At 70.1% G+C, this 57,671-nt stretch carries 49 protein-coding genes and 6 pseudogenes (2 of these 55 cut by a window edge); 25 read left to right on the forward strand and 30 right to left on the reverse strand.

Annotation, left to right across the window (positions count from 1 at the left end; all coding sequences use genetic code 11):
• Window positions 1-283 carry the beginning of a YceI family protein gene (locus AB0959_RS06210; protein ID WP_366825103.1) on the reverse strand. 323 nt of this gene lie to the left of the window's left edge, so the window shows 283 of its 606 coding nt (coding positions 1-283); its start codon is at window positions 281-283; the stop codon falls past the left edge of the window.
• Window positions 284-375: 92 nt separating this feature from the next.
• Between AB0959_RS06210 and AB0959_RS06215 the strand changes: the two genes are divergently transcribed.
• The 4 genes from AB0959_RS06215 (at window position 376) to AB0959_RS06230 (ending at window position 4,092) form a co-directional block, all read left to right on the forward strand.
• The gene (locus tag AB0959_RS06215; protein WP_366825104.1) at window positions 376-1,320 is read left to right on the forward strand and encodes an AraC family transcriptional regulator; all 945 of its coding nucleotides are present in this window, start codon (window positions 376-378) and stop codon (window positions 1,318-1,320) included.
• Between the two features lie 378 nt (window positions 1,321-1,698).
• A complete protein-coding gene (locus AB0959_RS06220; RefSeq protein WP_366825105.1) occupies window positions 1,699-2,058 on the forward strand; it encodes an MMPL family transporter in 360 nt (119 codons plus the stop codon).
• Entirely contained in the window at window positions 2,037-2,801 is a 765-nt protein-coding gene (locus AB0959_RS06225; RefSeq protein WP_366825107.1) for an MMPL family transporter, read from the forward strand. The genes AB0959_RS06220 and AB0959_RS06225 overlap by 22 nt, the downstream gene beginning before the upstream one ends.
• Before the next feature lie 103 nt (window positions 2,802-2,904).
• Entirely contained in the window at window positions 2,905-4,092 is a 1,188-nt protein-coding gene (locus AB0959_RS06230; protein ID WP_366825108.1) for a lipase family protein, read from the forward strand.
• A gap of 30 nt (window positions 4,093-4,122) precedes the next feature.
• Here AB0959_RS06230 and AB0959_RS06235 read toward each other — a convergent pair whose 3' ends face one another.
• From AB0959_RS06235 to AB0959_RS06260, 6 genes are all read right to left on the reverse strand, one after another.
• Window positions 4,123-4,833 carry a TetR/AcrR family transcriptional regulator gene (locus AB0959_RS06235; RefSeq protein ID WP_366825109.1) on the reverse strand — a complete coding sequence of 237 codons (711 nt, stop codon included), beginning with the start codon at window positions 4,831-4,833 and terminating at the stop codon, window positions 4,123-4,125.
• A 73-nt stretch (window positions 4,834-4,906) separates the two neighbouring features.
• On the reverse strand, window positions 4,907-5,290 hold the full coding sequence (locus AB0959_RS06240; protein WP_366825110.1) for a hypothetical protein: 384 nt from the start codon (window positions 5,288-5,290) through the stop codon (window positions 4,907-4,909).
• Window positions 5,291-5,301: 11 nt separating this feature from the next.
• The gene (locus AB0959_RS06245; RefSeq protein ID WP_366825111.1) at window positions 5,302-6,471 is read right to left on the reverse strand and encodes a thiolase family protein; all 1,170 of its coding nucleotides are present in this window, start codon (window positions 6,469-6,471) and stop codon (window positions 5,302-5,304) included.
• Between the two features lie 51 nt (window positions 6,472-6,522).
• On the reverse strand, window positions 6,523-7,767 hold the full coding sequence (locus AB0959_RS06250; protein WP_366825112.1) for an FAD-dependent oxidoreductase: 1,245 nt from the start codon (window positions 7,765-7,767) through the stop codon (window positions 6,523-6,525).
• Complete coding sequence (locus tag AB0959_RS06255; RefSeq protein WP_366825113.1) at window positions 7,764-7,967, reverse strand: ferredoxin; 204 nt, start codon at window positions 7,965-7,967, stop codon at window positions 7,764-7,766. Before AB0959_RS06255 ends, AB0959_RS06250 begins: the two co-directional genes overlap by 4 nt.
• A gap of 46 nt (window positions 7,968-8,013) precedes the next feature.
• The gene (locus tag AB0959_RS06260; protein ID WP_366825114.1) at window positions 8,014-9,243 is read right to left on the reverse strand and encodes a cytochrome P450; all 1,230 of its coding nucleotides are present in this window, start codon (window positions 9,241-9,243) and stop codon (window positions 8,014-8,016) included.
• 143 nt (window positions 9,244-9,386) lie between these two features.
• Here AB0959_RS06260 and AB0959_RS06265 point away from each other — a divergent pair, with 143 nt between their 5' ends.
• Window positions 9,387-11,015 (forward strand): long-chain-fatty-acid--CoA ligase, encoded by a 1,629-nt coding sequence (locus tag AB0959_RS06265; RefSeq protein WP_366825115.1) that lies wholly within the window; start codon window positions 9,387-9,389, stop codon window positions 11,013-11,015.
• A 149-nt stretch (window positions 11,016-11,164) separates the two neighbouring features.
• Window positions 11,165-11,533: a DUF1330 domain-containing protein gene (locus tag AB0959_RS06270; protein WP_366825116.1), complete on the forward strand. Its 369-nt coding sequence runs from the start codon at window positions 11,165-11,167 to the stop codon at window positions 11,531-11,533.
• Between the two features lie 103 nt (window positions 11,534-11,636).
• Here AB0959_RS06270 and AB0959_RS06275 read toward each other — a convergent pair whose 3' ends face one another.
• A complete protein-coding gene (locus AB0959_RS06275) occupies window positions 11,637-13,130 on the reverse strand; it encodes an aldehyde dehydrogenase (RefSeq protein WP_366825117.1) in 1,494 nt (497 codons plus the stop codon).
• 2 nt (window positions 13,131-13,132) lie between these two features.
• Window positions 13,133-14,233, reverse strand: a complete 1,101-nt coding sequence (locus AB0959_RS06280; protein WP_366825118.1) for an NAD(P)-dependent alcohol dehydrogenase — start codon at window positions 14,231-14,233, stop codon at window positions 13,133-13,135.
• A 101-nt stretch (window positions 14,234-14,334) separates the two neighbouring features.
• On the opposite strand from AB0959_RS06280, the gene AB0959_RS06285 reads away from it, so the two are divergent.
• The 12 genes from AB0959_RS06285 (at window position 14,335) to AB0959_RS06340 (ending at window position 27,109) form a co-directional block, all read left to right on the forward strand.
• A complete protein-coding gene (locus tag AB0959_RS06285) occupies window positions 14,335-15,204 on the forward strand; it encodes a crotonase/enoyl-CoA hydratase family protein (protein WP_366825119.1) in 870 nt (289 codons plus the stop codon).
• A gap of 17 nt (window positions 15,205-15,221) precedes the next feature.
• Window positions 15,222-16,385, forward strand: coding sequence for a thiolase family protein (locus AB0959_RS06290; RefSeq protein ID WP_366825120.1), 1,164 nt, complete (start codon window positions 15,222-15,224; stop codon window positions 16,383-16,385).
• A gap of 36 nt (window positions 16,386-16,421) precedes the next feature.
• Window positions 16,422-17,192, forward strand: a complete 771-nt coding sequence (locus AB0959_RS06295; RefSeq protein WP_366825121.1) for a 3-hydroxyacyl-CoA dehydrogenase — start codon at window positions 16,422-16,424, stop codon at window positions 17,190-17,192.
• Between the two features lie 79 nt (window positions 17,193-17,271).
• Window positions 17,272-18,480, forward strand: coding sequence for an acyl-CoA dehydrogenase family protein (locus AB0959_RS06300; protein WP_366825122.1), 1,209 nt, complete (start codon window positions 17,272-17,274; stop codon window positions 18,478-18,480).
• Complete coding sequence (locus AB0959_RS06305; RefSeq protein ID WP_366825123.1) at window positions 18,477-19,535, forward strand: phosphotransferase family protein; 1,059 nt, start codon at window positions 18,477-18,479, stop codon at window positions 19,533-19,535. The genes AB0959_RS06300 and AB0959_RS06305 overlap by 4 nt, the downstream gene beginning before the upstream one ends.
• On the forward strand, window positions 19,532-20,287 hold the full coding sequence (locus tag AB0959_RS06310) for an SDR family oxidoreductase (RefSeq protein WP_366825124.1): 756 nt from the start codon (window positions 19,532-19,534) through the stop codon (window positions 20,285-20,287). The genes AB0959_RS06305 and AB0959_RS06310 overlap by 4 nt, the downstream gene beginning before the upstream one ends.
• Before the next feature lie 237 nt (window positions 20,288-20,524).
• A complete protein-coding gene (locus AB0959_RS06315; protein ID WP_366825125.1) occupies window positions 20,525-22,114 on the forward strand; it encodes a long-chain-fatty-acid--CoA ligase in 1,590 nt (529 codons plus the stop codon).
• Window positions 22,115-22,136: 22 nt separating this feature from the next.
• Window positions 22,137-22,538 (forward strand): SCP2 sterol-binding domain-containing protein, encoded by a 402-nt coding sequence (locus tag AB0959_RS06320; RefSeq protein ID WP_366825126.1) that lies wholly within the window; start codon window positions 22,137-22,139, stop codon window positions 22,536-22,538.
• Between the two features lie 31 nt (window positions 22,539-22,569).
• Window positions 22,570-24,096, forward strand: a complete 1,527-nt coding sequence (locus AB0959_RS06325; RefSeq protein WP_366825128.1) for an aldehyde dehydrogenase family protein — start codon at window positions 22,570-22,572, stop codon at window positions 24,094-24,096.
• Entirely contained in the window at window positions 24,093-25,199 is a 1,107-nt protein-coding gene (locus AB0959_RS06330) for an NAD(P)-dependent alcohol dehydrogenase (protein ID WP_366825129.1), read from the forward strand. The genes AB0959_RS06325 and AB0959_RS06330 overlap by 4 nt, the downstream gene beginning before the upstream one ends.
• Window positions 25,196-25,546 (forward strand): nuclear transport factor 2 family protein, encoded by a 351-nt coding sequence (locus AB0959_RS06335; RefSeq protein ID WP_366825233.1) that lies wholly within the window; start codon window positions 25,196-25,198, stop codon window positions 25,544-25,546. The genes AB0959_RS06330 and AB0959_RS06335 overlap by 4 nt, the downstream gene beginning before the upstream one ends.
• Before the next feature lie 1,251 nt (window positions 25,547-26,797).
• Window positions 26,798-27,109: a hypothetical protein gene (locus tag AB0959_RS06340; RefSeq protein WP_105970034.1), complete on the forward strand. Its 312-nt coding sequence runs from the start codon at window positions 26,798-26,800 to the stop codon at window positions 27,107-27,109.
• On the opposite strand, the pseudogene AB0959_RS06345 reads toward AB0959_RS06340, so the two are convergent.
• Together AB0959_RS06345 and AB0959_RS06350 are read right to left on the reverse strand one after the other, a co-directional pair.
• Window positions 27,067-28,411 (reverse strand): annotated as a pseudogene (locus tag AB0959_RS06345) (metallophosphoesterase). The gene AB0959_RS06340 and the pseudogene AB0959_RS06345 overlap by 43 nt on opposite strands.
• 140 nt (window positions 28,412-28,551) lie before the next feature.
• A complete protein-coding gene (locus AB0959_RS06350; protein ID WP_366825131.1) occupies window positions 28,552-29,418 on the reverse strand; it encodes a helix-turn-helix transcriptional regulator in 867 nt (288 codons plus the stop codon).
• A 607-nt stretch (window positions 29,419-30,025) separates the two neighbouring features.
• Here AB0959_RS06350 and AB0959_RS06355 point away from each other — a divergent pair.
• The 4 genes and pseudogenes from AB0959_RS06355 to AB0959_RS06370 all read left to right on the forward strand — a co-directional run.
• Window positions 30,026-30,573: pseudogene (locus tag AB0959_RS06355) on the forward strand (2Fe-2S iron-sulfur cluster-binding protein).
• Window positions 30,570-31,562 (forward strand): xanthine dehydrogenase family protein subunit M, encoded by a 993-nt coding sequence (locus AB0959_RS06360; protein WP_366825132.1) that lies wholly within the window; start codon window positions 30,570-30,572, stop codon window positions 31,560-31,562. Before AB0959_RS06355 ends, AB0959_RS06360 begins: the two are co-directional and overlap by 4 nt.
• Window positions 31,559-33,678, forward strand: a pseudogene (locus AB0959_RS06365) (xanthine dehydrogenase family protein molybdopterin-binding subunit); the annotation flags it as partial. The gene AB0959_RS06360 and the pseudogene AB0959_RS06365, both read left to right, overlap by 4 nt.
• 34 nt (window positions 33,679-33,712) lie before the next feature.
• Window positions 33,713-34,470: pseudogene (locus tag AB0959_RS06370) on the forward strand (XdhC family protein); the annotation flags it as partial.
• 412 nt (window positions 34,471-34,882) lie between these two features.
• Here the strand turns inward: AB0959_RS06370 and AB0959_RS06375 are convergent.
• The 5 genes and pseudogenes from AB0959_RS06375 to AB0959_RS06395 form a co-directional block, all read right to left on the reverse strand.
• Window positions 34,883-37,072 (reverse strand): xanthine dehydrogenase family protein molybdopterin-binding subunit, encoded by a 2,190-nt coding sequence (locus AB0959_RS06375; RefSeq protein WP_366825133.1) that lies wholly within the window; start codon window positions 37,070-37,072, stop codon window positions 34,883-34,885.
• Window positions 37,069-38,049 carry a xanthine dehydrogenase family protein subunit M gene (locus tag AB0959_RS06380; protein WP_366825134.1) on the reverse strand — a complete coding sequence of 327 codons (981 nt, stop codon included), beginning with the start codon at window positions 38,047-38,049 and terminating at the stop codon, window positions 37,069-37,071. Before AB0959_RS06380 ends, AB0959_RS06375 begins: the two co-directional genes overlap by 4 nt.
• 9 nt (window positions 38,050-38,058) lie before the next feature.
• The gene (locus tag AB0959_RS06385) at window positions 38,059-38,700 is read right to left on the reverse strand and encodes a (2Fe-2S)-binding protein (RefSeq protein WP_366825135.1); all 642 of its coding nucleotides are present in this window, start codon (window positions 38,698-38,700) and stop codon (window positions 38,059-38,061) included.
• 31 nt (window positions 38,701-38,731) lie between these two features.
• Window positions 38,732-39,272 (reverse strand): annotated as a pseudogene (locus AB0959_RS06390) (XdhC family protein); the annotation flags it as partial.
• Between the two features lie 425 nt (window positions 39,273-39,697).
• Window positions 39,698-40,243: an ester cyclase gene (locus AB0959_RS06395; RefSeq protein ID WP_366825136.1), complete on the reverse strand. Its 546-nt coding sequence runs from the start codon at window positions 40,241-40,243 to the stop codon at window positions 39,698-39,700.
• Between the two features lie 192 nt (window positions 40,244-40,435).
• Between AB0959_RS06395 and AB0959_RS06400 the strand changes: the two genes are divergently transcribed.
• A complete protein-coding gene (locus AB0959_RS06400; RefSeq protein WP_366825137.1) occupies window positions 40,436-40,777 on the forward strand; it encodes a helix-turn-helix domain-containing protein in 342 nt (113 codons plus the stop codon).
• A 268-nt stretch (window positions 40,778-41,045) separates the two neighbouring features.
• On the opposite strand, the pseudogene AB0959_RS06405 reads toward AB0959_RS06400, so the two are convergent.
• From AB0959_RS06405 to AB0959_RS06465, 13 genes and pseudogenes are all read right to left on the reverse strand, one after another.
• Window positions 41,046-41,410 (reverse strand): annotated as a pseudogene (locus AB0959_RS06405) (xanthine dehydrogenase family protein subunit M); the annotation flags it as partial.
• A 418-nt stretch (window positions 41,411-41,828) separates the two neighbouring features.
• The gene (locus AB0959_RS06410; RefSeq protein ID WP_366825138.1) at window positions 41,829-41,978 is read right to left on the reverse strand and encodes a hypothetical protein; all 150 of its coding nucleotides are present in this window, start codon (window positions 41,976-41,978) and stop codon (window positions 41,829-41,831) included.
• Window positions 41,979-42,037: 59 nt separating this feature from the next.
• Complete coding sequence (locus AB0959_RS06415) at window positions 42,038-43,195, reverse strand: XdhC/CoxI family protein (RefSeq protein ID WP_366825139.1); 1,158 nt, start codon at window positions 43,193-43,195, stop codon at window positions 42,038-42,040.
• A gap of 293 nt (window positions 43,196-43,488) precedes the next feature.
• On the reverse strand, window positions 43,489-43,815 hold the full coding sequence (locus tag AB0959_RS06420) for a putative quinol monooxygenase (RefSeq protein WP_366825140.1): 327 nt from the start codon (window positions 43,813-43,815) through the stop codon (window positions 43,489-43,491).
• Between the two features lie 71 nt (window positions 43,816-43,886).
• Entirely contained in the window at window positions 43,887-45,293 is a 1,407-nt protein-coding gene (locus tag AB0959_RS06425) for an Nramp family divalent metal transporter (RefSeq protein ID WP_366825141.1), read from the reverse strand.
• A 140-nt stretch (window positions 45,294-45,433) separates the two neighbouring features.
• On the reverse strand, window positions 45,434-47,101 hold the full coding sequence (groL, locus tag AB0959_RS06430; protein WP_366825142.1) for a chaperonin GroEL: 1,668 nt from the start codon (window positions 47,099-47,101) through the stop codon (window positions 45,434-45,436).
• 139 nt (window positions 47,102-47,240) lie between these two features.
• Entirely contained in the window at window positions 47,241-48,266 is a 1,026-nt protein-coding gene (locus AB0959_RS06435; protein ID WP_366825143.1) for an NAD(P)-dependent alcohol dehydrogenase, read from the reverse strand.
• Window positions 48,263-48,997, reverse strand: a complete 735-nt coding sequence (locus AB0959_RS06440; protein WP_366825145.1) for an iron-sulfur cluster assembly protein — start codon at window positions 48,995-48,997, stop codon at window positions 48,263-48,265. Before AB0959_RS06440 ends, AB0959_RS06435 begins: the two co-directional genes overlap by 4 nt.
• Window positions 48,994-50,001 carry an amidohydrolase family protein gene (locus AB0959_RS06445; protein ID WP_366825146.1) on the reverse strand — a complete coding sequence of 336 codons (1,008 nt, stop codon included), beginning with the start codon at window positions 49,999-50,001 and terminating at the stop codon, window positions 48,994-48,996. The genes AB0959_RS06440 and AB0959_RS06445 overlap by 4 nt, the downstream gene beginning before the upstream one ends.
• Before the next feature lie 19 nt (window positions 50,002-50,020).
• Window positions 50,021-50,374 (reverse strand): propane 2-monooxygenase effector subunit MimD, encoded by a 354-nt coding sequence (gene mimD, locus AB0959_RS06450; protein WP_366825147.1) that lies wholly within the window; start codon window positions 50,372-50,374, stop codon window positions 50,021-50,023.
• Entirely contained in the window at window positions 50,371-51,501 is a 1,131-nt protein-coding gene (locus AB0959_RS06455; protein ID WP_366825148.1) for an aromatic/alkene monooxygenase hydroxylase subunit beta, read from the reverse strand. Before AB0959_RS06455 ends, mimD begins: the two co-directional genes overlap by 4 nt.
• An 82-nt stretch (window positions 51,502-51,583) precedes the next feature.
• The gene (locus AB0959_RS06460; protein WP_366825149.1) at window positions 51,584-52,615 is read right to left on the reverse strand and encodes a 2Fe-2S iron-sulfur cluster binding domain-containing protein; all 1,032 of its coding nucleotides are present in this window, start codon (window positions 52,613-52,615) and stop codon (window positions 51,584-51,586) included.
• Window positions 52,616-52,680: 65 nt separating this feature from the next.
• Window positions 52,681-54,324 carry a methane monooxygenase gene (locus tag AB0959_RS06465; RefSeq protein ID WP_366825150.1) on the reverse strand — a complete coding sequence of 548 codons (1,644 nt, stop codon included), beginning with the start codon at window positions 54,322-54,324 and terminating at the stop codon, window positions 52,681-52,683.
• 281 nt (window positions 54,325-54,605) lie between these two features.
• On the opposite strand from AB0959_RS06465, the gene AB0959_RS06470 reads away from it, so the two are divergent.
• Window positions 54,606-56,522, forward strand: coding sequence for a GAF domain-containing protein (locus AB0959_RS06470; RefSeq protein ID WP_366825151.1), 1,917 nt, complete (start codon window positions 54,606-54,608; stop codon window positions 56,520-56,522).
• A gap of 377 nt (window positions 56,523-56,899) precedes the next feature.
• Window positions 56,900-57,388 (forward strand): luciferase family protein, encoded by a 489-nt coding sequence (locus AB0959_RS06475; protein WP_366825152.1) that lies wholly within the window; start codon window positions 56,900-56,902, stop codon window positions 57,386-57,388.
• Window positions 57,389-57,556: 168 nt separating this feature from the next.
• On the opposite strand, the gene AB0959_RS06480 is transcribed toward AB0959_RS06475, so the two are convergent.
• Window positions 57,557-57,671, reverse strand: the 3' portion of a protein-coding gene (locus AB0959_RS06480; protein WP_366825153.1) for a hypothetical protein. It continues 101 nt past the right edge of the window; only the last 115 of its 216 coding nucleotides appear in the window; its start codon lies beyond the right edge, outside the window; it ends in the stop codon at window positions 57,557-57,559.

Consider the following 57,671-nt stretch of genomic DNA (forward strand, 5'->3'; position numbering starts at 1 on the left):
CGGTGTCCACGGAGGCGGCGTCGACCGTCAGGGTGCCGTGCGCGGAGCCGTCGGCGAGCACTGCGCCCTCGCCGGAGAACCTGGTGAACGCTCCCTTGATCTTGGCGAGGCCCCAGAATCCCGTGTGCTGGAGGGTGATGGACGAACGGTCTGAGTCCAGGGTCCAGCGGCCGACGGCGGCTTCCGCAAGCGGTGCCATGGGTGCGGAACGGTTCGGGCTGTCGTACATGATCGGTCGCATCTCCTGGAACGGCCCGACGGGGCCTGCCGAGTGGGTGGGCATCAGCAGGCTATGAGCAGCGAATGAGACGTGACATGTCTTCCTGTCTGGACTTCATGTCCGATCGTCTCGGGTGCTTGCCGTACCGTGAGCGCATGGATGTTCTCGCCGACGTGGTCACCGCAATGCGCACCGGTCGCTCCTCGTACGGCCGCGCGGACGTCCGGGCCCCCTGGGGGCTGCGTCTCACCCGGTCCACCGGGGCGGCCTTCCACCTCGTCCTGCAAGGGACCTGCTGGCTGCTGCCGGATGGTGAGCCGCCCCTCGCGCTGGGGCCAGGGGACGCGGTGCTGTTGCCGCGCGGTGCCCCGCACGCCGTCGCCGACCAGCCGACGACCTCGCTGGTCGACGTCGACCTGAAGACCTCCGGCAAGGTGGACCTGCCACCCGGCTTCGATCCGACCGGCGGGCAGGGACCCCGCAGCCTGCTCCTGTGCGGCACCTACCGGCTGGAGCGGGAGCGCCCCCACCCCCTCCTGAGCACTCTGCCTGACGTCGTGCACCTTCGGGCGAGTGCGGGCAGACACCGCACCCTGCACACGGCGATCACCCTGCTCGGTGAGGAGATCGACGCCTACCCGCCAGGTTCTCGCGCGGTCGTCCCGTCGCTGGTGGACGCCGTTCTGGTCCTCATCCTGCGCGCCTGGCTGGAGCAGCAGGGCGACCACCCGGCCCACGACTGGTCCAAGGCGATGGCCGACACCGCCGTGGCGCGGTCGCTCGAACTCATCCACGCTCGGCCCGGTTACCCCTGGACGGTGGCCACCCTGGCCGCCGAGGTGGGTCTGTCCCGGGCAACGATCGCCCGCCGTTTCGCCGAGGCCGTCGGCGAACCCCCACTCACCTACCTGGCCCGCTGGCGCATGACCACCGCCGCCCGCCTGCTCCGCGAGGACATCGGGCCACTCGCCAGCGTGGCCCAACAGATCGGTTACACCTCGGAGTTCGCCTTCGCCAAGGCGTTCAAACGGGACTTCGGCCTGGCACCGGGCGCATACCGCCGCCAGGCCACCGCCGGTCCCGAGACCGCCCCGCCCTGACCGTTCAGCGGCTCAAGCTGCCGCCGGCTTCTGGATGCGCGGGTGGTTCTCCAGAGCCCAGTACACGGCCTTCGCCGGACGTCCGAGCAGGGTTTCCAGATCATCGGTGATGCCTGCCCGCGGTGCTCGCCGTGCTGGGCCCGAAGGTCAACGCCTTCCCGCTGCGCCGCAAGACGGCCGCACGGCCGACAGCGGCGGGTGAGGGTTCCTGGTACCGCTTCGGGCACGGCTTGATGCGGCGCCGCTGGGTCGCGGTGGTGGGCGCGGTCAGCCTGATGCTGACGCTCGCTCGCCCTGCCGTTCTCCAAGATCGAGTTCGGCTCCATCAACGCCCAGCAGCTGCCGAGCACGTCCGAAGGCCGCCAGGTCTTCAACGCCATGGAGCACGACTTCGACGGTGACGCGGTGAAGTCCATCGACTCGCTGCTCCTGCTGAGGTCCGACGGAACCCCGAAGGAGCAGGGCGCGGCGCTCCAGGCCTACGCCGAGCGGCTCGGCGCCACCGAGGGCGCCACGAACGCCCAGATCACCGACATCGGGGGCAGCACGGCCCGGGTCTCCGTCGCTTACGACGGCAATCCCATCTCGACGCACGCGCGTGACCTGGTGAACCGGATCAAGGAGGTACCGCCACCGCCGGGTGCCAAGGCCTACATCGGCGGCGAGTCGGCCATCTACGACGACACCTGGACGCACTCGGCGAGACCCTGCCGTGGATGCTGCTCTACATCGCGGTGATGACGTACCTCCTGCTGTTGCTCTCCTTCGGCTCGGTGCTGCTGCCGTTGAAGGCGATCGCGATGAACATGCTGTCGCTGACCGCGACCTTCGGGGTCCTGGTCTGGATCTTCCAGGACGGCCATCTGAACGGCCTGCTCGGCTTCGACCCCACGGGCAACATCGAACCCAACATGCCGATCATGCTGTTCGCGCTGATCTTCGGACTCTCCATGGACTACGAGGTATTCCTGGTGTCCCGGATGCGCGAGCAGTACGACAAGCAGGGCGACAGCAAGGAGGCCGTGGCGACCGGGCTGCGGTCGACCGGCCGGCTGGTCGTGAGCGCGGCGGTCCTGATGTGCGTGCCGCTCGCGGCGATCGGGATGAGCGGTGTGCTGACCATCAAGCTGTTCGGCGTCGGCATGGTCTTCGCGGTCCTGACGGACGTGCTGTGGCGCGCATCCTGCCGGGGACGGCCGTCATGCGGCTGCTGGGCAGGGCTGCCTGGTGGGCTCCGGCACCGCTGGCGCGCTTCCACGACCGGTTCGGCATCAAGGAGAGCGACGAGCCGGCCGACGACACCGCCGACCAGCGGGTGCCCGCCGGGGTCGGCTGACCCTGCGAGCGGGGTGCCGGTGCCACAAGGGCACCCGGCCGGGGGCTCCCCCTTCCCACCCCGGGCTCCCTTGCGAGACGTCGTTACGTCTCCTAGCATGCCACCGACTGACCGCTTGTACGGTCAATTTTGCATGAGGACATGATTTCACAGAGGGAGCGGTAGTGCGTCGAAGTCGTCTACGTAAGGTCGCCAAGGGCGTTGTTCCTGTCGCGACGGCAATGCTGGCGCTGGCCGGAAGCACCGGCGTGGCTTCGGCCACGCTGTCACCCCTGCCCGTACCGGTGTTGTCGACGGGCCTGAGCGGAGACGCCTTCTACGTGCCGCCCGCACCACTCCCGGACGGCACGCCCGGCGATGTCATCAGGACCCGGGACGTTCTGCTGTCGACGTATCAGGGCGCCCGCGTTCAGCAGATCATGTACCTCTCGACCGACCTCCACAACCGGCTCGTGCCGGTGACCGGGATGCTGCTGACTCCGCTGCTGCAGAAGCCCGGCAACGACAATCCGCTGGTCGTGGGCACGCCTGGCACCCGGGGTCTCGACGACAGGTGCGCGCCGTCGAAGCAGGTGGACCTGCTGGAGGCCAGCGCGACCAGCCCGGACTACGAGATCGCCGAGTTCCAGCAGTTGGTGACCCTCGGGATCTCCGTCGTCGTCACCGACTACGAGGGACAGGGCACCCCGGGAGACCCGTCGTACCTGGTCGGGGAGTCCGAGGGACGCAACGCGCTGGACGCTCTTCGCGCCGCCCAGCAGATCAGGGGTTCAGGAGTGTCTGCGGACTCCCCCGTGGGTATCGCCGGTTACTCACAGGGCGGGCAGGCCGCCGCCTGGGCGGCCGAAGTGCAGCCGGCCTACGCACCCGCGCTGCACCTCAAGGGTGTAGTGGCCGGTGGTGTTCCGGCCGACACGCTCCAGCTGGTCAAGCACGTCAACGGCAACCCGACCGGAGGCGTCGGCTTCGGGCTGTCGACCCTGGTCGGACTGAACCACGCCTACCCCAAGCTCGACCTGGACGGCAGGCTGACATCTGAGGGCAGAGAAGTCATCGACCGCGTCAAGCAGTCGTGTTTCATCGAGGACTTCGCCACGTTCGGCACGACCACCACCGGCCAGGTCACCGACCCCGACGTCCTCACCGACCCGGCCTGGCAGAAGGCCTACCAGGCCTCCCTGCTCGGCACGAGGAAGCCCGGCGCGCCCGCGTACATCTACCACGGCACTGCGGACACCATCGTCCCGGTCACCCAGGGAGACATGCTCTACCACGGCTGGTGCACTCAGGGAGCGTCGGTGCAGTACGTGACCCTCCCCGGCCTCGAGCACATCTCCGGGTTCGTCGCCGGGGCGCCGGCCGGCATCCAGTGGCTGGCCGACCGCCTCGCGGGCAAGGAGGCCGTCGCTGGCTGCCACGAGGTGAGCCTTCCCTGATCCGCAGGGTCTTCCGACCCCAGCTTCCCCTCAGGGAGCCGGGTTCGAGGGCGCTTCGCCGGGAGCCGCGGCGTCGGCCAGACAGGAGCGAACGATCTTCAGCACCGCGCCGTCGAGATCGGCGAGCCCTGACGCGGTCCCCGGGCGGGTGAGCAGACCGCCGAGCACCATGTCCACGAGACTCGCGCCGACCTCCTCGGCCGTGTGCGGTCCGGACGGGTCGAACCAGGTCCAGGCCCACTGGGCGGAGCCCATCATCAGCAGGCTCTGGAGGCTGGGGTCGCCCTCGCGGAACTGGCCGCTCTCGGTTCCCTTGCGCAGGATGTCCCGGACGAGGCCCAGGTACTCCCCGCGCAGACGTACGCCCTCGCTCATCGTCTCGTGGTCCGCGAGCCGGGCGATCTCCCGCTGGAAGGCCACCGTGGCGTCACGGTCGTGTTCCTGGTAAAGCACGAAGGCGAACAGCATCCCCGCGAGCTGCTCCGGCGGCGAGGACAGCCGGTTCACGATCAGGTATGCCTCGGCCAGCCTGCGACGCATGTAGGACTCGTGGAGCGCGGCGAGGAGCCGGTCCTTCGTGCCGTAGTGGTGGACGATGGTGCCCTTGGAGATGCCCAGTTCCGCCGCGATGTCGCTGAAGTTGGTGCCGTCGTAGCCGGACTCGGCGACTCGGCGCGTGAACGACTCCAGGATGTGGCCCGACCTGCCCGGGGCGCCCCCACCCGCGCGCCTAGCAGCCATTTCAGGTCCCTCCATGCTCCCGACGACGAACGCTCCCCACCCTATCGCGTCGACTGACCGTACGAACGACCAGTCAGGCGGACACCGTGAACGCGGGGAACGGCTCGCCGTCCTCCGGGCGCAGGATCGTCAGGGTCAGTGCCGTCCCCGGTGGCGGGGCGGCGGCAGCTCCCAGGACCGGTGCGTGCAGCCAGGGCCCTTCGGCGAGTTCGACCAGGGCCTGGATCGTTACGCTCCCAGCCTCGCCCGGCGTCGACACCGCGGCCACGACCCGCGCCGTGCCCACGGTCTCGGCCCATCGCAGGTCCCGTGACTCGCAGGCCGTGCACGCTTCGGCGTCGGGGCGGCAGTGATGACCGCACACGTCGCAGCGGCGGATCAACAGCACGCCCTCCATAAGCCCTTCGAACCACGCCGCGGATGCCGCGTCCCGGCGGGCGGTGATGTGCACGGTCATGGAGAGCTCCTTCAGGAGGCGTGCCCGGCGCCGAGCACCAGGGTCGCGTGGTGGTCGAGGACGCCGCCGTTGCCGCTGACCAGGGCGATGTCGTGGCGCGGGACCTGGCGGCCCTCGCCGACCTCGCCGCGTACCTGCTGGACGGCTTCGACCAGGGGGGTCATACCCCAGAGGTAGAAGCCCGACAGCTGTCCGCCGCCGGTGTTGGTGGGCAGTGCGCCGCCGGGGGCGAGTGCGCCGGAGGACGCCAGCTGCCCGGCCTCTCCCTTCGCACAGAACCCGTAGTCCTCCAGGGTGACCAGCACCGTGTAGGTGTAGCAGTCGTAGATCTCCCGGACGTCCACGTCGGACGGGGTGATGCCGGCCATCTTCATCGCGGCGGCTCCCGAGGCGGCGGCTCCGGTGACGAGGCCGAAGTCGCTGCCTCGCTCCATCACGTATCCCGGGTGTGCCTGGCCCCAGCCCCACACATGGACCGGTGGCCTGGGCAGGGCGGCGGCGCGCTCGGCGGTGGTGACGACCACGGCGGCGCCTCCGTTGGACACCACGCAGCAGTCGAACAGATGCAGTGGCTCCACCACCCAGCGCGACCGGTGGTAGTCCTCCAGGGTCAGCGGGCCCCGGAACTGTGCGGCGGGGCTGTGCGCGGCCCACTGCCGCTGCCCGACCGCGACGGCACCGAGGTGGTCGTTGGTGACGCCGTAGTGCGCCATGTAGCGGGCGGCGGCCACGGCGTAGCGGTGGTTGACGCTGGTGAATCCGCCCGCTGTCTCCGCGCTGCGGAAGCCGGTGGCGGTGAGCGAGCTGGAGAGGTACGCGTCTCCGCTCCGGGCGTTCTCGCGCAGCGGCGCGTCCGCGAAGACGCAGACGACGGTGGTCGCGGCGCCGGAGAGCACGGCCGCGGCGGCCTGCGCGACCATGATGCCCGCGGAGGCGCCGAAGGACTGCACCTGGGAGAGCAGGGTGAGGTCGCGCAGGCCCAGGCGCTTGGCGAGGCCCAGGTCGAGGCCGGGGCTCTTGCCCGCGTTGATCAGGAGCCCGTCCACGTCCCTCAGGTGCAGGCCGGCGTCCGTCACCGCGAGCCGTACCGCCTCGTCGGCGAAGTCCGCCGCGGTACGCCCGTACACCTTGCCGACCTCGGTCAGACCGAGGCCCGCTATCGCCGCGTGGCGGCCGCTCATCCGGATCCCCCTTCTTCAGAGCACTCGTCAGACCATTCGTCATATCGCTCGTCAGGCCACTGCGGTGGTTCGGCGTGCCCGCGCGTTGCGTTCGCGTGCGAAGTCCAGGGCGTCGTCCCAGGAACAGCCGCGGTTGATCATCACGCGGTACTTCATGATGTGCGTGGGGTGGTCGACCGCCAGCGCGCCGGTGAGGCGTTCGCCGGTGCGATAGAGGGCCACCCATCGCCCGTCCGCCGGGTCACCGCCGACGACCTGGACTTCGTCGGCGTGGGAGATCCCGACGAACTGGATGCGGGTGCCGTACCAGTCCGACCAGAAGTAGGGGACGGTGGAGTACGGCCGGGCCTCCCCCGGGTTCAGGGCGTTGACGGCGGCGGTGGCGCCCTGCTCGGCGGCGCTGGTCCAGTGTTCGAGCCTCATCGGCTGTCCGAACAGCGGGTTGGGCCAGTGCGCGACGTCACCGGCGGCGTAGACGCCGGGCACGGACGTGGCCAGCGTCTCGTCGCAGCGCACACCGTCGGCGAGCGTGACGCCGGAGCCGTCCAGCCAGGAGGTGGCCGGGTCGGCGCCGATGCCGGCGACGACGAGGTCCGCGTCCAGGGTGCTGCCGTCCGCGAGTTGGACGCCGATTCCCTCGTCGTCCCGCCGGATCGCCCGCACGCCCACCCCGCGCCGCAGATCGGTACCGGCCCGGTCGTGCAACGCGGCGCAGGCCACGCCCATTTCGTCGCCCAGCGCCCGGCGCAGGGGAACGTCGGCGGCCTCCACGACGGTCACCGGCAGGCCGCGCTCACGGGCGGCCGAGGCGACCTCCGAGCCGATGAAACCGGCGCCGACGACGACGATCCGGGCTCGGTCGTCGAGTGCCCTGCGCACCGCCGCCGCGTCGTCGGCCGTGCGCAGGGTGTGGACGCCCGCGAGCTCCTTCGTTCCGGGCAGGACCCGGGCGACGGCTCCGGTGGCGATGACCAGCGCGTCGTACGGGACCGGGGCGCCGCCGTCCACCAGGACCGCACCGCCTTCGGTGTCCAGGCCGCTCGCGCGGGCGCCGAGTCGTAGGTCGACGCCGAGTTCGCGGCGCAGGGTGTCCTCGGAGCGGAAGGTGGTGTCCGGCGGGCCGTCGGGCGTCTCGGCCAGGTACGCCTTGGACAGGGGCGGACGGTCGTAGGGCAGGTGGTCCTCGGCGCCGATGAGCGTGATGGAACCGGTGAAGCCGCTCGCGCGGGCGCCTTCGACGGCGCGCAGTCCGGCGAGGGAGGCGCCGACGACGACCAGTCTCTGTGGTGTGGTCACGGCTGTCGGTCCTCGGCCAGCCGGAGTGCCTCGGTCGGGCAACTGGTCACCGCTGCCTGGATCTCGGCCAGCTTGCCGTCGGGGACGACGTCGGACCTGAGTACGAGGGCACCGTCGTCGTCCACCTCGAAGACGTCGGGCGACAGGGACTCGCAGATGCCTAGGCCGGTGCACTTCCCGCGGTCGAGCAGGATCTTCATGGTCGGGTCGCCTCCTTGGCGTCGAGAGGGCTGAGCGAACGAGGGGCTAGGCGGACGGTCCGAGCTGGACGGGGAGCCGCCGGATTCCGTTGATGAAGTTGGAGCGGAACCGCTCGGGTTCGCCGGCGAGCCGCATCTGCGGGAAGCGGGCGAAGAGCCGACCGAGCAGCACCCGTGCCTCCATGCGGGCCAGGCTGTTGCCCAGGCAGAAGTGGGTGCCGGTGCCGAAGGCGAGGTGGTTGACCGGGTTGCGGGTGATGTCGAAACAGTCCGGGTCGGCGAACACGGCCTCGTCGCGATTGGCGGAGCCGTAGAACATCACGACCTTCTGGCCCTCCTCGATCCGCTGCCCGCCGAGGACGGTGTCGCGGGTGGCCGTACGCCGGAACTGGATCACCGGCGCGTGGAAGCGCAGTACCTCCTCGATCGCGGACGGCAGCAGCTCGGGGTCGTCACGCAGGGCGTCCCACTGGTCGGGGTGGTCGCCGAGCGTAAGCACGGCTCCGGTCAGCAGGTTGCGGGTGGTCTCGTTGCCGGCGATCACCAGCAGCTGGAAGAAGCGGTTCAGGTCCCCGGTGGACAACCGTTCGCCGTCGACCTCCGCGTTGACGATCGTGCTCCAGATGTCGTCGGTGGGGTGCGCGCGCTTGGCCCGGGTCTGCTCGGCGGCGTACGCGAACATCTCGGTGAAGGCGGAGACGAAGGCCGGCAGACCGCCGTACGAGGGGTCGTCGAGCCCGACCATCCGATTCGTCCAGTCGTAGAGCAGACCCCGGTCGGCGGAGGACACCCCGAGGACGTCGGCGAGGACGCGCAGCGGCATCTCGGACGACACCTTTTCCACCAGGTCGATCTCGGTGCCGGGCTTCAGGTCCGCCACGATGGCTTCCGCGTGGGCGTCGACCGAGTCGAACATGCCCTTCACCATGCGCGGGGTGAACGCCTTACTGACGATGGCCCGCAGCTTGCCGTGGTGGGGCGGGTCGATGTTGAGCATCATGTGTTGGAGCGCGGCGACGTCCTTCGGCCGCTGGTCCCGCAGGAACGTGGCTCCCTTGTACGAGGAGAAGACGGCCGGGTCGCGGGAGACTGCGACGACGTCCTCGTACCTGGTCACGGCCCAGAAGCCCGGCCCGCCGGCGAAGCCCTCGGAGGGCGGCTCCTCGATCCAGGCCACGGGCCGAGTCCGGCGCAGTTCCGCGAACAGGTGGTGCGGGACTCCGTCGCGGTAGGTGTCCGGATGCCCCAGATCCGGGCCCAGCGTCTGAGTGATCACTCGAACTCCTCGAATCCCTCGTCGTTCTGAACGTGCTCGTTGATACTGACCGTACGTACGGTCTAACGTAAGCACGCAGCCTACCCAACGGTCAACCGCTCCAGCGCGGGGGCGGGGGCCGGCAACCCCAGGAAGGTCACCTCATGGACAGCACGATGCAGGAGGCGGAGCTGCTGGTCAGCGGCATCTTCCGGCACGGGGCCGCCGTGCACGCGGACAGCCGCGTGCACCACTACCGGGGAGACACGACCGCCTCGACGGCCTTCTCGGAGCTGGCCGAGCGGACCGAGCGGCTGGCCGCCGCACTCGCCGGACTGGGAATCGGGCGGGACGACGTGGTCGCCACCCTCGCCTGGAACACCCCCGCCCATCTGGCGGCGTACTTCGCCGTCCCGGGCGTGGGCGCGGTACTGCACACCCTGAACCTGCGCCTGCACGACGACCAGCTGGTCTACATCGCGGGCCACGCGGCCGACAAAGCGGTCATCGTGGACGCGGACCTGGCGCCGCAGCTGCAGCGGATCATCGACCGGCTGCCGACCGTCCGGCACGTGATAGTCGTCGGCGAGGCACGGCTGGAGGCTCCGGAGTGGGTCACCGTGCACGACTACGAGACCTTGCTGGACGCCGCTCCCTCCGGCTTCGACTGGCCGGAGCTGCCCGAGCGCTCAGCTGCCGTCCTGTGCTACACCACCGGTACCACCGGCGCCCCGAAGGGAGTGGCCTACAGCCATCGTTCGATCTACCTCCACACCCTGCAGATCTCCACCGGCAGCGCCTACGCGATGAGCGACGCCGACCGGGTGCTGCCCATCGTGCCGATGTTCCACGCCAACGCCTGGGGCTGGCCGTACGCGGCCTGGCTGGCCGGGTCGGACCTGATCATGATCGACCGGTTCCTGCAGCCCGCCCATCTCGCCCGTGCGATCTGCGAATTGAAGGCGACCGCGGCGGCGGCGGTGCCGACTCTATGGAGCGGACTGGACGAGTACGGGGTCGGCGCGGGCACGGACTTCAGCAGTCTCCGGCTGGCCGTGGCAGGGGGATCGCCGTTGTCGGCGGCACTGGCGGACAGCTTCCACGCCCATCACGGAGTGCGGCTCACCCAGGGGTGGGGCATGACGGAGACCAGTCCGCTGCTGACCTTCTCCCGGCCGCCGCACGGCACCCCCGACGACCAGGCGACCAGGTGGACCACCCGCAGCGGCCGGCTCGTGCCCGGAGTGCGGGCCCGCGTAGTGGACGAGTTGGGGGCGGAACTGCCCTGGGACGGCAAGACCGTGGGAGAGATCGAGCTGAGCGGCCCGACCGTCGCGGGCTCGTACTTCCGGGCCACGACCGAGGAACAGGCCGACAAGTTCCGCGACGGCCGACTGCGCAGCGGCGACCTGGGAGTGATCCACCCGGGCGGCTGGGTGGAGCTGAAGGACCGGCTCAAGGACGGCATCAAGAGCGGCGGCGAGTGGATCTCCACCGTGGAGCTGGAGAACGCACTGGCCGGACACCCGGCGGTGGCGGAAGCCGCAGTGGTGGGCGTACCCGACCCGCGGTGGGAGGAACGGCCGCTGGCCTGCGTGACGTTGCGCGACGGCGCGGCCGCGACCCCCGAGGAACTGCGGGCGTTCCTGACCGGCCGGGTCGCCCGCTGGTGGCTGCCGGAGCGCTGGGCGTTCGTCGAGAGCATCCCGAGAACGAGCGTGGGCAAGCTCGACAAGAACCGGATCCGACGGTCCTACGCGGACCAGGAGCTCGCGGTGACGACACTGGGCTGACGCACGTTGACGCAGGTCGAGGCGCCCCGACTCGGGCTTGCGAGAGAAAACCGATCGGTCTACAGTGATGGAAACCGATCAGTTTCCCACTCTGTGCATCGCGACCGCCGTCAACACGCTGGTCCCCTGAGCCGAAGAGAGTATTGGCAATGAGTGAATCTTCAGCGAAGAAGTTCTACGCCCTGAACATGTTCGACGTGGTCGACGTGGAGAAGTACCTGGGGTATTTCAGCCGACTTCCCGAAGTGGCCCCGCGATACGGCGGCCGAATGGTGACGTTCGGCCGTTTCCGGAACAGCGTCACCGGTGACCTCGCGCCGCGGCAGGTTCTGTTCGTCGTGGAGTGGGACTCCGAAGAGGCATTCAACAGCTTCCGCGACGACCCGGAGTTGGCCGACCTGCATCCGCTGCGGGAGGACGGGACGGCGTCCTACATCTGGCAGACGTTCGACGGCGTCGAGATGAGCGACCCCGCCAACGTTTCGATCGACGACGTACTGGCGGTCCTCAAGCCCTGACACCCGCGTCACTGCGGAGCCGATCCAGATGAGCCAGCCGACGAGCCGTCGGCTGGCTCAGGGCGCTCCCGCGACGTCCGGAGGCAGCGGCAGAGCCAGACGCTCAGCGGCGCAGATAGACGGACTTGTGCTCGACGTACGCCGCCAACCCCTCCGGACCCAACTCCCGCCCCAGCCCGCTGGCCTTGACGCCCCCGAAAGGTGCGCCCAGGTCGATGTTGTAGAAGTTCACTCCGACCGTGCCGGTGCGCATCCTGCGGGCGATCTCCAGACCCTTTTCCTCGTCGGAGGTCCAGACGGTGCCGGCCAGGCCGTACGGGGAGTCGTCGGCGATCGCCACGGCCTGGTCGACGTCGTCGTACGGAATGACCACCAGGACCGGGCCGAAGATCTCCTCGCGGGCGACGACGGCGGAGTTGTCCACGTCCGCGAAGACCGTCGGCTCGACGAACCAGCCCCGCTCCAGGCCCGCGGGCCGGCCGCCACCGGTGACCACCCGTGCGCCACCGGCCCGGCCGGCGTCGATGTAGGACTCGACGCGGTCGCGCTGTCGGGCCGAGGCCAGCGGGCCCACCCGGGTGGCCGGGTCGGACGGGTCCCCCACCCGCAGGGAGGCCGCGAGGGCCGCGACGGCGTCGACGACCTCGGTGTAGCGGCTGCGGGGCGCGAGGATGCGGGAGCTGGTGTAGCAGGTCTGTCCGGTGTTGAGCAGGCAGGCCCAGGCGAGTCCGCGTACCGCCTGGCCGAGGTCGGCATCGTCCAGCACGATGGCCGCGCTCTTGCCGCCGAGTTCCAGCGTGGCGGGTCGCAGCAGCCGCCCGCACACCTCCCCGATGGCCCGTCCGGCCTCGGTGGACCCCGTGAAGGCCACTTTGTCGACGCCGGGGTGGGCGACCAGGTACGCGCCGGTCTCGCGACCGCCGGTGACGACGTTGACAACCCCGTCCGGGATCCCGGCCTCCTGCGCGGCGTCGGCGAGTTGGAAGGCGTCGAGCGCAGTCTCGGGCGCCGACTTGACGACGACGGCGCAGCCGGCCGCGAGGGCGGGCGCGACCTTGAACATCATGAGCGACTGAGGGAAGTTCCAGGGGACGACGACGGCGACCACCCCGACCGGCTCGCGGCGCACCACGGTGGTCCCGGGGCCGGGGAACGCGGGGCGCCGCTCCTCCTGCGGGGTGGTGCGGGCCAGTTGGGCGAAGTAGCGCAGAGTCCGGGCGGGACCTGCCCCCTCCACCGGGCCGGACACCGCGATCGGCATGCCCATTTCGGCGGTGACGATCCGCGCGGTCTCCTCGGCCCGCCGTTCCAGCGCGTCGGCGAAGCGGTCGAGGGCCGCCGCCCTGGTCTCGCCGTCCCAGGACGCCCACGGCGACGCGGTCAGCGCCTGCCGGGCCGCGGCGACGGCGGCGTCGACGTCGGCGGGGGCGGTGTCGGGCGCCTCGCCCACTGGTTGCTCGGTGACGGGCGAGATCACAGTGAGGGTGCCGGGCGCGGTACTCGGTCGCCATACGCCTCCGATGAAGAGGTGTTCGCGGCGGTGGCGGAACTCGGTTGCCGAAGGCATGGTCTTGGACGGCGCGGTTCGCGATGACATGATCAACTCCCAGGAAGCAGTACGGGCTTGACGGTCACGCCGGACGCGGCATCCCGCTCGGCGGTGTTGATCTCGCTGAGCGGATAGGTCCGCACCAGGCGTTCGACGGGGAAGCGGCCCTGCCGCCACAGTTCGATCAGCTGGGGAAGGAAGCGACGGGGTACGGCGTCGCCCTCCAGGATCCCCATCACGGTCTTGCCGGTGGACAGAGCGGCCGGGCCGAGGACAAGGTCCCGGGACTGGGCTCCGACCAGGCCGATCGTTCCCCTGACCCGCAGGCTGTCGACACCGTCCCTGATCACCTCCGGAACCCCGGTGGTGTCCAGGACGTAGTCGGCCCCTCCCCCGGTGATCTTGCGGAGCCGGCGGGGTACGTCGTCGGCGTCGCCCAACAGGACAGGTGTGGCGCCGAGTTCCTGGGCCAGGTCGAGCCGGCTCTCGTGCAGGTCGACCGCCACGATCGTGGCGGCTCCGGCGACCTTGGCCGCCATGACGGCCGCCAGCCCCACGCCGCCCGCACCGACCACCACGACGCGCGAACCGGCGCGGACGCCGAGGGCGAGCAGGATCGATCCGGCGCCGGTCTGGATGCCGCAGCCCAGGGGGGCGAGGAATTCCAGCGGCAGATCCGGGTCGACGACGACCGTGTTGCGTACGTCCACCACGGCGTGGGTGGCGAACGAGGACTGGCCGAACCAGCGCGAGGCAACGGGCTTGCCGTCGGCGTCGGTCACCGGCTGGCCACCTCCCTCGATCCCGGTGCCGGTGAGGTTGCGCTGGAGGAACGACCGGCAGTAGGCGGGGTGTCCGCCCAGGCAGTTCTCGCAGGCGCCGCAGTGGTCGAACGACAGCAGGACGTGGGAGCCCACCGGCGGCTCCGTCACGCCGGGCCCGAGGGCCTCGACCACCCCGGCTCCCTCGTGGCCCGCGATGATCGGCGGCCGGGCGGGGAAGCCCTGGCCGCGCGGCAGCACGTCCGTATGGCAGAAGCCCACCGCGGCGATGCGCACGAGCACCTGTCCGGGCCCCGGGTCGGCGATGTCGACCTCCTCGACCACGAAGGGCCCGTCACCGGCCCTGAGTACCGCTGCCTGCATGCGCATGTCCGCTCCCGGGGGTCCGTCCGCGTATGGGTCCGCGCGTATCGGTCCGCGTCCCGTGACCGACGCTACTGTTGACCGTACGAGCGGTCAACAGTAGCTTCATGGCTACCACCCGCACGACGAAGGAGCCGAGCGTGGCCCTCCCCGTACAGTCCCCGGAGATCCAGGATCAGCCGGAGCAGCCGGAGCAAGAGGCCGCCGCGGTCCTGCGCCGCGAGGGTCCGGTCGCCGTGATCACCTTGAACCGGCCCCGGGCGATGAACGCGGTCAACGCGGCGATGTCGACGGCCGTCGGCCACGCCCTGCGGGAACTCGACGAGGACCCGGAGCTGAGCGTCGGCGTGATCACCGGGGCGGGACGGGCCTTCTGCGCCGGCGCCGACCTGAAGGAGCTGGGAGCCGGCCGGCCGGTCAGTGCTCCCGGGCATCCCGAACGGGGGTTCGCCGGGCTGGTGCGCCACGTCGTGGACAAGCCGCTCATCGCCGCCGTCAACGGCTTCGCGCTCGGCGGCGGCACCGAGATCGTGCTCGCCTGCGATCTCGCGGTGATCAGCGAGGACGCGCAGCTCGGGCTGCCCGAGGTGAAGCGCGGGCTCGTCGCCGCCGCCGGTGGGCTGCTGCGGCTGCACCGGCAGATCCCGCCCAAGGTCGCGGCCCACGCCGCCCTGACCGGTGAGCCGCTGGACGCGGTCACCGCCCTGCGCTGGGGCCTGGTCAACGAGGTCGTGCCCGCGGACCAGGTGGTCGACCGTGCCCTGCGGCTGGCCCGGCAGATCGCGGGCAACGCGCCGCTGGCCGTCCGGGCGAGCAAACGGATCATGCGGCGCAGCGCCGAGTACGGCTCCGACTGGGGCCCGTCGATCTGGGACATGAACGAGGCCGAGTTCGGCGAGGTCCGCCGCAGCGAGGACGCCAAGGAAGGCCCGCGGGCCTTCGCCGAGAAGCGCCCGCCCCGGTGGCAGGGCAAGTGACAGCCAAGGAGACAGCGGTGCAGTCAGCGGTGATCGTCGATGTCGTACGTACGCCCTCCGGCAAGGGCAAGCCGGGCGGCGCGCTGTCCGGAACGCACCCGGTGGAGCTGCTCGCCACCGTCCTGAGCGCGCTGCTGCGGCGCAACAAGCTCGACCCGGATCTCGTGGACGACGTGATCGCCGGGTGCGTCGGGCAGAACGGTGAGCAGTCGCTCAACATCGCGCGCAACGCGGTGCTGGCCGCCGGGCTTCCCGAGACGGTGCCGGCCACAACCGTCGACCGGCAGTGCGGATCCAGCCAGCAGGCCGCACACTTCGCGGCGCAGGGCGTGCTCGCGGGCGCGTACGACATCGCGATCGCCTGCGGTGTCGAGTCCATGAGCCGGGTGCCGATGTTCTCCGCCGTCCAGGGCAGCAACCCGTACGCCCCGCTCGCCTCGCGGTATCCCGACGGCCTGATCCAACAGGGTGTCTCGGCGGAGCTCATCGCCGCTCGCTGGAAGATCGACCGGCAGGAGCTCGACGCCTTCGCCGCGCGCTCCCATCGGCTCGCCGCTGCGACCGCCGCGTCGGGCGGCTTCGACGGCGAGGTCGTCCCGGTCGGCGGCCATGAGACGGACGAGACGGTCCGGCCGACCACCACCCCTCAGGCCCTGGCCGGACTGAAGCCGGCGTTCCTCGACGACGCCACGGGCAGGCGCTTCCCGGAGATCGACTGGCGTGTCACCGCGGGCAACTCCTCCCCGTTCACCGACGGCGCCTCCGCCGCGCTCATCATGAGTGAGGACAAGGCCGCCGCCCTGGGCCTGCGCCCCCGCGCACGGTTCCACTCCTTCGCGGTCACCGGCAGCGACCCGCTGCTGATGCTCACCGGCGTGATCCCGGCGACCGTCCGCGTGCTGGAGCGGGCGGGTCTGGCCATCGACGACATCGACGCCTTCGAGGTCAACGAGGCCTTCGCCGCGGTGCCGTTGGTGTGGCAGCGGGAGACCGGAGCCGACCCGGACCGGGTGAACCCGCGCGGCGGTGCCATCGCCCTCGGCCATCCCCTCGGGGCCTCCGGCACCCGGCTGCTGACCACCCTGGTCAACCACCTGGAAGCCACCGGCGGCCGTTACGGCCTGCAGACCATGTGCGAGGGCGGGGGCATGGCCAACGCCACGATCATCGAGCGGCTCTGAGCCCTCCCCATTCGAGCACCTTCAGAGGAGACCCCCATGCATCTCTCAGGCAGCGCCGCCCTCGTCACCGGCGGCGCCTCCGGGCTCGGGCTGGCCACCGCGCAGCGCCTTGCGGCGGCCGGGGCCCTGGTCGTCATCGCCGACCTCCCCTCCTCGGCGGGCGAGGCGGTCGCCAAGGACCTCGACGGCCAAGCCGTCTTCGCGCCCGCCGATGTCACCGACCCCGAGCAGGTCGCGGCCGCGCTCGACCTCGCCGGGGACGCGGCACCACTTCGAGTGGTCGTCAACTGCGCGGGCATCGGCGACCCCGGCCGCACCGTCGGCAAGGACGGACCGCTGGCGCTGGAGCGCTTCCGCCGGGTGGTGGAGATCAACCTGGTCGGCACGTTCAACGTGATCCGGCTCGCCGCGCAGCGGATGCAGGACACCGAGCCGACCGCGCCGCAGGGCGAGGAACGCGGCGTCATCGTCAACACCGCCTCCGTGGCGGCGTTCGACGGACAGATCGGGCAGGCCTCGTACGCGGCCTCCAAGGGCGGCATCGTCGGCATGACCCTGCCGATCGCGCGGGAGCTGGCCGCGAGCCTGATCCGTGTGGTCACCATCGCCCCGGGTCTGTTCGCCACCCCGATCCTGAACGGGCTGCCGGACAAGGCACGTCGTTCGCTCGGCGCCCAGGTGCCCCACCCCAGCCGACTCGGCGATCCCGACGAGTACGCCGCACTGGTCGAGCACATCGTCGCCAACCCGATGCTCAACGGCGAGGTCATCCGCCTCGACGGCGCGATCCGCATGGCACCGCGCTGACGCGGTCCGGCCCCGGCGCGCGACCACCTACCCCCGACGTACCCCGACCCCGACCGCACGATCGAGAGGCGCCGCCACCGTGCACATCCCCATCGACATCGATCCCTCCGTCGCCGAACTCGCCCAACGCACCCGGCAGTTGGTGCGTGACGTGGTGATCCCCGTGGAGACCGAGACCGGCGGCCGGGTCCACGACGGCCCCGAGAAGGTACGGCGCCGGTTGCAGGACGCCGCCCGCGAGGCAGGCCTGCTCGCCCCGCACGTCGGTCGGGACCGGGGCGGGCTCGGCCTGAACACCCTTGCCCAGGCCGTCGTCTTCGAGGAGGCGGGCTACTCCCTGCTCGGTCCGCTCGCACTGAACATCGCGGCACCGGACGAGGGCAACATGCACCTCCTGGAGAAGGTCGCCACCGAGGAGCAGAAGCGGCGCTACCTGGCCCCGCTGGCCGCCGGTGAGATCCGGTCCTGCTTCGCGATGACGGAGCCGGCCCCGGGCGCGGGTTCGGACCCCAGCGCGCTGGCCACGACGGCCACGCGAGTACCCGGAGGCTGGCGCATCGACGGCCGCAAGTGGTTCATCAGCGGCGCGCGGGGTGCCGGGTTCGCCATCTGCATGGCCCGTACCAGCGGTGCGCCGGGCGACCGGGGCGGGGCGACCATGTTCCTGGTCGACGCCGACCGGCCCGGCATGACGATCGAGCGGGACATCGACACCCTCGACGAGGGCCTGTTCGCGGGCCACAGCGAGATCGTCTTCGACGGCTGTGTCGTCGGCGACGAACAGGTCCTCGGTGAGGTCGACCGGGGGTTCGAGTACGCGCAGGTGCGGCTGGCGCCGGCCCGGCTGACGCACTGCATGCGCTGGCTCGGCCTGGCGCGGCGCGCGCAGGACATCGCGCTGGAGCGGGCGAGCACCCGCGAGGCCTTCGGCTCGCGCCTCGCCGAACTCGGCATGGTCCAGCAACAACTGGCCGACTCCGAGATCGACATGGCGGCCGGTCGGGCACTCATCCACGACACCGCCCGGGTCCTGGACAGCGGGGCACGCGGCGCCCAGGAGTCCGCCATCGCCAAGACGTTCGTCGCCGAGGCGGTGGGCCGCGTCGTCGACCGCTCCGTACAGATCTGCGGCGCCCTGGGGATCTCCTCCGACGTCCCGCTCTCCCGCTTCCTGAGCGAGGTCAGGGCCTTCCGCATCTACGACGGCCCCTCCGAGACCCACCGCTGGGCCATCGCTCGACGCGCCGTCAGCCGCCACGCACGCCACCGTGAGGAGACCGCGACATGACCGCGACGGACATCACCACGCCGGCCGGGTCGCCGATCGGCCTGGACGTCGACGCGTTGGGGAAGTGGCTCGGCGAGCTCGTCCCCGACTTCGACGGCCCGATCCGGGCCCGCCTCCTCCAGGGCGGCAGGTCGAACCTGACGTACGAGATTCAGGCGGGCCCGCACCACTGGGTGCTGCGTCGCCCGCCGCTGGGCACCCTGACGCCCAGCGCCCATGACATGGCACGTGAGTACCGCGTCGTCGCTGCCTTGCACGGCACCGGCGTGCCGGTGGCGGCGCCGGTCGGCCTGTGCGAGGACCACTCGGTCATCGGAGCCCCGTTCGCGGTGGTGCAGTTCGTCGACGGCATGGTCGTCCGCAGCGCCCAGGACGCCGCGCTGCTCAGTGCCGCCGAGCAAGGGCGGTGCGCGCTGGCCCTGGTGGACCAGCTGGCAGCGCTCCACGAGGTGGACCCAGAGGCGGTGGGGCTGACGGAATTCGGCCGCCCCGAGGGCTATCTGGCACGGCAGCTGAAGCGCTGGCGCAGCCAGTGGAACCTGGTCGCGACGAGGGAGACACCCCTCGTGGACCAGCTGGTCATGGCTCTGGCCGACCGCCTGCCTCCGGCGGGCCCGAGCGGCATCGTGCACGGCGACTACCGCCTGGACAACACCATCCTCGATCGCACCGACCCGGAGCACGTCCGCGCGATCGTGGACTGGGAGATGGCGACTCTCGGCGACCCGCTCGCGGACCTGGGCATGTTGCTCGTGTACTGGGATCCGGTCAGCGAACCGGTGCTCGGTGTGCGTCACATCCTGCACGGCAACCCGGGCTTCCCCACCGCAGGCGAACTCGCCGAGCACTACGCCTACCGGACCGGCGAGGACCTGAGCAATCTGCCCTTCTACCGGGCGCTCGGCTACTTCAAGCTCGCGGTGATCGCGGAAGGCATTCACGCTCGTCACCTCGCAGGCCAGACCGTCGGCGACGGCTTCCACACCATCGGCGACGCCGTACTGCCCCTGCTGTGGGCGGGGTCCGCCGCACTCGCCGGACTGGACGCGACATGACCCGCACCGCGCTCATCACCGGAGCCTCCCGCGGTATCGGTGCGGCCGTCGCGCGGCGCCTGGCCGCCGACGGCTGGGATCTGAGTCTCGCCGCCCGCTCCCCCGGGCCCCTGCGCTCGCTGGCCGACGAACTGCGAGCCGATCACGGAGTGCACGTGCACACGGCGCCGGGTGACATGGCCGAGGAGGCCAACGTCCGCGATGTGGCGCAGCAGCACCTCGCGGCGTACGACGGCCGGCTGGACGCGCTCGTGCTCAGCGCGGGGATGGGTCAGGCCGGCGCGATCGCCGACTTTCCCCTGGCCCGGCTGGACAGGCAGTACGCCGTCAACCTGCGTGCCCCGTTCCAGCTGGTCCAGGAATGCCTGCCCGCGCTGCGCGCCACGGCCTCCCGGCCACCGGACGGCACCGGCGTACGCCACGGCACCAGAGTGGTGGCCATCGCCTCCATCACCGGCGTCACCGCCGAGCCGTCGCTGGCGGCCTACGCGGCGACCAAGGCGGCCGTGCTGTCACTGTGCGAGTCGGTCAACGTGGAGGAGTCCGAGGCCGGCGTCTCCGCCTGTGCGGTGGCACCCGGGTACGTCGACACCGACATGACGTCATGGATGCACGAGCGGCTGGCCCCAGAGGACATGATCACGGCGGGGGACGTCGCGGAAATGGTCTCGTCCGTGGTCGGACTGTCCCGTACGGCCGTGGTCCCCAGCATCGTGATCTCCAGACCAGGCCGTCGTCTCTGGCGGGCCTGAGAGTCGACGCCCGTCAAGGCCGGGCGTGCAGGAAATCCACTCGTCCGCTCTATTGACCGTACAGGCGGTCAGTTTTACTGTGGCCGCACCGCACTCCCCCTGAGAGCCGGTCCGGCGGCCACCCCCCGCACCGCCCCCGCGACCCGCCGGGGCAGATCATTCCGCCACCGACCCACACTCGCCGCCCTCTCCGGCCGTTTCAGCAACGGCCGGCGGCCAGTACCGGAGGAATCGCACATGGCGACAGCGACACCACACACGGCCGAGAACGGCGGTTGCCCGGAACCCGGCAGCGATCTGCACAGCATCCTGGACTTCTGGAACGCGGCCACGCCGGACGCCGAGGCGCTGGCGGAAAGCGACCGGCGCTGGACCTGGAGCGGCCTGGCGGACCGGGTCGCACTCCTGGCCGCCGCACTGGCCGCGGACGGCCTGCGCCCAGGCCTACACTTCGCGACCCTCAACAAGAACAGCTCCGCGACGATCGAGGCCACGCTCGCTGCGGCCAGGGACGGATACGCACACGTCATCGTCAACTGGCGGCTGAGCCCCGACGAGGTCGAGTACGTCCTCGCCGACGCGCAGGCCCAAATCCTCGTCGTCGGCGCCGAGTTCCTCCCGCAAGTGGAAGAAATCCGGGAGCGGCTGCCCCACCTGAGGAAGGTCATCGTCGTCGGCGGCGACACGGACGAGTACGAGAACTACCTGACGTCCGCCACCCCCGTGCCCCGCAGCCACCGGCCCGAGCCGGACGACTGCGTACTCCTGCTCTACACCTCCGGCACCACGGGATTCCCCAAGGGCGCGATGCTCACCCACCGCAGCCTGGGAGCGCACTGCGCCTCAGCCGCGGAGGCGTTCGGCTTCTCCCACGACAGCGTGAACATGGTGGCCATGCCGCTGTTCCACGTCGGCGGCATCAGCTGGGCCCTGATCGGCCTCTGGACGGGCGCCCGCACGGTCCTCGTCCGGGACGTGGTCCCGACCGCCGTCCTGGAACAGATCCGGCGGGAAAGGGTCACCCACGCCTTCTTCGTCCCGACGGTCTACGAGTACTTCCTGGCCACGCCCGAACTCGACAAGGCGGACCTGTCCAGCCTGCGGTGCCTGGGCTACGGCGGATCCCCGATGCCGCTGCCGCTGATGCGACGGTGCCTGGAGCGGTTCACACAGGACTTCTACCAGGTGTACGGGATGACCGAGGCGTCCGGGGTGTTCAGCGTCCTGGGACCGGACGCCCACCGCGACCCGGGCCGGGCCCAGTTGCTCACCTCGGCCGGCAGGCCTGTGGCAGGCGTACAGGTCCGGGTCGCCAGCCCGCTCACGGGGGAAGAGGTGCCGCGCGGTAGGACCGGCGAATTCTGGATCAGGTCCGAACAGGCCATGGCCGGGTACTGGGACAAGCCGGAAGCCACCGCCGAATCCTTCAGCGACGGATGGTTCCGCACCGGAGACGCCGGCTTCATGGACGACGACGGCTTCCTCTTCATCCGCGACCGCGTCAAGGACATGATCATCTCGGGTGGCGAGAACATCTACCCCGCCGAGGTCGAGCGGGTGATCAACCAGCACCCCTCCGTGGCCGACGTGTGCGTCATCGGCGTTCCCGATCCGACCTACGTCGAGGCGGTCAAGGCCGTCGTCACCGTGGCGTCCGGTGCCGTGGTCGACGCCGCCGAACTCATCGCCTTCTGCCGTGCGCGCCTGGCCGCCTACAAGTGTCCCAAGACGGTGGAGATCGTCCAGGAACTGCCCCGCACCGCCACGGGCAAGGTGCTCAAGCGCGAGCTGCGCAAGACGTACTCGAACAACACCGACAACAGCTGAACCACAAGCAAAGGATCTGACGATGAGCTACTTCACCAGCGCGGAAGAGGTCTACCTCTACCTCGGCGGCGTCTTCCGGGAGGCCAACAGCCACCCCGAGGTCGGCCCGGTCCTCAAGGCCTCCGGGATCACCCTCCGACTCGACTACACGGGCCCGGACTCGTCCATCACCGTGCTCATGAAGGAGCCCGAGATCGTCGTCATCGAGGGCGATTCCGACCTCGACCCCGACGTCCGGCTCGCGATGTCGGCCGACAACGGCAACAAGTTCTGGCGCGGCGAGTACAACGTCGCGGTCGGACTGGCCAAGGGGCAGGTCAAGGCCAAGGGCCCGGTCACCCAGATCCTCAAGCTGGTGCCGCTGACCAAGCCGTTGTTCCCGGTCTACCGCGAACTCGTCGGCAAGAAGGACGCCGGTAACTGAGCCCCCTCGACACCCCAAGGCAGGTCGGTCAATGACGACAGATACCAAGCACTACCGGATGTACATCGACAGCGCGTGGGTGGACGCGGCCGGCGACCCGTTCGAGATGGTCGATCCCGCCACGGGCCAGGTGTTCGCCACGGCGGCCAGGGGGCGGACCGAGCACGCCGACCTCGCGGTGGCCGCCGCGAAGCGGGCCCATGAGCGCGGCGAGTGGCGCGGCAAGAGCCCCGAGGAACGGGCGGAGGTGATGTCGGCGATCGTGGCGAAGCTCTCCGAGCGGATGGACGAACTCGTCGAGCTGCACATCAAGGAGAACGGCGTCACGATCCGGCAGGCCATGGCCTTCCACGTCGGCTACTCCATCTCCCATCTCCAGTATTTCGCCGACCTGGCCCGGAGTTACGCCCTCGAGCGCCCCGGCCCGCAGCTGTCCTACCCCACGCTCGCCACCGGAGTGGTTCGCAGGGAGCCCATCGGCGTCGTAGCCGGCATCGTGCCCTGGAACTTCCCCCTCCTGCTGGCCGTCTGGAAGCTCGGCCCTGCCCTCGCCGCGGGCAACTGCATCGTCCTCAAGCCGGACGAGAAGACCCCCCTCACCCTCCTCGCCCTCGCCGAGGCCGCCCACGAGGCCGGACTCCCGCCGGGCGTCCTCAACATCGTCACCGGGGAGGGCGAGGAAGTGGGCGCGCGGCTGGCCGTACATCCGGACGTACGCAAGATCGCCTTCACCGGCTCGACCGCCGTCGGCCGCGAGATCAGCAGGCTGGCGGCCGACAACGTCAAGCGGGTCACCCTGGAACTCGGCGGCAAGGGCGCCAACATCGTGCTCGCCGACGCCGACCTGGACACGGCGGTCGACGGCGCCCTGTTCGCCTGCATGCTCTACTCGGGGCAGGCCTGCGAGTCCGGCACCAGGCTGCTGCTCCCCGAGGCTCTGCACGACGACTTCGTCGCCAGGCTCATCGAGCGGGCCAAGACGATGAAGATCGGCGATCCGGCCGAGTTCGACACCGACCTCGGCCCTGTCGTCTCCGCCGAACAGCGCGAGCGCATCCTCGGATACATCGAGCTGGGGCAGAAGGAAGGCGCCACCCTCGCATACAGCGGTTCCGTGCCCGAGGGCCCGGGGTTCTGGGTGGGGCCCACCATCTTCACAGGTGTCCGCCCGGACATGCGCATCGCCCAGGAGGAGATCTTCGGCCCCGTCCTCTGCGTCATCCCCTACGGCAGCGTCGACGAGGCAGTCGCCATCGCCAACGACAGCGAGTACGGGCTGTCGGCGGGGGTCTGGAGCGAGGACGTCGACGCCGCCCTCGAGGTGGCGCGCCGCCTCGAGTCAGGCACCGTGTGGATCAACGACTGGCACATGGTCAGCGTCGAATACCCCTTCGGCGGCGTCAAGCAGAGCGGCCAGGGCCGCGAACTCGGCCCCCACTCGCTCGACGAGTACACCGAGGAGAAGTTCGTCCACATCGACCTGTCGCGCCGGCTGGACCGACGGGTCTACGACCTCGTACTGCCGCCCGTCGCGGACCGCACCAAGGAGAACGTATGAAAGGGAACGCCGCCGTCCTGAGGGAACCCGGCGCCGAACTGACGATCGAGGAGGTCGAGTTCGGCGAGCTGGCCCCGGATGAGGTACTGGTCAGGATCGCGGGCGTCGGCGTCTGTCACACCGACCTCACCGCACAGTCCGGCGGCGTCCCGCTGCCGCTCCCGGTCGTGCTCGGCCACGAGGGCGCGGGCGTGGTCCACGCCGTCGGGGACGCTGTCGAGACGCTCTCGGTGGGCGACCACGTCGTCCTGAGCTTCGACTCCTGCCGGGAATGCGCGACCTGCAAGGCCGGGCACCCCGCCTACTGCGAACTGTTCGCCGCGCTGAACTACTTCGGCACCCGCCTCGACGGGACCGCGACCATGAGCCGCGGCGACGAGGACGTCCACGGCAGTTGGTTCGGCCAGTCCTCGTTCGGCGCGTACGCGGTGGCGAGCGTCCGCAACACGGTCAAGGTCGACGACGACGTGCCGCTCGACATCCTCGGCCCGCTCGGCTGCGGTCTGATGACCGGCGCCGGCACCGTGTTCAACGTGCTCCGGCCCGCCGCCGGCCAGAGCCTGGGCGTCTTCGGTCTCGGCGCGGTCGGACTGAGCGCGGTCATGGCGGCCAAGGCGGCCGGGTGCACGACCATCGTCGCGGTCGACCTCAATCCGGAACGGCTGAAGCTGGCCACCGAACTCGGCGCGACCCACGTGATCGATCCGTCGCAGACCAAGGACGTGGGCTGGGCCATCACCGAGATCACCGGAACCGGGCTGGACTTCACCGTCGACGCCGTGGGCCTCGGATCCGTCGTACGCCAGGCGGTGGAGGCCCTGCGCTCCCCCGGCGTCTGCGCCACGCTCGGGCTCCAGGGCCTGGAGAACGAGATGACCATCGACCAGGGGCATCTCCTCATCGGCCGCACCCTGACCGGCGTCATCGAGGGCGACGCGGACCCGCACGACCTCATCCCCAGGCTCATCAAGCTCTGGCGGGCAGGCGACTTCCCCTTCGACCGGCTGGTCGAACGCCGCCCCTTCCACGAGATCAACGAAGCGATCGCGTCCGCCCGCTCCGGGCAGGTCATCAAGCCCGTACTGGTCTTCGACGCCCCCTGACACAGCACTTCGCACATGTCGATGCCCATGACTTCGACTGGGTCGAGCAGATCCTGCATCCGGAGTGCGTCATCGAGGCACCGGGGTTCCAGCAGAAGGGACCCGAGATGGTCACCATCTGGATGGCCGGGTTCTTCGCCGCCTTCCCCGACCTCGCGCACCGGCCGCACCGGATCGTCGCCGCGCGGGACGAGGTCGCCGTCGAGCTGGAGGTGACCGGCACCCACACCCAGGACCTCGCGGCGCCCGACGGCAACGCGATCCCTCCGACAGGACGGCCCATCCGGATCGGGCTGGCCGAGTTCTGGCGCCTGCGCGACGGGCGGGTCAGCGAATACCGCGTGTAATACGACCACTTCGAATTCCTCACGCAGCTCGGCCTGACGAACTGACGTACTGAGGACCGGCAATGTTGAGCGGGGCGCGTCCGACCGAGGGCGCGCCCACGGTCGCGCGCTCCTGACGCACTATGTGCTGCGTGGTAGGCGCCCGCGTCATGCCCACAGCCGGTGGAGGCAGCGGCGCCCGTCGCGGGTCAGGACGTCGGTGACGGCGCATAGTGGTGGGCAAGATCGGTGACGAGGTCGCTGAGGTGAGCCCTGGCTTCGGTGGGGCCGTGCACGGTGATGGCGCTTCCGAGCGGCAGTAGTGCTCGTAGCGCGCTCAGCTGGACGCGCCCTGGGCGAGGCCATGAAGAAGACCCCGCCGCCCCCTCCCTCGGCCGCCGAGCTCACCCCTGAGCAGTTCGCCGCCGAACAAGCCGCCGACCAAGGCGAAGGTCGTCCTGCTGCCGACGGGTCCGAGACCCAGCACGCTTCCACGGCTCCCGTGACGACCGCGACGGAGGGCGACCCGACTGGGACGGACCCCGAGGAGCCACAGCCCCACATCTCACCGGCCGTCGGCGTCGTACCGAGCGGCCCTGCTCAAGCCCCAGTTGCAGTAGTGCCTGCGGTGCAGTCGGTGCCCCTTGGGCATTCGCTGCAGAGGCAGGAACAATTCGCCCGGGCTGCCGAAACTGCGGCACCCCCCGCCCAGCCCACGCAACTGATCGAGCACGTTCCGCAGTCCGCTCCGGCCCCTGATACCAACACGAACTCAGGGGTGTCCCCGACCGCAGAGATTGCCGTCCGGCCAGCCGTTTCTCCGGTCCCGGGCGGTATGGCTTTCCCGGTGAAGAGCGATGTTCCGGGGTCTCGCCAGGAGCAGAACACGCGATCGGAGGCAGCACCCAGCGAGGGAACCCCCGTGGGCTCAGGGACCCGGTCGGCCCAAGGACATCCCCGAGACAGCCGTCGTACTCAACCAGCGCATCATCACACGCGAGAGTCTCGACTCGTCGGTCCCCGCGGAGTTGAGGCTGAAGCGGCGGCTCAAGCGCTTCGCGCTGGACAACGAACTCGATCACCTGCCCATCGGTGACATCGTCTCGGTCGCGCTCGACGAGTGGCTCACCGCCCGCGACTTCTGACACGCCACAATGCGCAAGGGGCGGCCTCCAGCTGGCTGAGTTACTCGGCCGCCCCTTCCACCGACTATTTCAATAGCCCAATAGGCGGCTAACTAGCCGCCTAGTCAAACCGGCTGGAGGAGCCTGAGTGCCCGACCTCTCCCACCACGCCCGACGACTTCGTGACATGGCCGACGCGCTCGAAGCCCAGTCCCAACCCGCCGCCGATCCCCTCACCCCACATCCCGACACCCTTGCAGTCATCGCCAACCGCCACATCAATCGCGGACAGCTCAACTACGCGGTGCCGGACGTCCTCCAGCTCCAACGACGCATCCGCCGCTACAACGCCGATCACGGCACACCCCACGGCGACATCGTCGCCACCGCCCTCGACATCTGGCTCCGCGCCAAGGGCTACCCACCCGACCTCACCCCGCTCAAGCCGCAGGCTCCATGAGCGTCGGACAGCGCGCCCACGCGGACCGGCGGGCCCCAGGCCCCTGCGCCGCGGCTCACGTACAGCTGGGTGTCGCCGTACCGCTCCAGGCCTGCGACGGTGGGGTTGGCCAGCTCGGCGAGGAGGTTCCCGGGCCAGAGCTGGCCTCCGTGGGTGTGGCCGGAGAGCTGGAGGTCGACTTCGTGGCGGACGGCGTCGTGGATGACGACGGGCTGGTGAGCGAGGAGGACGACGGCGCGGGAGCGGTCGCGCTCGCCGAGCGCCTTGCCGAGGTCGGGGCCCTGTCCCTCATCTTCGCCCTGGAGGTCGTTGACGCCCGCCAGGTCGAAGCCGGGCAGTTCCGTGCGGGCGCTCTCCAGCGGGCGCAGCCCCAGGTCCCGTACCTTGTCGACCCACTGTTCGGCGCCGGAGAGGTATTCGTGGTTGCCGGTGACGAAGTAGGAGCCGTGCCGTGCCTGCAGCCGGGCGAGTGGTTCGACGGCCGGTGCGAGGTCCTCGACGTTGCCGTCCACGAGATCGCCGACGACGGCGATCAGGTCGGGTTGGGTGGCGTTGATGGTGTCGACGACCCGCTGGGAGAAGCCGCGGCCCAGGATCGGGCCGAGGTGGATGTCGCTGACCACCGCGATCCGGAAGCCGTGCGCGCTGCGAGGCAACTTGGCCAGCGGAGTGGTGAGCCGCTTCACCTCAGGACCACGGAGTACGCCGTACGTGCCGTAGCCGACGGTGCCAAAAGCCACAGCCGCGGCCGCGCCGCCCACCACACGGGAGACGAAGAGACGGCGCGAGGGAGCGGAACCGGACGAGTGCTCAGGCTCCCGTCCGCGCGGGCGTTACGGCACCGTGACCGGCTCGGCAGTGCCACGCGCGGTATCGGAGTCGCCGAGCCCCGCCCCACCGGACCGTGTCTCGCCGATCGTGACGAGCAGATCCTGGTCCTCCTCAAGACCGGGCCCCGTCTGACCGTGTGGCCGTGGAGTCCACCGCCGGTGAAGACCGTCGCGCAGCGTCCGCGCCGGGCCGGGCGAACCACCACCGCAGCACAGGGCGGACGGCCTCGCCTGCCAGCAGCGCGAGCAGCAGATACAGGAAGAGGGCCAGCCACAGGGTTCCGGGCCAGGCAATGACGCGGTGGAGGACGAACGGGACTCCCGCGACACCGCCGGTCAGGGCGCCGATCGTGAGCACCGGCCCGGCCACGAAGATGGCGTTGCCGACTCGCCGTGGGATGGAGCCCGGGAGCGAGGTCTCCCGTACAAGACGGCTCCAGGCATACCAGTGGAGCGTGACGAACACCGCCAGAACGGCGACTGCGAAACGGAATCTGAGGCGACTCGGCGTGCACGATGGTGCGCGCGGGAATGAGTATTCCCGGACCACCTGAATCCCGGTCCTCATGGACGGTCCGCAGGCGGGAGCGCCTGGGCGGTCGCACGGTCGGATCAGGTGTGTGTGATGGCCCGTGCGCCGGCGATGGCGGTGAGCCGGAGCTTGGTCTCGTCCTCACTGCCAGGCACGGCGGTCATGATGACGATCTTGAGCTCGGAGTCGCCGTCGGTCAGGACATCGCAGTCCACCGTGACCGGGCCCACCGAGGGGTGGTCGATCGTCTTGTGGTCCTCGCGGTGCGCGGCCACCTCTCCGGTCGCCCACAGATCGGCGAACCTTTTGTTGCCCGCGTTCAGCTCGCGGATCAGCGTGGCCAAGCGGGTGTCCTGAGGGAAGCGTCCCGTGGCGCGGCGCAGGTCGGAGACGACGGCGGCGTCGGTCGCTTCGCGGTCCGCCTCGGTCACTGGCCACTGCGCGAGATGGGCGGGGCCGGCGTCCACGGGGAACCTGTCGCGGGCGAAGTTGCGCAGTGACGGTGGCGAGGCGGAGGGGTCGCCGAGCAGGGCGGCCCACCCACGGTTCCACCACACCAGTTGCCAGTCCGCCGCGAACACGGCAACCGGCACGTCCCCGAGCCGGGCGAGCACTCGCTGCATGCCGGGCGGGAGATGGCCGGAGATCGCACCGTCCACCGGCGGGACGAGCTGGGCCAGTCGGTACAGGTGGTCCCGCTCGGCGGTGGAGAGCTGCAGGGCGCGTGCCAGGGACGCCACTACCGGCGCTGAGGGGGTCGTGGCCCGCCCCTGTTCCAGGCGCACGATGTAGTCGACCGATACTCCAGCAAGATCAGCCAGTTCTTCGCGCCGCAGGCCGGCCGCCCGGCGCCCGCGGGCCACCGGCAGCGCGGCGGCCGACGGGGGCAGCCGGTCCCGCCACGTGCGGATCATCGCGCCCAGTCCGGTTCCGGATACTGTCGACATGGTCTTTATTTTCCCGCATCCCCCGTCGTGTGTGTGGGCGTGAGGGTGGTACTGGTCTTCCTACCGTTGAAGCGTCCCTGGTTCGCCTCCCTCGGCGGGACCATGGTTGAGGGCAAGGCGATCACCTTCTTCACCGGAGCCAACGTGGTTCTCGGCCGTGAGACCGCCCGCCGCCTGATGGAGGGCGCCAGACCGTGCTCGTCGGAGCCTGCAACCACGAGCAGGGCGAGAAGGTCGCCGCCGCGCTCGGCGCACGCTGAGATCGACGTCTACTGCCAGGGCGAGACCGCCTGGCCGTGTAACCGGCCGCGCCGGGCCGGCAGTTTCAGGCGACGTGGACACCATGAAGTCGCTGAAACGTACGCTGCCCGCCCCCGCCTTCCAGTGCTGGGGCACCTCACTGCTCGACTCCGCTCGCCCTTCTTCCGGGCTTGTGGCTGAATCCCTCGGTTCTGCCACCCGGACAGTCGTCCGATGCGCAATTGGCGGACCGCGGTCCGCTTGACTCCACCTGCGGCGGACACGTGCAGAGCGGGTGGCCGGGCCCTGCGCCGGCCCCGCCTCACGTGTCGTTGAGCCATTCCCGATCTGTAGAAGAAGGCTGACGATGGCCCCATCGACGACCAGCACCATCACGTTACGCGTCAACGGCGAGCAACACACACTGCCCGTCGACCACCGCACCACTCTGCTCGACGCTCTGCGCGGGCGACTGGACCTGACGGGCACCAAGAAGGGCTGTGACAAGGGCAGTGCGGTGCCTGCACCCTCCTGCTCGATGGGCGCCGGACCGTTTCCTGTCTGCAGCTCGCGGTGGCGGCCGGGGGTAGGGAGATCACCACTGTCGAGGGCCTGGCAGACGGCGAGCGGCTGCACCCGGTGCAGCAGGTGTTCCTCGAGCTGGACCGTTACCAGTGCGGCTACTGCACTCCGGGGCAGATCTGCTCGGCCGTCGCGGTGATCGAGGAACACGCATCCGGTTGGCCAAGTGCCGTGACCGACGACGTCCGGCCCGAAGCCGCGCCGCCGTCCCTTTCCGCGGAGGAGATCCGGGAGCGGATGAGCGGAAACCTGTGCCGCTGCGGCGCGTACGTGGGGATCACGGAAGCCGTTGCTTGCGCCGCAGCAGGTGCGAGCACGCAGGTGGCAGCGTGAGGGAGTTCAACTATCAGCGCGCTCAAGACGTAGCCGGCGCCCTCGCGCTGCTCGACGACGAGCCGGAGGCGCGATTCCTCGGCGGTGGTACCAACCTCGTCGACCTCATGAAGTTGGGTGTCGAACGCCCCGCCCGGCTCCTCGATGTACGCGGACTCCCCTTCAATCGCATCGAGGTGACCGAGGACGGCCGCCTGCGCATCGGTGCCACGGTCACCAACAGCGACCTCGCCGTCCATCCCGAAGTCCGGCGGTGCTACCCGGCGTTGCCCCAGACCGTACTCGCCGGCGTCTCCGGGCAGCTGCGCAACATGGCCACCGTCGGCGGGAACCTGCTCCAGCGCACCCGCTGCGGCTACTTCGCCGACGTGACCAAGCCGTGCAACAAGCGCGTGCCCGGCAGCGGCTGCCCCGCCGTCGAGGGTGAGCATCGCAACCACGCGATTCTGGGCGCTTCCGAGCACTGCGTGGCCACCCACCCGTCCGACATGGGCGTGGCGCTGACCGCCTTCGATGCCGTGGTCTCTTACGAAACGGCCGGCGGGCCGGGCGAGTTGCCGCTGGCCGACTTCTATATGCCGGTGGGGGACTCTCCGCACCGGGAGACGGCGCTGCCGCCGGGTGCGCTGATCACCGGCGTGACGCTGCCGCCCACCCCGGTCGCTGCCCGTTCCCGTTACCGCAAGGTGCGCGAGCGTGCGTCGTATGCTTTCGCGATCGGTTCTGTCGCCGCCGCGCTCGACGTCCGCGACGGCGTCGTAGGGGATGTGCGTCTGGCCTTCGGGGCGGTCGCGTCCCGGCCGTGGCGGGCCCGCGAGGCCGAGCGCGTGCTGACGGGAGCACCAGCCGACCTCGAGAGCTTCGCCGCCGCCGCGGTCGCTGAACTGGCCGCCGCGAGGCCGCTGCCGCACAACGCCTACAAGGTGCCGCTGATGCGCGACCTCGTGGTGGCCGTACTGACCGAACTCACCGAGGAGTCCGACCGATGACTACCACCACGGCACCCACCGCCAAGACCGTCGGCGCCTCGCACGTCCGTGTCGAGGGACGGGACAAGGTCACCGTCGCCGCCCGCTACGCGGGCGAGGTCCCCTTCGCCGACCTCGCCCACGGCTGGCTCGTGCTGTCCACTGTCGCCCGCGGCCGCGTCCGTTCGGTGGAGAGCGCTCCCGTCCTCGGCATACCGGGCGTGCTCGCGGTCCTGCACCACGGCAACGCCATGCCGGTCAACGCAGACATCGTCCTGCCCCCGCTGAACGTCAGGCCGCATCCGGAGGTCGCCCTCTTCCAGAGCGACCGGGTCGCGCACGTGGGCTGGCCGGTGGCGCTGGTCGTCGCCGAGCCGTCCGAGCAAGCCAGGGAGGCCGCCGAGGCGCTCGTGGTCACTACGAGCAGGAACCCCATGACATCGCCTTCTTCGCCGACCGCCCCGACACCTACCCGGTGACCGGCATCGCTGGGCCGGGACTGACGGAGAAGGGGGACACGGGGGCAGAACTCGCCGCGTCGGCTGTCGTCGTGGACGAGGAGTACACCACCCCGCAGGAGCACCACAACCCGTTGGAGCCCCATGCGACGACGGCACGGTGGGACGGCGGCCGGCTCGAGGTCGTCGACTCCAACCAGAGCAGCGGCAATGTCGTCGGCCAGCTCGCGCAGCTGTTCTCGCTCGACCCCGCCTCGGTGCGGGTACAGGCGGAGAACGTCGGCGGCGGCTTCGGCAGCAAGGGACCCATCGGCGTTCACCAGGTGGCCGCTGTGATGGCAGCGACGCTTGTGCAGCGCCCCGTCCGGGTTGTACTGACCCGCCGTCGGATGTTCTCGCTCAACGGTTACCGCAGCCCCACGATCCAGCGGCTCAGGCTGGGTGCGGACGCCGACGGACGGCTGCGTGCCCTGGACCACCGCTCCCTGAGCATGACCTCGACCGGGTACCAGTACGTCGAGGCGGCCGCCGCGATCTCGCGGGTGATGTACGACGCCGACGCTCACCGCACCGCCAACGAGGTGGTCCCGCTCGATGTTCCGTCCCCACAGTTCCTGCGCGCGCCCGGTGAGGCACCGGGGGCGTTCGCGCTGGAGTCGGCGCTCGACGAGCTCGCCGAGAAGCTCGGCATCGACCCGATCGAGCTGCGGGTGCGCAACGAGCCCGACGAGGGGCCGGTGTCCGGGCATCCGTTCAGCAGCCGCAATCTGATCGACTGCTTCCGGGAAGGCGCCCGCAGGTTCGGCTGGGCGGACCGCGACCCACGGCCCGGTATGCGCCGGGACGGACGCTGGCTGATCGGTACCGGCGCCGCGGCGTCCAGCTACAAGGTGCTGGCCGCGCCGTCCACGTGCGCGGTGACGGCGGAGGCGGACGGCACCTTCACCGTGCGCATCGCCGCCTCCGACATCGGAACGGGGGCGCGGACCGCGCTCACCCAGATCGCCGCCGACGCGCTCCACGTGGCGCCGGACAAGGTCCGGGTCCACATCGGGGACAGCGACTTCGGCCCGGCCGCATCCGGTGCCGCCTCCATGGGCACCCGCTCCTGGGCCTGGGCCGTCAAGGCCGCTGCCGGGGAACTGCTGAAGCGGCTCTACCCGAGCGCCACCATCCCGCCGGAAGGCATCACCGCACACTCCGACACCACCGCGGCCATCGTCGCTCTCGCGCAGCAACAGCCCAAGGAACGGCACACCTTCGGTGCCCAGTTCGCCGAGGTCGCCGTGGACCCCGCCAGCGGCGAGGTGCGCGTACGGCGCATGCTCGGCGTCTTCGCGGCCGGGCAGATCGTCAACTCGCTGACCGCACGGAGCCAGTTCATCGGCGGCATGACCTGGGGTATCTCCATGGCCCTTCATGAGGAGGCCACCCTCGATCCCGTCACCGGCGGCCTCGTCGGTGCCGACCTCGCGGGCTATCACATCGCCGCGCACGCCGACGTATCCGCCCTCGAGGCGTACTGGGTGGACGACCCGGACCCCGACGACCCGGTGGGCATCAAGGGCATCGGCGAGGTCGGCAACGTCGGCGCCGCCGCGGCCATCGCCAACGCGGTCTGGCACGCGACCGGGGTCCGCCACCGCCACCTGCCCATCCGGCCCGACCGGGTCCTGACCGAGGGGGCCCCAAGTTCTGGACATCGCCGAGGAGCTGAGCCGTTGGGTCGAAGAGGTCAGGACCTTCGCCGTCGCCACCGTCGTGGCGGTGAGCGGCAGCAGCCCGAGAGGGCCCGGCGCCGCCCTCGCCGTGAACGCCGAGGGGACGGTGATCGGCTCCGTCTCCGGCGGCTGCGTGGAAGGTGCGGTCTACGAGCTGTGCCAAAAGGCCCTGGCCGAGGGCAAGCCAGTCCTCGAGCGCTTCGGCTACAGCGACGAGGACGCCTTCGCGGTCGGCCTGACCTGCGGCGGGATCATCGACATCCTGGTCACGCCCCTACTCGCCGGGACGCCCGTCGGCGTGGCATTCCGGTCCGTGGTGATGGCCGCCGCCCGCGGTGAACCGGCGGCACTGGCCCGGGTGGTGCGCGGCCCTGCCGGCCTGCTGGGCACCGGCCTCCTCGTGCGCGCCGACGGCTCCTACGAGGGAGGACTCGGCGGCCCTTCGGAGCTGGACCGGACGGCGGCAGCCGCGGTGCATGCCCTGCTGAACGCCGGTCGCAGCGGCACGCTCGACCTGCCGGAGGACAGCTCGCTCAGCCCCCTCGGCCTCACCCTGCTCGTCGAGTCCCTGTGCCACCACCCCGCACGATCGTCTTCGGGGCGATCGACCGCGCCGCCGCACTCCTCCGCGTCAGCAAGTTCCTGGACTACCACGTGACGGGCTGCGATGCCCGCCCCGTCTTCGCCACCCGGGCCCGCTCCCCCGACGCCGACTACATCGTCGTCGACTGGCCGCACCGCTACCTGCGGAACCCGGAAACGGACGGGCCGGACAGCCGCCGACTCAGTCACACTCGGTATCGGACTGATGTCCGCTTGAATGAAGGCTCACCATAGCGGGTGAGCGGGCTCGGCCTGAGTGGGCGGTGCACGTCCTCGTCCCGCTGTCCGAGGCCGCCGAGCCTCACGGATCCGTCACGAAGGCACCCCCGTTCGGGGCGGTCGCCTTCGACGGCCCTCTGCTCCCTGCTCCCAACGGCACACAGCACGCCGAGCCCGGAGTGCGACGGAGACGCGTTCGGTTGGAGTAGGCCGCCGCCGTGCACCTGGGGGAAGGGGACGGCGGCGGCCCTGACGCCCCGCGGTGTGGCGTCGTGAGCCGCCGCCGGACGCCGGTGGGAACGCCCGGGTGGCCGGCGGGTGGACCGGCCCGCCCAGGCGTTCAGAGCAGGGCTTCGGGGGTGATGGGCAGTTCGCGGATGCGGCGGCCGGTGGCGTTGAAGACCGCGTTGGCGACGGCGGGCGCCACTCCGACGATGACGATCTCCCCGAGTCCCTTGACGCCGATCGGGTCGGCCTCGTAGTCCTGCCCGTCGATGTATGTCGCCTTCAGGTCGGCGGGGATGTCGGCGTGGACCGGTACGAGGTAGTCGGCGAGGTTGGCGTTGACGATCCGGCCGTCGCGGTGGTCGGTGACCGTGTGCTCGAGGAGGGCCTGGCCGATGCCGCCGACCATGGCTCCGATGGCCTGGCTGTCGGCGAGTCTCGGGCTGATGATCCGGCCGGCGTCGTACACACCGACCATGCGCCGGACCCGTACCAGGCCGAGCGTTGCGTCGACGGCTACTTCCGCGAAGGTCGCGGCGTAGGCGTAGTAGGAGAACTTCTCCGATCCGGACGGCCCGGCGTACGAGCCGACCGCTTCGAGGTGGGTGAGGTTGTTGCGGGCCAGGAGCCGCTGGTACGTCTCCCCGCGCGCGGGGTTGCCCTTGACGTACAGCCGGCCGCCGCGCACCACGATGTCGGCGGGATCGGCGCCGTACAACGGCGATCCTTCGTCCTTGACCGCGAGGTTGATGGCCTGCTTGCGCAGTTTGTCGCCGCCGTCCTGGACGGCGGAGCCGACACTGGCCATGGTCTGCGAACCGAAGTGGCCGGGGGCCGGCGGCATGCGGGAGTCGCCGAGCCGGAAGGTCACCTGGCGCATGGTCAGGCCCAGGGCGTCGGCGGCGACCTGGGTCATGGACGTGGCCGTGCCGGGACCCATGTCACTGGTGGCGGACTGCACCAGGGCGGTGCCGTCGGCATCCAACCTGAACGAGGCCTGGGCCTGGCTGCGCATGGTGTCGTACACACCGGCGGCCATCCCCATACCGATGAGCCAGTCACCCTCCCGCGTCGAGCGGGGCTCAGGGTTGCGCCGGTGCCAGCCGAACTCGTGAGCGCCCACGCGGTAGCACTCGCGCAGGCGGCGGGTGGAGAATGGCAGCCCGTTGGACTCGTCGGCGGCGGGTTCGTTGCGCAGCCGCAACTCGATCGGGTCCACGCCCAGTTCGTGAGCGAGCTCGTCCATCGCCGACTCGACGGGGTAGGCGCCGCTGGCGTAGCCGGGGCCGCGCATGTTTGTCGGCGTGTTCACGTCCAGCGGTACATGCTCGTACACCTGGCGGACGTTGGGCGTGCTGTAGAGCATCCGGCCAGGAACGAGAACCCGTTCGCTGAACGTCTGATAGCTGGAGGTCTCGGCGCGGACGTCGTGCGCCGACGCGGTCAGGCGGCCCCGCCGGTCGCTGCCCAGTCGCAGTCCGTACTCGTACGCGGGCCGGTATCCCACGCCGAAGTACGTCTGCCTGCGGGTGAGCGCGAGTTTCACGGGGCGTTTCACCTCGCGGGCGGCGATGGCCGTGATGACGGTGTGCACCCAGGTCGGGCCGGCGCTGCCGAAGCCGCCGCCGACGACAGGCGCGATGATACGGACCTTGTCCGCCGGCATGCCGAACTCGGCAGCCATGGTCATCACGGCCCCGCCCACCCAGTTGGTCTTCTCCCAGAGAGTGAGTTGGTCGCCGTCCCAGTGGGCGACGGTGCCGGCCGTCTCCATCGGGTTGTGGTGATTGCGGGCCATCCGGTACGCCAGATCCAGCTTCACGTCGGCGGTTTTCATGGCCGCGTCCGCGTCGCCGCGCGTATAGGTCTCGGGATCGTCCGCGGGGTCGGCGGCGCCTATGTCGGTCGAGACAGGCTGGGCATCATAGGAGACCTTCACCAGGCTCGCGGCGTGCTGTGCCGTCTCCAGCGTGGTCGCCACCACGACCGCGACGGGCTGACCGAAGAACCGGACGCGGTCCTCCTGGAAGGCCCGAAGCTCGTCGGGTGGCGGCCACCACCCCTGCAGAGGCGCGAGCTTGGGTGCGTTGAGGTGGCTGATCACCTTCAGGACGCCGGGCTGGGCGAGGGCGGCGCGGGCGTCGATGCCGGTGATACGTCCGCGGCCGACACTGCTGTCGACGAGGACCGCGTGCACGACCCCGTCGGGGCTGTTGTCGGCGGCGTACTTCGCTCTCCCGGTGACCCTCAGCCGTGCGTCGACCCGGTCCACCGACGCGCCGACTGCTGCCTGTGGCTGGCTCACTTGGTGCCTCCTACGGTGCGCAGCTGGCGTTCGACGGTGCGCTTGAGCAATTCCACCTTGAAGCGGTTGTGCTGGAGGGGGTGGGCCCCGTCCGCCGCCATCTCGGCCGCCTCGGCCCACAGGGCCTTCGAGGGCCGCTCGCCGATGAGCCGCTGTTCGACGGCGGGCAGCTTCCAGGGCACGGTGCCCACTCCCCCGGCGGCCACCTTCGCCTCGCGGATCACACCGCCACGGAGGTGCAGGGCGACGGCCGCCGAGGTGAGGGCGAACTCGTACGACTGCCGGTCACGCACCTTCAGATAGCCGGACCTGAGCGGGCGCGGATGGGCCGGAACCTCCACTGCGGTGATCAACTCGCCCTTCTGCAGGGCCTGTTCACGGTTCGGAGCGCTGCCCGGCCGCAGCAGGAAATCGGCCAACGGTACGGTACGCTCGCCGTCCGGGCCCAGCAGGTGCACACTCGCCTCCAGCGCCGCGAACGCCACGGCGGCATCGGAAGGATGCGTGGCCACACAGGACTCGGACGTACCCAGGATCGCGTGGGAGCGGTTGAAACCGTCCAGGGCCGCGCAACCGGAGCCCGGCTCACGCTTGTTGCACGCGGCGGAGACGTCACGGAAGTAGGCGCAGCGGGTGCGCTGCATGATGTTGCCGCCGATCGTGGCCATGTTCCGCAGCTGGGGCGAGGCGCTCAGCTCCAGCGCCTCCGAGAGCACGGGAAACAGGGCGCGCACCTTGGGATGGGCCGCGGCCTCGGCCATCCGCACCAGCGCGCCGATCCGCAGGCCGCCGCGTTGCGTGACCGTCACCTCGTGCAGGGGCAGCGCGCTGATGTCGACCAGCGTGCCGGGGCGTTCGACGGTCTCGCGCATCAGGTCCACCAGAGTGGTGCCGCCCGCGATGTAGCGGCCGCCGCGCCGGCCGGCGGCGAGTGCCTCACGGGTGTCGGAGACCCTGGCATAGGTGAAGGGATACATGACCGGGCCTCATTTCCCGCGGGCGGTCTGCTCGACGGCGCGCACGATCTTCACATAGCAGCCGCAGCGGCAGAGATTGCCACTCATCCACTCCCGGATCTCGCCCGTGGAGCCGGTGTGGCCTTCCTCGATGCACGCGACACCGGACACGATCTGGCCGGAGGTGCAGTAACCGCACTGGAAGGCGTCCTGCTCGATGAACGCCTGCTGCAGCGGATGGAGCCGCTCGCCCTCCTCCAGGCCCTCGATCGTGGTGACCTCGGCGCCCTCCAGCCGCACCGCAAGCGTCAGACAGGAATTGACGCGGCGTCCGTCGACCAGCACCGTACAGGCCCCACAGGCACCGGCGTTGCAGCCCTTCTTCGAACCCGTCAGATCCAGATGCTCGCGCAGCAAATCCAGCAGCGAGGTGCGGTTGTCGACCGTGACGGTGCGTCGGACGCCGTTGACCGTCAGGGAAACGCGACTGACGGGCGGCGCCTGGGCGGCCACCGCCTCCTCGGCACCGAACGCGGGCGGCGTCGCGACCAGACCGCCGGCCAGGGCTACCCCTCCGACCACGGTGGTCGTCGCGATGAAGGTACGTCGGGTCGGCGGTGAGGAAGGCTCGGTGGGCGGAGACGCCATTGCGTCGGAAAGTTCGGTGGACATGTCGCTTTCCCTCGCTGGGTACGGGTGGTTGTCAGGGGCTTGGCGTTGGGCCGCGCGGTTCCGGGAGGGCGTCCGCGGGTCCGGCGTCGCGGTCGATGGGTGTCCGGGTTTCGGTGAGAAACAGCCCTGTGTCGGCCTGTCGGATGGCGATGATCTCCGCCGCGATGGGCAAAGGGGTCTCCTCGGGTGTACGGGGGCCGAGGTCCAGCCCGATCGGTGACCTGAGCCGGGACAACTCCTCTCCAGGGCCGACTTCGCGCAACCTGCGCCCGCGGTCGGCGTGTGTGCGGCGCGAGCCCATGGCACCGACGCAGGCGACCGGTATCCGCAGAGCTTCGCGAAGCAGCGGACGTCGAACTTGCGTCGTGGGTGAGGACGCACAGGACGGAATGCGCGTCGGTTTCGGTGCGGCAGGTAGCGGTGGGGCCAGTCGACGACGACGTCGGCATCGGGGAAGCGGTCCCGAGTCGCGAAGGCAGGGCGGGCGTCGCACACGTTCGGGAAACGTCGACCGTGCCGGTGCGGCCGGCTTCCAGCAAGGCACGTGCCTGGGTGTCCACGGTCCGGTCCAGCGCGGCGTGGTCGTCGTCCCCGGCGGATGGCCTGGGTAGGGCTGCCGGTTCCTTGCTGGCGGCGTCCTGACAGGGGCGTCGGCGAAGGCGTCATCGATGAAACCGACCCACTCTACCTGCCCTTCTTGAACGCTTGCGTGCAGTTGTCGTGGACGGCCCGACGGCGCTGCTCTCGCGATCGACGGCCTGCGCCACCCCCGAGTGCACGCGATGCGCTGCCACTGACACCGACAACGGTGGCCTCGGAGAGCTCCCGGCTCTCCTCGATCCCCCGACTCAACTTCCGAGCAGCGTCATGCACTTGATCCCCCAGACAGAATCCGACCAGCCGGACGCGCGTGCGGGGCGGGTGTTTCAGACGGCCGTCGCCCGTGGAGGGCTGCAAGACCTCGACTACCTCGAACCGATCCGCCAACCGTCGGATCTCATGCGGCAATGCCGATCTGCCGCATGATGTCCTGCATGTCGAACAGGACGAACTCCTCGGTCATGAGGTCGTCCTGCCACTTCGCTATGGTCGTGAAGAACGTGGTGAACGACTTCCCCGTCGGCTCGATCACCTGGCCCTCAAGAGTCAGGGTGCCAGTGAAGGTTCCGCTGAGCCTGCCCATCGCGACCGACCACGCGCCCTGTCCGAACTGCACGTCGTAGGGGTCGTTGTGCACCTTCAGGTCGGGGAACGCTGCGACGAAGAACTCGGTGTCCCGTCGGTGCGGGGGGATACCGGTGGTTTCCGGCAGCCCGAAGACGTGCGCCTTGACATCCGGGGCGTGTCGGTGGTCGAGGAAGAAGTCGTAGTCCCGTGCGTTGAACGCGTCGTCAGCCGCCTTCATGAGGCGCAGCCAGCGCGCCACCTGTTCGCTGGGCTCGCCCGTGCCGGTGCCTCGATCGAAGCCGTCCCGGTCGGTCGCGGAGGGCGCCGCGCCCGGATATTCGAGATCGCTGTGCTGTGGGGAATCGATGCCGCTCATCTGCCTGGCTCTCCTGGGCTCTCCGACAGTGAGTTACTCCCTGCCGTGCAGTAGCATCACGGTATGAGCCGTACCGAGGACTCACAAGAACGCACTTTGGGGACAGGCGCTCACCTCCCGGTGAGTCACTCTCGACCGGTCAGTAGACTGTCGATCCCGTCGGCGGATGATCCGAGGTGCTCTGTCAGGGCCGTGCTGGACCGGATCGCAGACAAGTGGACCGCTTTGGTGATCACGATCCTCGCCGGCGGGCCGATCGGGTACGCCGAGCTTCGCCGGTCGGCGGCCGGCGTCTCGCACAAGATGCTTGCGCAGACGCTGCGCAAGCTCGAGCGCGATGGCTTCGTGGACCGCACCGTCGTGGATGCGCGCCCAGTCAGGGTGACCTACTCGCTCACCCCGTTCGGAGAGACGATCGTCCCACCGCTCGCGGCGCTTCGGCGGTGGGCAAGCACCTATGGCCCCGAAATGGTCGCCAACCAGGGCATTTACGATCAGCGCGCACAAGACGCGCCCGGGGGCGACGCCGAGTGACTCCTCAGGTGACGGTGAGCGGCCGTCACTCGGGACGACTGTCCATGACCGAGCGTGACTTCATCGCGCTGATCGAACCAGCTGGTCAAAGCGCCGATCGTGCTCGTGTGGGATCGCCTGAACACCACGTCTCACGCCCCGTCCCGAGAGCCGATCGCCGAACGTGCAGGACTGACGTGCTCCTGCCCAGGTTGCCGCCCCCGGGTCGGATGAGCAGGGCACGCAGGTCGTCGACGTCCTCTCGGCGCGGGTCGGGCCAGGCGCCGATGGACTGTTCCCGGTTCGGAGTGTTGCCGGGCAGCAGCAGGAAGTCGGCGAACGGGACGGCACGCACGCCGTTCGGACCCAGCAGGCGCACGCTCGCCTCCAGTACCGCGAAGGCCACCGCGGCATCGGAAGAATGTATGGCCACGCGGGACTCGGACGTGCCGAGGATCGCGTGGGCGCGGTTGAAGTGGGGCACAGCTCCAGCGCCTCGGAGATCACGGCATATAGGGCGCACACCTTGGGATGGGCCGCAGCCTCGGCCATGCGCACCAGCGTGGTGCCGCCCGCGATGTAGCGGCCGCCGCGCCGGCCGGCGTCGAGGGCCTCACGCGTGTCGGAGACCCTGGCACAGGTGAAGGGATACACGGCCATTGCCCCGGCGTCCGTCGACCAGGACGGTACAGGCCCTTAGGGTGCGCCGGACACCGTTGACCGTCAGCGAAACCCGGCTGCGGCGCCTCGGCCGCCCCCGCCGCCTCGGCACCGAACGCGGGCGGCGCTGCGATCAGGCCGCCCGCCAGGGCAACCCCTCCGCCCCCCTGTGTGGTCAGAACATGGTGTTGTCGTTCGCCGAGGTCTCGGGCACCGCCTGAAGGACGTCCCACTGCTCCACGATCTTGCCGTTCTCGAACCGGACGATGTCGGCCACTGCGGTGCCGCGGTCCGCCGCGGAGGTAGTCAGATGGCTCGTTGGATATACGGGTCACGCAGGTAGAGGTCAGCAGCCTTCTGCGGCTGCTTCTTGTTGAGGGTGAGGTCCACGAAGGCGAGGGCCATCCGCTTGTTACGCGCTTCCTTGGCGGCTTGGACGGTGGCCGATGCGCGGTGTGGTCTCCGTTCCGGCGAAGGCGTAGGTGCCCTCGCTGAGTGCGGCGGCGGTGAGTACACCGACCCCGAGGAGACCGGCGCGGCGGCTGAGGGTAGAGGGCTTCATGACAGTCTCCACATTTTGCTCTGCGGCAATGAACCGGACTTGCTGGTCTCCCGACCCCGTCATGCGACTCCCGGCACAGTCCCCAGCACCGCCGGCTGCCCTGCGCTGCGGTGGATGGGTGTCCGGGTGTCGGTGAGCGGTGTGCCTGTGCCGCCGTGCCGGGTCGCGATGATCTCGGCAGCGATGGACAGGGCGGTCTCTTCGGGCGTACGGGCACCGAGATCGAGGCCGATGGGCGACCTGAGCCGGGCCAGCTGCGCCTCCTCGACGCCGGCTTCACGCAACCGGCGCTCGCGGTCCGCGTGGGTGCGGCGCGATCCCATGGCGCCGACGTAGGCGACCGGCATCCGAAGGGCCTCACGCAGAAGGGGTACGTCGAACTTGGCGTCATGGGTGAGGACGCACAGGACGGTGCGTGTGTCGGTCGAGGTGCGCCCGAGGTAGCGGTGAGGCCAGTCGACGACGATGTCGTCGGCGTCCGGGAAGCGGGCCCGGGTGGCGAAGACAGGGCGGGCGTCGCACACGGTCACGTGGTAGCCGAGGAACTTGCCGACCCGCACCAGTGCGGCGGCGAAGTCGATCGCGCCGAACACGATCATGCGGGGAGGGGGCGTGTTCACCGCGACGAGCAGGGTGAGACCGCCCGGGCAGTGGGATCCGTCCTCCGAGATCTCGACCGTTGCGGTATGGCCGGCGTCCAGCAAGGCACGCGCCTGGCCGACCACGGCCCGGTCCAGCGCGACGCGGCCGTCGCCGTGGGTTCCTACATGTGTCCCGTCGGGACGGACGAACAGGGTCTTGCCCAGGAGTTCGGCCGGGCCTCGGATCACCTGGGTCAGGGCGGCCGGCTCGTCACGTACGGCGCTGGCCAGGGCGGACCGGAACGCCGTCCGGACGAGCGCTTCCGCGGTGACCGACGTGACCAGGACGTCGATGATCCCGCCGCAGGTGAGGCCGACGGCGAAGGCGTCCTCGTCGCTGTAGCCGAACCGTTCGACGACGGCCCTGCCGTCCTCGAGCGCTTGCCTGCAGAGTTCGTAGACGGCTCCTTCCACGCAGCCGCCGGAGACTGATCCGATGGCCTTGCCGTCGCGGTCGACGGCGAGGGCCGCCCCGAGTCCGCGTGGCGCGCTGCCGCTGACACCGACCACCGTGGCCACGGCGAACTCCCGGCCTTCCTCGAGCCATCCGCTCAACTCTTGGACGATGTCAAGCACTTGATCCCTCCGCAGACAGAGCGCAATGGGGCCGAACAGGCAGGTGGTGTCCGCGTACACCGATGGCGCGCAGGTGTTGGCGGAAAACGAGAACGCTGATCCGAGCCATGGGCCGTGGCCGTTTCGTCACCGCGGGCCCACTAACCGGACTGCTGTCCGCTACGCAGGAAAAGTAGCGGACCGCGGTCCGCTTCACAAGGGCTGCCAAATGAGAAGAGCAACGGAGTTGAGCAGTGTCCGGACGCAGGCGGGCGTGCCGCTCAGCGGAGCCTGTTGCCGTCGCCTTACACCTGTCACTCCCGTGGCGTGATCTCCGCCATCCGTGACCATCCCTGCCCGGGCGTCTCGACGTTGATGATGTCGGGCGTCATGGCCACCACGTCCGGCATCCAGGCCATCGCCGCTTTGAAGTGCTCGGAGTCGACGTGCTCGACACCCGCTTCCCCGGAGGCGAATGCCTCCAGAAGGACGAAGCGGTCGGGATCGAAGGTGTCGACGGACCACTCGAAGAAGAGGTTGCCGGCCTCGGCGCGGGTGGCGGCGGTGAAGTCGGCCACGCGGTCGAGCCACTGGTCGCGGTATTCCGGGCGGACGGTGAATCGTACGGCGATGAAGATCATTCATTGCTCCTTGAGACAGTTACTCGAAACCGCTCCTTGGGACAGCTCCTTGGGGCAATGCAAAGAGGCGCTCAGCCGGCGAACACGCTCGCCAGCAGAGCCAGGTTCAGGGCCACCACCACCACGCTGACCGTCCAGGCGCAGTACGTGGTCGCGCGTCGGTTGGCCCAGCGGCCCATGACGGCCGCATCGCGGGTGAGCAGGACGAGCGGGATGAGGGCGAAGGGAATGCCGAAGGAGAGGATGATCTGGCTGAGGACCAGGCTCTCCGTCGGGCCGGCCCCGGCCGCGAGGACCACGATCGCGGGTGTCATGGTGAGCAGCCTGCGCAGCAGTACCGGGATCCGGCGCCCGAGGAAGCCGCCCATGACCACCTCGCCCGCGTACATCCCGACGCTGGTTCCCGCCAGGCCGGAGACGAGCAGGGCCAGCGCGAAGGCGAGGGCCGCCGCGGGGCCTACGAGCCGCCCGTACGCGTCGTGTGCCGCGCCGAGCGAGTCAGCGGCCTCGGGGACGCCGGGGTGGAACAGGGTCGCCGCCGACACCAGCAGTGCCACGTTCACGGCGCCCGCCAGGACCATCGCCACCAGCACGTCGGCACGGATGTGCCGAAGCAACCGGTCACGCAGCGGCCGGTCCGGGTCGTTCGTGGGCCCCTGACCGGGACCGTTGGCTCCGGGGGCGAGGGAGAGACTGTAGCGGTCGCTGGTGAGCGCCGAATGCAGATAGATCACATGTGGCATGACCGTGGCGCCGACGATTCCGCCTGCCAGGACCAGGCTCTCCGTGCCCGACAGTCCCGGCAGGAGTCCGTCGGCGACGGTCGCCAACGGGGCGCCGGCTCCGATGACCTGGCCGAGGAACAGGCCCAGGAGGCAGGCCAGCCCCACCGCCATCAGCACCTCGAACCGGCGCCGGCCGCGACCGCGCATCGGCATCAGCAGCAGCGAGACCGCGCCGACGACCACACCTCCGAGCCACAGAGGCAGGCCGAACAGCAGGTGCAGAGCGATGGCCCCGCCGACGACCTCCGCGAGGTCGGTCATCACGACGACCGCCTCCGCCTGCGCCCACAACCCCCACACCACCGGTCTGCGGTACCTGGCCCGGCACAGTTCCGGCAGGCTCATACCCGTGGCGACCCCGAGCTTGGCCGAGAGGTACTGCAGCAGCATCGCCACGACGTTCGCGGTGAGCAGCACCCACAGCAGCAGCGGCCCGAAGGTGGCGCCCGCCTGGACGTTGGTGGCGAAGTTACCCGGGTCGACGTAGGCGATGGCGGCGACGAACGCCGGGCCGAGCAGGGTGTACGAGAGGCCGGAACGAAGACGAGGGCGGCGCTCGGCGGGAGTGCGGCCGGAACCGCCGGACGCGCCCTCGTCCAGGGAGGCTTCGAGGGGGATGGGAGCGAGCGGGATGGGATCGAGAGGGATGGGATCCAGTTGCCCGGACCGGGCCGGTGTGGGTTCCGCCGTCATGATGTCGCTGCTCTCCTTGTCGGACGCGAGGCGCGGACGTTCTGGTGGCCGACGGGGGGTGGGACCGCGGCGGATGGTGGCGGGGCGGGTGGCGGAAAGGGCGTTGCGCCCGCCCCGCCATCCGAACGCGCGCCTGACGGCTACGGGATGTTGGACGGCCGCGGCAGTCCCTCGGCGAGGTCGCCGATCTCCGGGGAGTGGATGGAGCCGGGATTGCCGATGATCTCCTCGACGATCAGCGTCTCGGTGGTGAGCAGCAGGGCGGCGATGGACGCGGCGCTGAGCAGCGCGCTGCGGGTGACCTTGACCGGGTCGATGATCCCGCGCTCGTGCAGGTCGGCGTAGTCGCCGCGCAGGGCGTCCAGGCCGCTGCCGACGGGCAGCGTGGTCACCTTGGCCTCCGCCTCGTCGGGGTCGAGACCGGCGTTGATGGCGATCCAGCGCAGCGGTTCGGCGAGCGCCTTGGCGACGATGGCGCGGCCCACCGCGGCGTCCCCGTCACCCCGGCCGGGTTCGGGCCCGTCGAGCGCGGCGATGCGAGCCCGGGCGTGCAGCAGCGCAGAGCCGCCGCCCGCCACCACGCCCTCCTCGGCCGCAGCCCGGGTGGCGGCGAGCGAGTCCTCCAGGCGCATCTGCTTCTCCTTGAGCTCGACGCCGCTCGCGGCGCCGACGCGGATGACGGCGACGCCGCCGGAGAGTTTCGCGATGCGTTCGCCGAGCTTGTCCTGGTCGTGCTCGTTGGTGGCGCGCTCCAGCTCGGTCTTGAGGTTCTCGATGCGTTCGGCCACCCGCTCGTCGCCGCCGGCCCCGCCGAGGACGGTGGTGGAGCGTTCGGTGGCGATGACCTTTTCTGCGCGCCCGAGGTCGTCGAGGGTGGCGCTCTCCAGGGTGCGGCCCGCGGTGCCGGTGATGACCCGGCCGCCGGTGAGCGCGGCCATGTCCTCCAGCTCGGCGATGCGCCGGAAGCCGAAGCCGGGGGCGCGTACCGCGAGCGAACGGAAGGTGCCGTGCGCCGCGTTGGTGACGAGCATGCCGAGCGCGGGCCCGTCGACGTTCTCGGCGATGACGACCAGCGGGGAGCCGGTGCCCATCACCCGCTCCAGGACCGGCATCAGCTCCTGCACCTTGGTGATCTTGGTGTCGCAGTAGAGGAGGTACGGGTTCTCCAGGACGGCTTCCATGCGTCCCTGATCAGTGACCATGTAGGGGGAGATCCAGCCGCTGTCGAACTCCAGGCCCTCGGCGTACTCGACGGTGATCCCGAAGGCCGACGACTCCTCCACGGTGACGACGCCGGTGCGCCCGACGCGGGCCACGGCCTGGGCGATGGCCTCGCCGATGGCGGGGTCGTTGTTGGCGGACAGGGCGGCCACCCGCACGAGTTCGCCGTCGGTGCGGACCGGGCGCGACTGGGTGGTCAGCGAGTCGACGGCGGCCGCCACGGCGGCCTCGATGCCGTTCTTCAACAACACTGGATTGGCACCGTCGTTGACCGCCCTCAGCCCTTCGCGGACGATCGCCTGGGCGAGCACGGTGGCGGTGGTGGTGCCGTCGCCGACGTCCCCGTTGGTGCGGGTGGCCACCTCCTTCACGAGTTGGGCGCCCATGTTGGCGAAGGGATTCTTGAGCTGGATCTCGCGGGCGATGGTGACGCCGTCGTTGGTGATGGTGGGCGGCCCGGTCAACTTCTCCAGGACCGCGTTGCGGCCCTTCGGGCCGAGGGTGACACGCACGGCGTCGGCCAGCGCGTTCACCCCGCTCTCCAGCAGTGCGCGCGCTTCGGCGTTGAAGCGCAGTTCCTTCGCCATGGCGGTGTCGTCCCTTCGGGTACGGCTCGGATGCGGCAGGTGTACGGGCGGTGGCGGCGGCCTGTGTGCGGGCCTCCGTGGTGCGCCGACCCTCGTACGGGTCCACGGAGCGGCCGCCGCCACCTGCTTGGGGTACTGATCAGGGCACGAGGACAGCGCGCCCTCGCACCCGGCCCTGGTTCAGGTCGTCCAGGGCGCGGCCAAAGTCGTCCAGCGGGTAGGTGACGGTGTGGAGGGTGACCAGTCCGCGTGCCGCGAGGTCCATCAGTTCCACCAGGTCGGTGTAGGAGCCGACCAGGTTTCCGATGAAGTTGATCTCGGTGGAGATGATGTCGATGGTCGGCACGGACAGGGTTCCGCCGTAGCCGATGACGTAGTAGTCGCCGGCCCGGCGCAGCATCCGTACGCCGTCCTCCAGGGCGCCGCCCTCACCGACGAAGTCGAGCACGGCCTCGGCGCCCTGCCCTCCGGTGAGCGCGGCGACCTGGTCGACCTGGCTGCCGTCGGCGACGACGGTGTGGTGCGCGCCGAGCGTCTCGGCGAGCTTGAGTGCCTGAGCCGACCGGTCGACGACGATCAGCTCGGCGGGGGTGAGCGCCCGCAGCACCTGAATGCCGATGTGTCCGAGCCCCCCGGCGCCGATCACCACGGCCTTGGCGCCCGGAGCGAGCGTTCGGGCCGCCTTCTTCGCCGCGTGGTACGCCGTCAGGCCCGCGTCGGCCAGCGCGGCCACGTCGGCCGGAGCGAGGCCCGCATCGAGCGGGACGACCGCGCGGGCGTTGGTGCGCAGGTACTCGGCGAACCCGCCGTCGGAGTCGATGCCGGGGAAGGCGCTCGCCGCGCAGTGCACGTCGTCACCGCGCCGGCAGGCGGCGCACAGTCCGCAGGTGGCCAGCGGATGCAGGATCACCGGGTCGCCGGGAGCGACAGAGGTGACGGCGGATCCGACCTCCGCGACCCAGCCCGCGTTCTCGTGCCCCTGGACGTACGGCAGGCCCACCCCGCTCTTGGCCTCCCACTGGCCCTCGATGATGTGCAGGTCGGTACGGCACACGCCGGCGCCGCCGATCCTCACGATCACGTCCAGTGGTGAGGAGATCACCGGGTCGGGCACCTCGTCGAGCTGGGGCTGCTGGTCGTAGTGGTGCAGTCGTACGGCTTTCATGACGCTTCCTCCTTCCTGCGGCTCACTTGTGTCCAGCCGACGGGCCCGTAACGAGTGGCCAGCAGGCCCTCGCAGAACTCGGTGTTGGCACCGATACCGACACCGGCCGTGCGGCCCATGAGCAGGTGCCGCTCCAGGCCGGCGGCGGACACGGCCCGCCCCTCGTCGTCGGTGAACAGCGGCGCCGACGCGTCCGCCTGGAGGCCGAGCAGGGCGCGCCGGCGGCGCAGCGTCACCGTCAGGCGCTCGGGCAGGTCGCCCAGGACCGCGTCGGCAAGTTGCCGGTGGGTCCAACCGCGCTCCAGCAGACGCTTGCCGAGGCGGGCCTGGGCCGCGAGGTGCCCTTTGCGCAGGAAGACGGCGCGCAGCTCCTGCATGCGGTCGGGGTCGGCAAGGCCCGGGAACGCCTCGGCGAACGACTTCCCGCATCCCACGCCCTGGTTGATCTCCTCGGAGGCGAAGTGGTCCTCCAGGACCACCGTGCACTCCCCCGCCCAGGACAGCCGGGCCAGCTCGCGCCGGGCGTCCTCCACCATCAGCCAGGCGAAGTTGGGAGCGCAGAAGTAGGTGGGCAGCCGGAGTCTGGCCTCCACCGAGCCGTCGGCGCCGACGCTGACGGAGCGGACGAAGCCGAGTTCGGTGATGGGCCGGTCGAGTTCCGGGTCGAGCACCGCCGCCAGGGCCTCGTTGACGGCGGTGACCCGGTCGACCGCGTCGGTGACGGCGGTCATGCCGCCACCGCTGTGGCGGCGGGCAGTTGGGCGCTTCCGGGGACCTTCAGGTCGTACAGGCGCGCGTGGTTGAGGCCGAGGATCTTTCGCTTGGCGTCGGTGGTGAGGACGCCGTACTCGGACTGGAGGTCCCCGGGGATCTGGAAGTCGACGAACTTCTCGATCAGCCACTTCGGGCTCCAGATCGCGTAGTCGCTGCCGAACACGATCCGGTTGTCGTCGAGCCAGTACAGCAGCTCGCCGATGACCTGGGCGAAGTAGCGGGGGCGGGTGTGGATGAACGGCATGACCACCGACAGGCCCGCGTACACGTTGGGTTCCTGGGTGGCGATCCAGCAGAAGTCCTCCAGGCGGGGCAGCCCGGAGTGCTCCACGACGAAGTTCAGGCCGGGGAAGGCGGTGGCCGCGTGGTCGATGTCGGCGACGTCGAAGGCGTCCCGGTTCAGCGGCCAGATGGTGGGGCCCTTGTGGACGTGGATGTTGCGGATGCCGAGCTCCTCGCACAGCGCCAGGTAGTCCTGTGCCTCGGGATCGCTCAGCTTCCAACCCTTGGAGGCGCCCCGCCATTCGGCGGTGTAGAGCTTGACACCCCGCAGGTTCCACTCCGCGTGCAGCTTCCGCAGCCGCTCCAGGCCGGCCTCGCCCTCACGTGGGTCGAAGGAGCCGTTGGCGATGAGGCGGTCGGGGTACTTGCGGGCCAGTTCCCCGTTGCGCTCGGTGGTGTTGAACCCGCTGCGGTAGAACTCGCTCAGGTACGTGGGCTGGAAGATGCCCCAGTCGACGTGGCCGGTCTCGAACAGGTCGTGAATCAGGTCCTGCTCGCTGTACTTGCGGAACTTCTCCAGCGGCCACACCCACTCCTCGGGGCTGAGGTTGCGCTGGTAGTCGTAGAAGCAGCGGATGAAGCCCTCGCCGTACTTGTTGGCGGTGTTCTCCTCGCTGCCGTCCCAGAAGTGGATGTGACCGTCGACGATGAAGTAGTCGACGCCGTCCTTGCGGTACATGTGGCCCTCCTGACGGGAATCAGTCGACCGGCCTGAGGTCGAAGTCGATGTACTCGGCGGCGTCCTCGGGGTTGGCGAAGAGCACCGTGCGGTCGTCGAGGTGGACCATGCGCCCGTAGTGGGTGGACATGATCTCCTCGAAGTCGGCCTGGTCGAAGTCGAAGCCGAGGGCGCCCGAGATCTCGTCGAAGTCGAAGGTGAGCACCCGCTCGCCGTCGACGCGGATCATCGACGGGAAGTCGGTGACGGTGACGTTCTCCTTGGCGCGCATCACATCGGCGACGACGTGGCCGTTCTGGTTGTTCATCAGCGTCACGCCGCACATGTTCGACGAGGTGCGGTCGGCGCTGAACGGCTTTGGGGCGGTGGTCACTTGGCGGTCCTCTCACTCGTGCTGTCGGCGGGTGCCTCGAGGCCCAGGTCCTCGATGAGGCGGGCGAAGCGCTCCTTGGCGCGGTCGAGACCGTCCTCGAAGCAGGCGGGCTTCTCGGCGGGCTGCGACCACAGCGGCTGCAGCCGCCGTGCGGCGTCGAGGCTCACCGGCGTCCAGCGCTCCAGCCATTCCTGGACGACCTGCTTGTTGCCGGTGCCGTGGGCGGCGTCGCCGAGCAGGAGGGTGAACAGGGCCCGGGTGTAGCGCAGGTCGCGGTCGTAGTCGTTCTCGCCGGCGCCCATCACGGTCGGGGTGGTGTAGTCACCGTTGCGGGCGGCGATCTGCAGCACGAGGTGGCTGCGGAACAGCTCGCCGACGAGGGGCTCGAAGACGAGGTTCGTGGCGAACAGGGCCTCGGCCCAGTCCTGGACGGCGGTGAGCCGTTCGGTGTTCTCCCGCACTCCCTGCCAGGCGGGGTCCGTCTGCCACACGTCCCGGTGGGCGGAGCCGTTGAAGCCGTCGAGCTGCTCCTCGATGTCGAGGTTGTACAGCGCGAGGTCCTGGGCGAAGCGGAGTTTGTGGACGCTGTTCACCGCGAGCGCGTTGTTGATCATGTTGGTGGGCGCGGAGCGCTGGATCGCGACGAACACATGCATGCCCAGGCCCTGTTCCGCGTGCATCCACGCGCCGACATGCCGCTCGACGAAGGTGGTCCAGGAGCGGCTCCACTGCCCGTAGGCCTCGGCCTTGCGGGCGTTGGCCAGGTTCTGCTGGACCTGCCGCACGACGTTGGCGTTGTTGCGGTAGATCGTCTGCTCCCACTCCTCGTTGGGGTCGAGGAAACGGTGCCAGTCCGAGGACTTCAGGGCGGTCCAGTCCTGCGGGTAGCCCGAGGAGCCGTTGGCGAAGCCGTAGATCCAGCCCTGCAGCAGGTGGCGCTCGGGGTCGGGCTGGACGTCGAAGGTGACGTCCTCGTACATGCTGGCCCGCATCTTCTGGGGCTTGTAGTAGGAGAAAGTGCGGCTGGTGGAGCTGGGGAAGACGAGGGCTCCCGCCTCGGCGTCGGTGAACTGCGGCTTGGGGAAGCTGCGTTCGGCCTTGGCCGGCTTGTCGGCTTGAGTGGTCATGCGTACGGCTCCTCGCGTGGGTCAGGAGGTCGGGTGTTTGCGCGGATCAGGTGTGTGCGCGCAGGTCGGGCGTGTGCGCGGGTCAGGCGTCGGTGGACGTCGTGAACTTGTCCAGGAAGATCCGCTCCTCGGGCATGCCCTTGCCGGTGAGCAGCTCGAACGCGGCGTCGCACATCGGCGGTGGGCCGCACAGGTAGGCGTCCGCCCGCGACAGGTCACCCTCGTGCCGGTCGACGACCTCGGTGATCAGCCCTTGCTCGTACGCGCCCGCTCCGTCCTCGGACAGGGCCGGTACGAAGGCGAAGTCGCCGAGGGCGCGACCGAGTTCGGTGATCTCGTCGAGCGCGAACAGGTCCTGCCGGGTGCGGGCCCCGTAGTAGAACCGGGTGCGCCGGGCGCTGCCGGTGGCGGCCAGGCCGCGCAGCTGGGCCAGGATCGGCGCCATGCCGGCCCCGCCCGCGAGCAGGATCAGGTCCCGGTCCGGTGCGTCCCGCATCACGCAGGTGCCGTAGGGACCCTTCACCGTCAGCGTGTCTCCAGAGGTGATGCCGCCGTCGAGCAGCCCGGAGAACAGTCCGCCGGGATAGCGCTTGATGATGAACTCCAGTTGGCCGCCGGGCCCTTCGGCGGGCAGGCCCGCCATGGAGAACGACCGCCACTGGTCGGTGCCGGGCACCTTGATGTCCACGTACTGCCCAGTGCGGTACGGCAGTTCGTCGGCGGGGTCGATCATCAGGCCGAGCCGGACGATGTCGTGGGTGAGCGGCTGTACCGCGGCGACGGTCGTACGGGCCTCACGCGGCGGGATGCCGGAGAGGAGCATCTCCTCGTCGTAGTTGATGAGTTCGACGCTGAGATCGCCGTAGGCGTGCACACGGCACAGCAGGACGTATCCCTCGTCGCTCTCGTAGTCGGCGAGCGCGAAGGTGGAGTAGCGCTCCATCTGCTGATCGCCGTCGAGCAGGAAGGACTTGCAGGACGAGCACTGGCCCTCCTTGCAGCCGTGCATGAGGTTGACGCCCTGACGGAACGCGGCGTCCAGTACGGTCTCGTCCTCGTCGGCCTCGATCTCGATGCCGACCGGTTCGAATCGGATGCGGTGCTTGTCGCCCACAAGGACCAGCCTTCCGGGGCGGCGACCCCGCGACGGTTGCGTCGCCGCCCCTGCGTTCGGATCGGTCAGAGCGCCGACGGTGTGATGTTGCTGCGGCTGCGGTAGTCCGCGACGTGCGCCTCGCGCTCCTCGTCGGACATCTCGTTGAGCGTCACGTTGGGGCTCAGGAGCGTGTTGCCGCGGATGTCGTCGAGCGTCCAGAGCTTCTTCGGGTCGTCGAGGTCGAGGTGCGGCTGCGGGATCAGGGTCTTGCCGTCGTCACGGACATAGCCGAGGTCCTGAACGATGTCGGCGAGGTCCTGCCCGTGATAGCAGCTCTCCCACTCGCGCTTGCCGGTGAGGCGTCCCATCGACGGGGTGGGGCGGCCCTCGTACTCGGGCCGGAACGCGGTGGTGTCGGTCCACGCACAGGTCTCCGAGCAGTACGTGCGCCACTGGCCGTCCACCTTGTCGACCACCATGTCCTGGCGGATCAGGCAGGGCACCATGCAGGACCAGCAGCGGTGCGGGTACTGGTAGCCGACGTCCTCGAAGGTGATCGGCTTGTTGGCACCGGGGTGCCGCATCCGGTTGTACGCCTCCCACCAGGCGCCGTACTCCGCGTACCAGCCCGGGTACTTGGACTCGAACCACTCGAAGTCGTCGTCGGTCATCCCGTCGATGCGCCAGAAGTTCACCGGCCAGCCAGTGGCGAAGAACTGGGCGACCTTGTGGACGTAGCCCTGGTTCCAGATCCGGTCCCACGCCTGCTCGACGAGGTCGTGCGGGATCTTCAGGCCGTACTTCTCCAGCGGGATCAGGTACGACCGGTAGTAGTCGTCGTAGATCCAGCGGCGCCACATCTCGGCGTAGCTGTCGCGGTCCTGGCGGCGGTCCTTGCTGCCGTACTCGATGAACGTGCCGATGGCCGCGTCCACCACGCAGTGGTTGTTCCACCAGGCGTAGCGCAGGTCGCGCTCCAGGAGCTGCCGGTTGTCCTCGTCGGCCAGCGCCATCAGCAGGATCGAGTAGCCGTTGGAGATGTGCCGGGACTCGTCCGACTGCACCGAGTGGAACACGGTGGGCAGCAGGTAGTCGCCGTTGGCGGCGGCCTCTGCGGGCATCGCCACGAACAGGGTGTTGGTGAAGGCCGTCTCCGCCACCAGCGTCAGGTAGACGTTGGCGGCGGTGATCGCGTCACCGGTGATGAACCCCTCACCGAACTGCCGGCCGATGGTGCCCGCGTAGCAGTTGGCGAACGCCTTCTCGGAGATGTCGAACCCGGCGGGGTCGATGTAGTGGTTCATGTAGAGGCGCTTGAGGTTCATCTGGATCGTCGAGTGACGTACCTCGTCGATCATCTGCACCGCGAGCCCGTTGTGCAGCTCCGGGTTGGGCACCGCGCCGATCGCCATCGGCATCGCGCGGGCCGCGCTGATCTCGGGGAAGGGGATGATGGACAGGAACAGCTTCTGCCACTCCATCCAGCGCTCCTGGACCTGGCGGAACATGTTGCCGCGGATCGCGCCGTCCATCGCGCCGTAGACCCGGTTGTCCTTCTCCTCCTCCATCGGGAAGTAGGAGCGCAGGACCTGCTTGAGCGGGTCCTTCTTGGGGGCCTTGTCGAAACGGTAGTCCGTTGCGAAGCGGGTGGCCGGCGTCGCGAACGTCGGATCCCACGACAACTCGGTGATCTTCTTGTGCGCCTTGCTCAGGCTCTGTCGGCTCACGGGTGATACTCCTCCGGCTGACTCGGCAGCGATGGGGCTCCCCCGGGCTCCGGCACAGCCGGGACATGGGGGGAGGGACCTCGTTCGGCCCGGCGCTCGTGGCGGCGCACTGCCGTCCGCAACCGGGGCCTCACACATCGTGGGGGCGCGTGCGGCAGCCGCTCGTCTCAAGTTGAGACGGGCGTCACATCCCGGGTATGGCCACCACCGGACTCCCGGACTTAACGTGCCGGACATACCGGAACCGCGAGAGTCATCGCACGGCAGAAGGCACAGAGCCGATGGAACCTGTGGAATCCGTGGAACCCGTGGCGACGACGGGGCGGTCGCGCACCGTCTCCCCGCTCGGCCTGGACCGCCCCGTCCCGCGCCTCAACCCCGTCCGCGAGCGGGCCCGGTTCCTGGAGGGCGGGGACGTCTCGCCCTCCGCGGTGCGCCCGCCCATTCTCGACTCCTGGCAGCGCTCACGCTTCTTCGGCGTGGACGCCGACCGCATCCAGGCTCCCTACAACGCCGACTTCGACCCGCACTCCCGGCTCGCCACGGCCGCCCGCCCGGTCCTCGACCGGCTCTCCGACGTGCTCCAGGGCACCCCGATGTGCCTCATCCTGACGGACTCCAAGGGACGGGTGCGTGAGCGCAGGACCGGCGACCGGGCGCTGCACCGGCATCTCGACGACATCAGCCTCGCACCCGGCTTCAGCTACGCCGAGGAATACGTCGGCACGAACGGCATCGGCACCGCGGCCGAGGACGGCCGTACGGCGCACGTCTTCGGCTCGGAACACTTCTCCGAACGGCTGCAGCGGGTGTCGTGCGCCGCGGCGCCCATCCGCAATCCGGTCAGTGGCCGGGTGCTCGGCCTGATCGATCTGACGTCCTGGCAGCACACCGCCTCGCCGCTCATGGTGGCGCTGGTCCAGGAAGCCGCCGCCGACATCGAAGAGCGGCTGCTCGACATCGGTTCGGAACGCGAACGAGCCGCGTTGCGCGCTTTCTTGACGTCCCGTCAGAGTACGCGCAGGGCACTGGTCACGCTCACCGACGGTTTGCTGCTCGCCGACGCGGCCGCGACGGAGATGCTCGGCCCGGCCGACCACCGGCGACTGCGGGAACTCGCCGCCGAACCGTCCGGGCTGCGCGAGCAGCGGATGCTCCTCAGCGACGGGCGAACCGTGCAGCTGAGGGGCCGCCAGGTGGAGGGTGACGCCCCCGGCGGACACCCGGCCGCGTATCTGATCGAACTACGGCTGGTCGCGGAGCAGGACGAGACCGCCCGGCGCCCCGTGGTCCGTACGCCGCGACTGGCCGGCATCAGCGGGTCGAGCCCCGTGTTCCGTGGCGTCGTCAGCCAGTTGATCCGCCACTGCGAGCAGGGACGCTGGACGCTGGTGGAGGGGGAGGCGGGCACCGGCAAGCAGGCGCTGGTCCGGGCCGTGCACCGGCATGTGGCGCCCACGGCGCCGATCGGCGTACATGATGCGGCGGACGCGAGGGGCGGCGCGGCGCCATGGCTGCAGGCCGTCTTCCAGGATCTCGCCGAGGACCACGGCACGGTCGTGCTGCGGCATCTCGATCTGCTGCCTGCGCACGTGCTCGGGCAGCTCGACGGGGTGCTGCGCACCACGGCCGGGCGCTCCGGCTGGGTGGCCGCGCTGCTCACCCATGGCCGGCACAGACTGCCCGGCTCGGACGCCGAAGCGCCACCGGACGCCGACGGGGTGGCCGCGTCCCGGCAGGCGGATCCCGCCGCCGCGGTGCGGGCGCGGTTCGGGGCCGAGGTCACCGTCCCGCCGCTGCGACACCGTACGGCCGACATCCCCGCGCTCGTGACCGGCCTGCTGGCCCGCCATGGTGGCGACAGCGGAGACGTCCGGTACACGAACGGCGCGTTGCGGGCCCTCTCCCGGGCGCCTTGGCCAGGGAACGTCCGCCAACTCGACGGCTCGCTGCGCTACGCGGAGGCGCACCGTTCGGGCCCCTTGATCGAGGAGTCCGACCTCCCGCCGTCCCTGCTCTCCCAGGCTCAACACCCCTTGTCCGCCTGGGAGTCCACGGAACGCGACCTGATCGTCCAGTCCCTTCTCGACCACGGCGGAGACAAGGCGAAGGCGGCGAAGGCGCTGGGCATCTCCCGGGCGACGATCTACCGCAAGATCACGGCGTACGGGATCCGGCTGGGGCCGGAGAAGGGGTGACGCGGGGAGGTGACGTGAGGCCGGGAGGTGACGTGACACCGGGAGGTGACGTGACACCGACAGCCGCCGGCCCGGTGGGTGGACGCCGTCGGCTTCGCGTGCCCTTCCCCGCTCCCAAGAGCCAGGCGTTCCACAGCCACGGGCCGCACGCCTCCCGGGAGCTGAGTACGGCACCCCGGGCTGCCGCGTCGAGCCCCGCGATCAGTCGTCTTCCGTGGGCTGTCCCGGACCCACTATCCATCAGGTAACCACTCTCGCCGGGTGCGTAGTGTGGGGAGCGTTGACAGCAACGGCCGACACCGGCCAGGCCGCCCGAGAACCGGGCCACGCTTTGTCGCCCAGGCTCGCGGTCCCGACGACGCGAAGGAGGCTCCGCCATGACGCTCCCTGTTCTCCCCCGACGTGAGGGCGACCGGCCCGTGACAGGGCCCGAGATCCCGCACCTGCAGCTCACCCAGACCGGCCCGCCCCAGGTCAAGGAGGACCTGCGGCAGTGGATGGCCACCGCTCTGCCCGGCGTTGTAACGGGCCGCAGCGAGATCTCACCTCCCAGCACATGGGCGGTGTTCCTCAAGGAAGCCGCAACGGACGAGAACGTGCACCTCATGCCGCCGCGCTGGAACGCGGAGTTCGTGCATCTGCACGCCGACGGAAGCCTCCATCTGTCCCTGGATCCGGCCGACCACGCCGCGTTCCTGGCTTCCGGATGGGGCGAGAAACACCCGTTCTACGACCGCGGCGTCAACGTCGTGATGTTCTACGCTCCCCGCGACCAGGCCGAGTTGGAGGTGGCGAAGAAAGTCATCGCCGCCTCCTACCAGTACGCGACCGGCCATGCGGCGACCACCGAGACCGCTACGGCCTGACAGGTTCATGAGCCGCTCGTGGGCACACAGCTTTCCCTGAAGCCCCTGCCGCCGACGGCACAGATCTTCCCAGCGTCCGCCGTGGTTGCCGCCGCGTCACATGAGCTCACGATGTGTGCGCAGCAGAGACGCGGCACCGACAGCCTCCAGCCCAGCAGGTGAACGCCGTCAGCTTCGTGGGCCCTTCCTCGCTCCTGAGAGCCAGGCGCTCCACAGCCACAGGCCGCACGCCTCCCAGCAGCCGAGTACACCGCCCGTGAGCGCGATTCCGGGGCCGTCCGGG

Origin of the sequence: Streptomyces sp. NPDC046862 (assembly GCF_040704615.1) — a bacterium.
Lineage (GTDB): Bacteria > Actinomycetota > Actinomycetes > Streptomycetales > Streptomycetaceae > Streptomyces.

Coding starts and splice junctions, on each gene's coding strand:
- AB0959_RS06215 (WP_366825104.1), top strand. CDS start 376: ATGGATGTTCTCGCCGACGTGGTCACCGCAATGCGCACCGGTCGCTCC.
- AB0959_RS06220 (WP_366825105.1), top strand. CDS start 1,699: ATGGAGCACGACTTCGACGGTGACGCGGTGAAGTCCATCGACTCGCTG.
- AB0959_RS06225 (WP_366825107.1), top strand. CDS start 2,037: ATGCTGCTCTACATCGCGGTGATGACGTACCTCCTGCTGTTGCTCTCC.
- AB0959_RS06235 (WP_366825109.1), bottom strand. CDS start 4,833: ATGGCTGCTAGGCGCGCGGGTGGGGGCGCCCCGGGCAGGTCGGGCCAC.
- AB0959_RS06240 (WP_366825110.1), bottom strand. CDS start 5,290: ATGACCGTGCACATCACCGCCCGCCGGGACGCGGCATCCGCGGCGTGG.
- AB0959_RS06245 (WP_366825111.1), bottom strand. CDS start 6,471: ATGAGCGGCCGCCACGCGGCGATAGCGGGCCTCGGTCTGACCGAGGTC.
- AB0959_RS06255 (WP_366825113.1), bottom strand. CDS start 7,967: ATGAAGATCCTGCTCGACCGCGGGAAGTGCACCGGCCTAGGCATCTGC.
- AB0959_RS06265 (WP_366825115.1), top strand. CDS start 9,387: ATGGACAGCACGATGCAGGAGGCGGAGCTGCTGGTCAGCGGCATCTTC.
- AB0959_RS06270 (WP_366825116.1), top strand. CDS start 11,165: ATGAGTGAATCTTCAGCGAAGAAGTTCTACGCCCTGAACATGTTCGAC.
- AB0959_RS06275 (WP_366825117.1), bottom strand. CDS start 13,130: ATGTCATCGCGAACCGCGCCGTCCAAGACCATGCCTTCGGCAACCGAG.
- AB0959_RS06280 (WP_366825118.1), bottom strand. CDS start 14,233: ATGCGCATGCAGGCAGCGGTACTCAGGGCCGGTGACGGGCCCTTCGTG.
- AB0959_RS06285 (WP_366825119.1), top strand. CDS start 14,335: ATGGCTACCACCCGCACGACGAAGGAGCCGAGCGTGGCCCTCCCCGTA.
- AB0959_RS06295 (WP_366825121.1), top strand. CDS start 16,422: ATGCATCTCTCAGGCAGCGCCGCCCTCGTCACCGGCGGCGCCTCCGGG.
- AB0959_RS06305 (WP_366825123.1), top strand. CDS start 18,477: ATGACCGCGACGGACATCACCACGCCGGCCGGGTCGCCGATCGGCCTG.
- AB0959_RS06310 (WP_366825124.1), top strand. CDS start 19,532: ATGACCCGCACCGCGCTCATCACCGGAGCCTCCCGCGGTATCGGTGCG.
- AB0959_RS06315 (WP_366825125.1), top strand. CDS start 20,525: ATGGCGACAGCGACACCACACACGGCCGAGAACGGCGGTTGCCCGGAA.
- AB0959_RS06320 (WP_366825126.1), top strand. CDS start 22,137: ATGAGCTACTTCACCAGCGCGGAAGAGGTCTACCTCTACCTCGGCGGC.
- AB0959_RS06325 (WP_366825128.1), top strand. CDS start 22,570: ATGACGACAGATACCAAGCACTACCGGATGTACATCGACAGCGCGTGG.
- AB0959_RS06330 (WP_366825129.1), top strand. CDS start 24,093: ATGAAAGGGAACGCCGCCGTCCTGAGGGAACCCGGCGCCGAACTGACG.
- AB0959_RS06350 (WP_366825131.1), bottom strand. CDS start 29,418: ATGTCGACAGTATCCGGAACCGGACTGGGCGCGATGATCCGCACGTGG.
- AB0959_RS06380 (WP_366825134.1), bottom strand. CDS start 38,049: ATGTATCCCTTCACCTATGCCAGGGTCTCCGACACCCGTGAGGCACTC.
- AB0959_RS06385 (WP_366825135.1), bottom strand. CDS start 38,700: ATGTCCACCGAACTTTCCGACGCAATGGCGTCTCCGCCCACCGAGCCT.
- AB0959_RS06395 (WP_366825136.1), bottom strand. CDS start 40,243: ATGAGCGGCATCGATTCCCCACAGCACAGCGATCTCGAATATCCGGGC.
- AB0959_RS06410 (WP_366825138.1), bottom strand. CDS start 41,978: ATGAAGCCCTCTACCCTCAGCCGCCGCGCCGGTCTCCTCGGGGTCGGT.
- AB0959_RS06420 (WP_366825140.1), bottom strand. CDS start 43,815: ATGATCTTCATCGCCGTACGATTCACCGTCCGCCCGGAATACCGCGAC.
- AB0959_RS06425 (WP_366825141.1), bottom strand. CDS start 45,293: ATGACGGCGGAACCCACACCGGCCCGGTCCGGGCAACTGGATCCCATC.
- groL (WP_366825142.1), bottom strand. CDS start 47,101: ATGGCGAAGGAACTGCGCTTCAACGCCGAAGCGCGCGCACTGCTGGAG.
- AB0959_RS06435 (WP_366825143.1), bottom strand. CDS start 48,266: ATGAAAGCCGTACGACTGCACCACTACGACCAGCAGCCCCAGCTCGAC.
- AB0959_RS06440 (WP_366825145.1), bottom strand. CDS start 48,997: ATGACCGCCGTCACCGACGCGGTCGACCGGGTCACCGCCGTCAACGAG.
- AB0959_RS06445 (WP_366825146.1), bottom strand. CDS start 50,001: ATGTACCGCAAGGACGGCGTCGACTACTTCATCGTCGACGGTCACATC.
- AB0959_RS06455 (WP_366825148.1), bottom strand. CDS start 51,501: ATGACCACTCAAGCCGACAAGCCGGCCAAGGCCGAACGCAGCTTCCCC.
- AB0959_RS06470 (WP_366825151.1), top strand. CDS start 54,606: ATGGAACCTGTGGAATCCGTGGAACCCGTGGCGACGACGGGGCGGTCG.
- AB0959_RS06475 (WP_366825152.1), top strand. CDS start 56,900: ATGACGCTCCCTGTTCTCCCCCGACGTGAGGGCGACCGGCCCGTGACA.